Source organism: Corynebacterium sp. KPL2830 (assembly GCF_040225635.1).
Lineage (GTDB): Bacteria > Actinomycetota > Actinomycetes > Mycobacteriales > Mycobacteriaceae > Corynebacterium.
This window is the reverse complement of sequence record NZ_JBEHFR010000008.1, coordinates 1-57,671: the sequence shown is the minus strand read 5'-3', so window position 1 is coordinate 57,671 and position 57,671 is coordinate 1. Positions and strand designations below refer to the sequence as shown.

At 59.8% G+C, this 57,671-nt stretch carries 47 protein-coding genes and 1 tRNA gene (1 of these 48 running past the window's edge); 22 read left to right on the top strand and 26 right to left on the bottom strand.

Annotation, left to right across the window (positions count from 1 at the left end):
* From ABRP87_RS04320 to argS, 3 genes are all read right to left on the bottom strand, one after another.
* A protein-coding gene (locus ABRP87_RS04320) for a homoserine dehydrogenase (protein WP_349867866.1) crosses the window boundary here: on the bottom strand, window positions 1-566 show its 5' end (the start). It extends 778 nt beyond the left edge of the window; only the first 566 of its 1,344 coding nucleotides appear in the window; the start codon lies at window positions 564-566; its stop codon lies beyond the left edge, outside the window.
* A 178-nt stretch (window positions 567-744) separates the two neighbouring features.
* The gene (lysA, locus tag ABRP87_RS04315; protein ID WP_349867865.1) at window positions 745-2,082 is read right to left on the bottom strand and encodes a diaminopimelate decarboxylase; all 1,338 of its coding nucleotides are present in this window, start codon (window positions 2,080-2,082) and stop codon (window positions 745-747) included.
* Window positions 2,083-3,735, bottom strand: a complete 1,653-nt coding sequence (gene argS / locus ABRP87_RS04310) for an arginine--tRNA ligase (protein WP_349867864.1) — start codon at window positions 3,733-3,735, stop codon at window positions 2,083-2,085. It abuts the gene before it with no gap.
* 224 nt (window positions 3,736-3,959) lie between these two features.
* On the opposite strand from argS, the gene ABRP87_RS04305 reads away from it, so the two are divergent.
* From ABRP87_RS04305 to ABRP87_RS04280, 6 genes are all read left to right on the top strand, one after another.
* A complete protein-coding gene (locus ABRP87_RS04305; RefSeq protein WP_349862685.1) occupies window positions 3,960-4,745 on the top strand; it encodes a (Fe-S)-binding protein in 786 nt (261 codons plus the stop codon).
* A complete protein-coding gene (locus ABRP87_RS04300) occupies window positions 4,745-6,250 on the top strand; it encodes a lactate utilization protein B (protein WP_349862683.1) in 1,506 nt (501 codons plus the stop codon). Before ABRP87_RS04305 ends, ABRP87_RS04300 begins: the two co-directional genes overlap by 1 nt.
* Window positions 6,247-6,867: a LutC/YkgG family protein gene (locus tag ABRP87_RS04295; protein WP_349862681.1), complete on the top strand. Its 621-nt coding sequence runs from the start codon at window positions 6,247-6,249 to the stop codon at window positions 6,865-6,867. The genes ABRP87_RS04300 and ABRP87_RS04295 overlap by 4 nt, the downstream gene beginning before the upstream one ends.
* Before the next feature lie 111 nt (window positions 6,868-6,978).
* The gene (locus tag ABRP87_RS04290; protein WP_349867863.1) at window positions 6,979-8,535 is read left to right on the top strand and encodes an alpha/beta fold hydrolase; all 1,557 of its coding nucleotides are present in this window, start codon (window positions 6,979-6,981) and stop codon (window positions 8,533-8,535) included.
* Window positions 8,536-8,588: 53 nt separating this feature from the next.
* Window positions 8,589-8,662 (top strand) — tRNA-Arg (locus ABRP87_RS04285).
* Window positions 8,663-8,807: 145 nt separating this feature from the next.
* Window positions 8,808-8,966 (top strand): hypothetical protein, encoded by a 159-nt coding sequence (locus ABRP87_RS04280; protein WP_349867862.1) that lies wholly within the window; start codon window positions 8,808-8,810, stop codon window positions 8,964-8,966.
* A 568-nt stretch (window positions 8,967-9,534) separates the two neighbouring features.
* Here ABRP87_RS04280 and ABRP87_RS04275 read toward each other — a convergent pair.
* Entirely contained in the window at window positions 9,535-9,984 is a 450-nt protein-coding gene (locus tag ABRP87_RS04275; RefSeq protein ID WP_349867861.1) for a Panacea domain-containing protein, read from the bottom strand.
* Window positions 9,985-10,182: 198 nt separating this feature from the next.
* On the opposite strand from ABRP87_RS04275, the gene ABRP87_RS04270 reads away from it, so the two are divergent.
* Window positions 10,183-11,082 carry an ABC transporter ATP-binding protein gene (locus ABRP87_RS04270; protein ID WP_349867876.1) on the top strand — a complete coding sequence of 300 codons (900 nt, stop codon included), beginning with the start codon at window positions 10,183-10,185 and terminating at the stop codon, window positions 11,080-11,082.
* Window positions 11,083-11,085: 3 nt separating this feature from the next.
* Window positions 11,086-12,255, top strand: coding sequence for an ABC transporter permease (locus tag ABRP87_RS04265; RefSeq protein WP_349867860.1), 1,170 nt, complete (start codon window positions 11,086-11,088; stop codon window positions 12,253-12,255).
* A 56-nt stretch (window positions 12,256-12,311) separates the two neighbouring features.
* Here the strand turns inward: ABRP87_RS04265 and ABRP87_RS04260 are convergent, their stop codons facing one another.
* From ABRP87_RS04260 to ABRP87_RS04230, 7 genes are all read right to left on the bottom strand, one after another.
* Window positions 12,312-12,515 carry a hypothetical protein gene (locus ABRP87_RS04260; RefSeq protein WP_349867859.1) on the bottom strand — a complete coding sequence of 68 codons (204 nt, stop codon included), beginning with the start codon at window positions 12,513-12,515 and terminating at the stop codon, window positions 12,312-12,314.
* Window positions 12,516-12,587: 72 nt separating this feature from the next.
* Window positions 12,588-12,887 carry a molecular chaperone GrpE gene (locus ABRP87_RS04255; protein ID WP_349867858.1) on the bottom strand — a complete coding sequence of 100 codons (300 nt, stop codon included), beginning with the start codon at window positions 12,885-12,887 and terminating at the stop codon, window positions 12,588-12,590.
* A 7-nt stretch (window positions 12,888-12,894) separates the two neighbouring features.
* Window positions 12,895-13,401: a MarR family winged helix-turn-helix transcriptional regulator gene (locus ABRP87_RS04250; protein WP_023026318.1), complete on the bottom strand. Its 507-nt coding sequence runs from the start codon at window positions 13,399-13,401 to the stop codon at window positions 12,895-12,897.
* Window positions 13,402-13,406: 5 nt separating this feature from the next.
* Window positions 13,407-15,995 (bottom strand): AAA family ATPase, encoded by a 2,589-nt coding sequence (locus ABRP87_RS04245; RefSeq protein ID WP_349867857.1) that lies wholly within the window; start codon window positions 15,993-15,995, stop codon window positions 13,407-13,409.
* Between the two features lie 5 nt (window positions 15,996-16,000).
* Window positions 16,001-17,116: a metallophosphoesterase family protein gene (locus ABRP87_RS04240; RefSeq protein ID WP_349867856.1), complete on the bottom strand. Its 1,116-nt coding sequence runs from the start codon at window positions 17,114-17,116 to the stop codon at window positions 16,001-16,003.
* Between the two features lie 2 nt (window positions 17,117-17,118).
* Window positions 17,119-17,940: an SWIM zinc finger family protein gene (locus ABRP87_RS04235; RefSeq protein WP_349867855.1), complete on the bottom strand. Its 822-nt coding sequence runs from the start codon at window positions 17,938-17,940 to the stop codon at window positions 17,119-17,121.
* A gap of 4 nt (window positions 17,941-17,944) precedes the next feature.
* Window positions 17,945-20,962 carry a DEAD/DEAH box helicase gene (locus tag ABRP87_RS04230; RefSeq protein ID WP_502879278.1) on the bottom strand — a complete coding sequence of 1,006 codons (3,018 nt, stop codon included), beginning with the start codon at window positions 20,960-20,962 and terminating at the stop codon, window positions 17,945-17,947.
* Window positions 20,963-21,142: 180 nt separating this feature from the next.
* Between ABRP87_RS04230 and putP the strand changes: the two genes are divergently transcribed.
* From putP to ABRP87_RS04215, 3 genes are read left to right on the top strand one after another with little or no spacing between them, the layout of a single operon-like run.
* Entirely contained in the window at window positions 21,143-22,714 is a 1,572-nt protein-coding gene (gene putP, locus ABRP87_RS04225; protein WP_349837802.1) for a sodium/proline symporter PutP, read from the top strand.
* A gap of 34 nt (window positions 22,715-22,748) precedes the next feature.
* On the top strand, window positions 22,749-23,315 hold the full coding sequence (locus ABRP87_RS04220; protein WP_349867853.1) for an HNH endonuclease family protein: 567 nt from the start codon (window positions 22,749-22,751) through the stop codon (window positions 23,313-23,315).
* Between the two features lie 56 nt (window positions 23,316-23,371).
* Window positions 23,372-23,815: a DUF2269 domain-containing protein gene (locus ABRP87_RS04215; protein ID WP_349867852.1), complete on the top strand. Its 444-nt coding sequence runs from the start codon at window positions 23,372-23,374 to the stop codon at window positions 23,813-23,815.
* Between the two features lie 8 nt (window positions 23,816-23,823).
* Here ABRP87_RS04215 and ABRP87_RS04210 read toward each other — a convergent pair whose 3' ends face one another.
* From ABRP87_RS04210 to hutU, 4 genes are all read right to left on the bottom strand, one after another.
* Window positions 23,824-25,062 carry an HNH endonuclease signature motif containing protein gene (locus ABRP87_RS04210; RefSeq protein WP_349867851.1) on the bottom strand — a complete coding sequence of 413 codons (1,239 nt, stop codon included), beginning with the start codon at window positions 25,060-25,062 and terminating at the stop codon, window positions 23,824-23,826.
* 147 nt (window positions 25,063-25,209) lie between these two features.
* The gene (locus ABRP87_RS04205; RefSeq protein ID WP_349867850.1) at window positions 25,210-27,081 is read right to left on the bottom strand and encodes a DEAD/DEAH box helicase; all 1,872 of its coding nucleotides are present in this window, start codon (window positions 27,079-27,081) and stop codon (window positions 25,210-25,212) included.
* Between the two features lie 46 nt (window positions 27,082-27,127).
* A complete protein-coding gene (gene hutI, locus ABRP87_RS04200) occupies window positions 27,128-28,297 on the bottom strand; it encodes an imidazolonepropionase (protein ID WP_349867849.1) in 1,170 nt (389 codons plus the stop codon).
* Window positions 28,298-29,974: a urocanate hydratase gene (hutU, locus tag ABRP87_RS04195; protein ID WP_349867848.1), complete on the bottom strand. Its 1,677-nt coding sequence runs from the start codon at window positions 29,972-29,974 to the stop codon at window positions 28,298-28,300. It lies immediately after the preceding gene.
* Window positions 29,975-30,155: 181 nt separating this feature from the next.
* On the opposite strand from hutU, the gene ABRP87_RS04190 reads away from it, so the two are divergent.
* A complete protein-coding gene (locus tag ABRP87_RS04190) occupies window positions 30,156-30,953 on the top strand; it encodes an SGNH/GDSL hydrolase family protein (RefSeq protein ID WP_349867847.1) in 798 nt (265 codons plus the stop codon).
* Here the strand turns inward: ABRP87_RS04190 and ABRP87_RS04185 are convergent.
* The 3 genes from ABRP87_RS04185 to ABRP87_RS04175 form a co-directional block, all read right to left on the bottom strand.
* Entirely contained in the window at window positions 30,936-31,598 is a 663-nt protein-coding gene (locus ABRP87_RS04185) for a flavin reductase family protein (RefSeq protein WP_349837804.1), read from the bottom strand. The genes ABRP87_RS04190 and ABRP87_RS04185 overlap by 18 nt on opposite strands.
* Before the next feature lies 1 nt (window position 31,599).
* Complete coding sequence (hutH, locus tag ABRP87_RS04180; protein ID WP_349867846.1) at window positions 31,600-33,153, bottom strand: histidine ammonia-lyase; 1,554 nt, start codon at window positions 33,151-33,153, stop codon at window positions 31,600-31,602.
* A gap of 74 nt (window positions 33,154-33,227) precedes the next feature.
* Complete coding sequence (locus ABRP87_RS04175) at window positions 33,228-33,971, bottom strand: IclR family transcriptional regulator (RefSeq protein WP_298695436.1); 744 nt, start codon at window positions 33,969-33,971, stop codon at window positions 33,228-33,230.
* A 62-nt stretch (window positions 33,972-34,033) separates the two neighbouring features.
* On the opposite strand from ABRP87_RS04175, the gene hutG reads away from it, so the two are divergent.
* The gene (hutG, locus tag ABRP87_RS04170; RefSeq protein WP_349867845.1) at window positions 34,034-34,972 is read left to right on the top strand and encodes a formimidoylglutamase; all 939 of its coding nucleotides are present in this window, start codon (window positions 34,034-34,036) and stop codon (window positions 34,970-34,972) included.
* Between the two features lie 3 nt (window positions 34,973-34,975).
* Here hutG and ABRP87_RS04165 read toward each other — a convergent pair whose 3' ends face one another.
* Window positions 34,976-36,322 carry a YjiH family protein gene (locus ABRP87_RS04165; RefSeq protein WP_349867844.1) on the bottom strand — a complete coding sequence of 449 codons (1,347 nt, stop codon included), beginning with the start codon at window positions 36,320-36,322 and terminating at the stop codon, window positions 34,976-34,978.
* Between the two features lie 127 nt (window positions 36,323-36,449).
* Here ABRP87_RS04165 and ABRP87_RS04160 point away from each other — a divergent pair, with 127 nt between their 5' ends.
* From ABRP87_RS04160 to ABRP87_RS04150, 3 genes are all read left to right on the top strand, one after another.
* Window positions 36,450-36,836 (top strand): (deoxy)nucleoside triphosphate pyrophosphohydrolase, encoded by a 387-nt coding sequence (locus ABRP87_RS04160; protein ID WP_349867843.1) that lies wholly within the window; start codon window positions 36,450-36,452, stop codon window positions 36,834-36,836.
* 12 nt (window positions 36,837-36,848) lie between these two features.
* Window positions 36,849-39,971, top strand: coding sequence for a DUF3427 domain-containing protein (locus ABRP87_RS04155; RefSeq protein WP_349867842.1), 3,123 nt, complete (start codon window positions 36,849-36,851; stop codon window positions 39,969-39,971).
* A 93-nt stretch (window positions 39,972-40,064) separates the two neighbouring features.
* A complete protein-coding gene (locus ABRP87_RS04150; protein ID WP_349867841.1) occupies window positions 40,065-41,357 on the top strand; it encodes an Nramp family divalent metal transporter in 1,293 nt (430 codons plus the stop codon).
* A 95-nt stretch (window positions 41,358-41,452) separates the two neighbouring features.
* Here the strand turns inward: ABRP87_RS04150 and ABRP87_RS04145 are convergent, their stop codons facing one another.
* Window positions 41,453-42,688, bottom strand: a complete 1,236-nt coding sequence (locus tag ABRP87_RS04145; protein ID WP_298695426.1) for an MFS transporter — start codon at window positions 42,686-42,688, stop codon at window positions 41,453-41,455.
* 112 nt (window positions 42,689-42,800) lie between these two features.
* On the opposite strand from ABRP87_RS04145, the gene ABRP87_RS04140 reads away from it, so the two are divergent.
* Window positions 42,801-43,313 (top strand): hypothetical protein, encoded by a 513-nt coding sequence (locus ABRP87_RS04140; RefSeq protein ID WP_349837807.1) that lies wholly within the window; start codon window positions 42,801-42,803, stop codon window positions 43,311-43,313.
* Window positions 43,314-43,316: 3 nt separating this feature from the next.
* Here ABRP87_RS04140 and ABRP87_RS04135 read toward each other — a convergent pair whose 3' ends face one another.
* The gene (locus ABRP87_RS04135; protein ID WP_349867840.1) at window positions 43,317-44,171 is read right to left on the bottom strand and encodes a DNA primase; all 855 of its coding nucleotides are present in this window, start codon (window positions 44,169-44,171) and stop codon (window positions 43,317-43,319) included.
* A gap of 82 nt (window positions 44,172-44,253) precedes the next feature.
* Window positions 44,254-45,957: a carboxylesterase/lipase family protein gene (locus ABRP87_RS04130; protein WP_349867839.1), complete on the bottom strand. Its 1,704-nt coding sequence runs from the start codon at window positions 45,955-45,957 to the stop codon at window positions 44,254-44,256.
* A gap of 144 nt (window positions 45,958-46,101) precedes the next feature.
* Here ABRP87_RS04130 and ABRP87_RS04125 point away from each other — a divergent pair, with 144 nt between their 5' ends.
* Together ABRP87_RS04125 and ABRP87_RS04120 are read left to right on the top strand one after the other, a co-directional pair.
* Window positions 46,102-46,839: a hypothetical protein gene (locus ABRP87_RS04125; protein WP_349867838.1), complete on the top strand. Its 738-nt coding sequence runs from the start codon at window positions 46,102-46,104 to the stop codon at window positions 46,837-46,839.
* A 163-nt stretch (window positions 46,840-47,002) separates the two neighbouring features.
* Window positions 47,003-50,758, top strand: a complete 3,756-nt coding sequence (locus ABRP87_RS04120) for a multifunctional oxoglutarate decarboxylase/oxoglutarate dehydrogenase thiamine pyrophosphate-binding subunit/dihydrolipoyllysine-residue succinyltransferase subunit (RefSeq protein ID WP_502879277.1) — start codon at window positions 47,003-47,005, stop codon at window positions 50,756-50,758.
* Window positions 50,759-51,164: 406 nt separating this feature from the next.
* On the opposite strand, the gene ABRP87_RS04115 is transcribed toward ABRP87_RS04120, so the two are convergent.
* Window positions 51,165-51,911, bottom strand: a complete 747-nt coding sequence (locus tag ABRP87_RS04115) for a hypothetical protein (RefSeq protein ID WP_349867836.1) — start codon at window positions 51,909-51,911, stop codon at window positions 51,165-51,167.
* 122 nt (window positions 51,912-52,033) lie between these two features.
* On the opposite strand from ABRP87_RS04115, the gene ABRP87_RS04110 reads away from it, so the two are divergent.
* On the top strand, window positions 52,034-53,164 hold the full coding sequence (locus tag ABRP87_RS04110; RefSeq protein ID WP_349867835.1) for an Mrp/NBP35 family ATP-binding protein: 1,131 nt from the start codon (window positions 52,034-52,036) through the stop codon (window positions 53,162-53,164).
* Between the two features lie 12 nt (window positions 53,165-53,176).
* On the opposite strand, the gene ABRP87_RS04105 is transcribed toward ABRP87_RS04110, so the two are convergent.
* The 3 genes from ABRP87_RS04105 to sigE all read right to left on the bottom strand — a co-directional run bounded on the left by ABRP87_RS04105 (window position 53,177) and on the right by sigE (window position 54,904).
* Window positions 53,177-53,710, bottom strand: coding sequence for a twin-arginine translocase TatA/TatE family subunit (locus tag ABRP87_RS04105; protein ID WP_298695412.1), 534 nt, complete (start codon window positions 53,708-53,710; stop codon window positions 53,177-53,179).
* A 21-nt stretch (window positions 53,711-53,731) separates the two neighbouring features.
* A complete protein-coding gene (locus ABRP87_RS04100) occupies window positions 53,732-54,208 on the bottom strand; it encodes an anti-sigma factor family protein (RefSeq protein ID WP_298695410.1) in 477 nt (158 codons plus the stop codon).
* Window positions 54,209-54,274: 66 nt separating this feature from the next.
* Window positions 54,275-54,904, bottom strand: coding sequence for an RNA polymerase sigma factor SigE (gene sigE, locus ABRP87_RS04095; protein ID WP_349867834.1), 630 nt, complete (start codon window positions 54,902-54,904; stop codon window positions 54,275-54,277).
* A gap of 151 nt (window positions 54,905-55,055) precedes the next feature.
* Here sigE and ABRP87_RS04090 point away from each other — a divergent pair, with 151 nt between their 5' ends.
* Complete coding sequence (locus tag ABRP87_RS04090) at window positions 55,056-55,703, top strand: O-methyltransferase (protein WP_349867833.1); 648 nt, start codon at window positions 55,056-55,058, stop codon at window positions 55,701-55,703.
* A 209-nt stretch (window positions 55,704-55,912) separates the two neighbouring features.
* Window positions 55,913-57,355 carry a GH32 C-terminal domain-containing protein gene (locus ABRP87_RS04085; protein ID WP_349867832.1) on the top strand — a complete coding sequence of 481 codons (1,443 nt, stop codon included), beginning with the start codon at window positions 55,913-55,915 and terminating at the stop codon, window positions 57,353-57,355.
* Window positions 57,356-57,671: the final 316 nt, after the last annotated feature.

The window sequence follows — 57,671 nt, the reverse complement described above, 5'->3', positions numbered from 1 at the left end:
GTGGATTCCATCGCGTCCAAGATGTAGTTGGTCGTGCCATTGACGATGCCAGAGATGCGCTCAATCTGGTCACCTGCCAGGGAGCGACGCAGCATACCCACGACGGGGATGGCGGCGGCCACGGCGGCCTCAAAGTAGAGGTCAACGCCGGAGCGTTCCGCTGCCTCGGCCAATTCATCAGCATGCGCAGCAACGAGCGCCTTATTCGCCGTCACCACGGACTTGCCGGAATTAAGCGCGGTCAACACCAGCTCGCGCGGGAAATCGATCCCGCCGATGACCTCCACCACCAAGTCAATATCATCGCGGGAGATCAGGGCCTTGGCATCATCGGTCAACAATTCACTGGGCACGCCCGGGCGCAGCTTATTCTTATTCTGGATGGCGATGCCACGGATCTCTGCTGGCCCACCGATGCGATGAGCAAAGGCATCCGCATTCTCATCTAAGAGGCGGAAAACTTCCGCGCCCACGGTGCCGAATCCAAGCAGCGCGATGCCAACGGTTTCGCCTTCACCCTTGCCGGTACGCGAATGTAGCTGTAGCTCACTGTTTGAAGCATCCATAGTCCGTCTCCATGTCGATTTAGTGGTGGAAAATATCTCCCGCTTTACGCGGCTACAGGTCACTATACAGAACGAGCTGTCTATATTGCGACATGCGGGGGATAATATTCGTTCAGCTACAGAAAACCTCCGCCGCACGGGCCGGATGCGGCACCTGCTTAACGGGGGTAGTACTGACTTAATCCACTTCCAAGGACAAGAGGTCCTCGATGGTTTCGCGCCGCAACATGGGCTTGGTATTTCCCACGCGCGTTGCAACCACAGCCGGGCGCACCGCGCCGTTATACCGAGACGACATCATGTACTGATACCCGCCGGTGGCCGCGAAGGCGAGCAAGTCCCCCGGCTGGATATCATTGGGCAATTCGCCTTCCTCCAGCAGGATATCGCCGGATTCGCAGTGGAAGCCAACGATGCGCGAGGGCACCATCTCACCATCACTAAAGCGGTTCACCAGGCGCACATCGTATTCGGAACCATAGAGTGCGGGGCGGATATTATCGGACATTCCCCCATCGATGGAGATATACCGACGCACCGGCAAATCGGCCTTACCGGTTTCCACGTCCTTGACCGTACCCACGCGGTAAACGGTCACGGCAGAACCGGCCACCAAGGAACGCCCCGGCTCCACGAGGAGGAACGGCGCCTTAATGTCGAGTTCTTCCGCGGTCTGGTCCACGGCGCGCAGCATGTCCTGGGCCACGCGGTCAATATTCAGGGCTTCCTCATAAGGCATATACGGAATACCAAAGCCACCGCCCAAGTCCAGCTCGGCCAGGTCAACGCCCAGCTCGGTGTGGATCTGACGGTAGAGCTCCAGCACGCGCTCGGCGGCGAGTTTGAAACCCTCGGCATTGAAAACCTGGGAACCCACGTGGCAGTGCAGGCCGCTCAAGTGGAGGTTATTCACCTCAAGGCAACGCTTCGCAGCGGCGAATGCCGCGCCCGTGGCCAGGGAAATACCGAATTTCTGGTCCTCGTGCGAGGTGGCCACGAACTCGTGGGTATGCGCGTCCACACCCGGCTTGACGCGAATCATTACCGGCTGCACCACGCCTGCCTCGCCGGCGATGCGGTTGAGCTCTTCGAGCTCCTGTTCATTATCGATGACCACGTGGCCCACGCCCGCGTCCACGCACAGGCGCAAGTATTCCTCGTCCTTATTATTGCCGTGCGCCGTAATGCGCGCGGCCGGGAACTCTGCGGCGAGCGCGATCTTTAGCTCATTGAGCGCGGCAGCATCGAGACACAGGCCTTCTTCGTTGACCCACTGCACCACCTTTTTGGAAATGAACGCCTTGGAGGCATAGTGCACGTGATCCGGCCCGCCGAAGGCACGCGCCATGTCCTGGCAGCGCGAGCGGAAGTCGTCCTCATCAAAGACGTAGAGCGGGGTCTGGAATTCCTCTGCCAAATCCGGCAAAGGGACTTCCGCTACGGTAACGACGCCGTCTTCCTGGCGGCTTGCATTCCGCGGCCACACGTGGGCGGGAAGCTCATTGAAATCAGCCATTTACATCTTCTCCGGTGCGCTCACGCCAACCATAGTCAAGGCATTGGACAGGACGACGCGGGATGCTTCCGCCAATGCGAGGCGTGCGCTGTGAATGGGCTGCTGTTCTTCCCCTGCCTTGGGCAAAACCTGGCAGGTGTCATAGAAACGGTGGAATACGCCAGCCAACTCTTCGGCATAGCGCGCCACGCGGTGCGGCTCGCGCAGTTCCGCGGCATCTGCCACTACGGCAGGGAACTCACCCAAAGTGCGGATAAGGTCGCCCTCGCGCTCATGCTCCAGCAGCGACAGGTCCGCGGCTTCGGAGCTAACCCCCAGCTCCGCTGCCTTGCGTCCAATCGAGCACAACCGGGCGTGACCGTATTGCACGTAGTAGACCGGATTATCCGAGGACTGCGACTCCCACAGGCCCAGGTCGATATCGATGGACTGGTCCACGGAAGAGCGCACCAGCGAATAACGCGATGCATCGACACCAATGGCGGCGACCAAATCCTCGATGGTGATTACGGTGCCCGCGCGCTTAGACATGCGCACCGGCTTGCCGTCGCGCAACAGGTTGACCATCTGGCCAATGAGCACCTCGACGCCATCGGCGTCATAGCCCAAGGCAGCTGCCGCCGCCTTCAAGCGCGGGACGTAACCGTGGTGGTCAGCGCCCAACATGTAGATATTAAGATCGTGACCGCGGTCGAATTTATCGGCCACGTAGGCGATATCGCCGGCGATGTACGCCGCATTGCCGTCCGATTTCACCACGACGCGATCCTTAGAATCGCCATAGTCGGTAGATTTCAGCCACCACGCGTTATCCGCCTCATAAAGGTGGCCTTCAGACTTCAGGGTCTCAAGGGCCTTATCTACCGCCCCAGACTCAAACAGCGAATTTTCGTGGAAGTAGACATCAAAATCCACGCCAAATTCATGCAGGGACTGCTTGATCTGGGCAAACATCATCTCTACGCCATCGGCGCGGAAGGCCTCCTGCACCTGCGCAGCATCGCCCTCGAGCGCGTTGGGGTTCTTTTCCACAACCGCGTTTGCGATGTCGCGAATATAATCTCCGCCGTAGCCGTCCTCCGGCGTGGGCTCGCCTTTAGCTGCGGCAACAAGGGAGCGCGAGAAGCGATCGATCTGGCCGCCGTGATCATTGAAGTAGTACTCGCGGGTGACTTCTGCACCGGAAGCCGTGAGTACCCTGCCTAGCGAATCGCCGACGGCGGCCCACCGCGTCCCGCCCAGGTGAATCGGGCCCGTGGGGTTGGCAGACACAAATTCCAGGTTAATCTTCTTGCCTGCAAAGGAGTCATTCGAACCGTAGTCCGCGCCTGCCTGCAGAATCTGGGCGACAATCTCACCCTGGGCAGCGGCGGCTAAGCGGATATTAATAAATCCAGGCCCGGCAATATCGGCTTCCGCAATGGCATCGTGCTGGGCTAATTTTTGCGCTAACCAGCCACCAAATTCGCGCGGATTCGCGCCGGCTTTCTTGGCCACCTGCAGTGCAAGGTTGGTGGCGTAGTCACCGTGTTCTGGGTTGCGGGGGCGCTCTACCGTGACAGATTCCGGCAATACGGACGCGTCTAGGTCATGTTCTGCCATGACCTCGGTGGCGGATTCTTTAACTAAGGTGGCCAAATCAGCTGGAGTCATGTGGCAAGAGTCTAGTTCACTGCCCCGACACGTGCGAAAAGAAGCACTGGCTAACATTTCCGCGGGCGGAGATCGCTCATTTAATAGACCTCTTAGGCAAACCTATATTGCGATATATATTACAAAATATATGCTGGTAGAACGTGATTCACACTACATTCCACGCAGTGAATGTGTAGTGTTAATGACACCTCCATGACTTAAAAACTAATAAGGAGCACCGTATGCGCATTGCGCTTTTTTCTACTTGCATTGGTGACACCCTTTTCCCGGACGTCCAAAAGGCGACGGCATTGGTTCTCTCCCGGTTAGGTCACGAAGTTGTCCTTCCGGAGGAGCAAACCTGCTGCGGCCAGATGCACATCAACACCGGCTACCAAAAGGAAACTCTGGGGATGATCCGCTCTTATGCGGATGCCTTCGCAGATCCTTCCATTGACTACGTCGTGGCCGCCTCCGGTTCCTGCGTTGCAGCAGTTCGCGACCGCCACGAAAGCATTGCCGACCGCTTCGGCACTTCCGCCGATGTCGATGGCGCGCAGAAGACTGCGGGAAAGACCTACGATCTCACGGAATTTTTGGTCGATATTGAAGGCGTGACCAACGTCGGCGCTTTCTTCCCACACCGAGTGACCTACCACTCAGCCTGCCACGGCCTGCGCTTCCTTAAGCTGGAAGACCGCCCCTACAAGCTTTTGCAAGAAGTCGAGGGCATCGACTTGGCACCGCTAGCCAATAGCGAAGAGTGCTGCGGCTTCGGCGGCACGTTTGCCCTGAAGAATGCAGAGGTGTCCCAGGCAATGGTCTCCGATAAAACCCGCCACATTAAAGACACCGAAGCCGAGTACGTTACCGCTGGTGACTCGTCCTGCCTGATGAATATCGGCGGCGCGCTCCACCGCCAGCGCTCCGGCATTCGCGCCCTACACATGGCAGAGATTTTGGCCTCCACGAAGGAACACCCGTGGCAGCCAAACTCCGCCGCTTACTCCAAGGAGACGATGCTCTAATGACCTCTTTCCTCGACACCACCCCACCACGCGCCCCTGAAGGCTACGGCAACCTGCGCGGCAGCAAGGCCTTCGTCCCGCTCGCGCACGTCGGGCTGAATAACGCTACCCAGCGTCATAACCTGCAGCACGCGACCACCACCATCCGCCAAAAGCGCGCTAACACCGTGCAGGAAGTGGATGACTGGGAGCTGCTCCGCAACGCCGGCTCTGCCCTCAAAGAGGACGTCGCAGCCCGCATGCCGGAATTGCTCGAGCAATTTGAGAAGGCCGTGTCTAACCGCGGCGGCATCGTCCACTGGGCACGCGATGCCAAGGAAGCCAACGAGATCATTGAAGGTCTCATCCGCGAAACGGGCGAAACCGACGTAGTCAAGGTTAAGTCCATGGCTACCCAGGAAATCGGCTTGAACGAGCACCTCGAAGACGCCGGAATCCACGCCCAGGAAACCGACTTGGCAGAGCTCATCGTCCAGCTTGGTGACGATATGCCATCGCACATTCTGGTGCCCGCAATTCACCGAAACCGCGCGGAAATTCGCGATATCTTCGTCGATAAGATGCCCAATACGGACGACTCGCTGAAGGCCGAGCCCGCCGAGTTGGCCGAGGCTTCCCGCCAGTTCCTGCGCCAGCAATTCATGAAGGCCAAGGTCGCCATCTCCGGCGCCAACTTTGGTGTGGCAGAAACCGGCACCGTCAACGTTGTCGAGTCTGAGGGCAATGGCCGCATGTGCGTGACGTTGCCGGAAACGCTGATTACCGTCATGGGCATCGAAAAGCTCGTGCCTACCTTCCAGGACCTGGAAGTCTTCCTGCAGCTGCTGCCTCGTTCCTCCACCGCGGAGCGCATGAACCCCTATACCTCCATGTGGTCCGGCGTGACGGAGGGCGATGGCCCGCAGAACTTCCACATCGTCTTGCTGGATAATGGGCGCACCGCAGCACTGTCTTCGCCCGTTGGTCACCAGGCGCTAAAGTGCATCCGTTGCTCGGCCTGCCTCAATGTCTGCCCAGTCTACGAGCGCGCCGGCGGACACGCCTATGGCTCCGTGTACCCGGGCCCCATCGGTATCTCGCTGACTCCGCAGCTCACCGGCATGAAGGATCACAACGATCCATCAGCTAGCTTGCCGTACGCTTGCTCGCTGTGCGGGCGCTGCGACGACGTGTGTCCGGTGAAGATTCCGCTTTCTGATGTCATCTTGGAAAACCGCCATCAGAAGGTCACCCACGCTGCCTCGCCGATCGAGCCGAAGCTGTTCAAGACGGTACAGCTGCTCTGGGACAACCCGAAGATGTGGGATAAGGTCACCCACCTCGTGGCACTTGGCCGCGTGATGGGCGGATTCAACGGCACCATCGAGTCGCTGCCGCTATTTATGTCCGGTTGGTCCGATGGCCGCGATACCGCGATTCCGCCGAAGAAATCCTTCCGCCAATGGTTCGACTCCGAAGAAGGCAAAGAGCTGCTGTCCAATGCCCGTAAGGAGGCTTCCAAGTGAGCGCAAAGCAAGACATCCTAAACCGCATTCGTTCGGCGCAGAAACAGGCTGGGCTCCCAGATCACGTCGATGTGCCGCGCGAATACCAGCGCGAAGGCACGCTGAATGATGATGAACTGCGCGAAATGCTGGTCGATCGCCTCGAGGATTACAAGGCAGAAGTCCACGTCACGGAGGAAAGCGATCTGAAAAAGACGCTGGATACCATCGTCCACGACCGCAACTGCACCGACATCCGCTACGCCCCAGGCATGAATGCCGATTTTTTTGATGGCCTTCCTGCCCGCCCGGACGACGAAGACGCGGATCCGCGCGAGCTTGACGATGCCGATGCCGTCGTCACCGAGTCCCTCGTGTCTTCCGCACAGACCGGCACCATTGTGTTGCAGTCCGATTCCCGCTGCGGCCGCCGCGCCCTGACGCTGGTACCGGACCGTCACATCTGTATCGTCCGCCGCGACGAGATTGTCTACGGTATCCCCGAGGTCATTTCCCGGATGAACCCTGACAAGCCCGCAACGTGGATTTCTGGCCCTTCCGCGACCTCCGATATCGAGCTCTCGCGCGTCGAAGGCGTGCACGGCCCGCGCGATCTGATCGTGATTATTGTGAAGTAGCGTGGCTAGGGTGCCGAGTTAGGGCACCCGTCACGTGGAAATTCCTGCCACGAACCTGAAAGAAGCATAAGCTAACTCTGACAAACGTTATAGGAGTCGGAGCTTTAGCTTATGCTTTCTTTTTCTCGAAAAATTTCTACCGTAGTGTGCGCTAGCGCCCTCGCACTGGGCGTGGCAGCCCCCACCGCCGCCGCGGCGGAACCAGAAATCACCTGGGAGGATTGCCCCGCACAGGTCAACCTAGATAGCGCCGAGTGCGGCCGGATAGAGGTACCTACCTACTACGATAACCCCGAGGCCGGCACCATTAGCGTTGGTTTTGTCCGCGTACCTGCGGCACAACCAGACGCGCGCCGCGGCGCGCTCTTTACCAACCCAGGCGGCCCTGGCGGTGACGGCTATTCTTGGGCTGGAAACGATACCGTCGAATGGCCCGAAGAAATTCGCAACGAATGGGATCTGATCGGTGTCCAGCCGCGCGGCCTGCCCGGTTCCACCCCGGTGGACTGCGCTGCTACCCCGAACTTCAATCCCATCGAGGCCACCACGCAGATTGGCAAGGCTACCCGAGACGCCTGCGAGCAGAATACTCCTGGCTATACCAACTCTTTGACCACCGCCAATACCGCCCAAGACTGGGAGATGGTGCGCCAAGCTCTGGGTGAGGACGTCATTGACATCGCCGGCATCTCCTACGGCACCTATCTTGGCTCCGCCTACGCCACCCAGTATCCGCAGCACACCGGCAAGGTGCTGCTCGATTCCGGCATGAGCCCACAGCTTGCGTGGAACGGCATCTTTACCTCGCAGCAGCAGGGATATGAGAATGCGCTGCACGATCTTTTCCAGTTCATCGCGGATAATGACGCCACCTACCATTTGGGCTCTACTCCACTCCAGGTCTATGAAAAGTGGTCGCAGAAAGTCGCAATGGAAGCCGGCGCCCGCCCTACGGTGTTGCCACCCGATGCGAAAATCGGCGACCTTCCCCCAGGGCTCGAATTCGCCGGCCAGCCGGGCGCGGACATCATGACCGCCACGGGTGAGCTGCGCGTGCAGGCGGAGTTCCTCGCCAACAAGGCGCTTAGCCCACAGGCGGATCAGCGAACTTCGGTGACTTTGGGTAAGACCCGCGAGGTCGTTCCTATGCCCGCGCACTGGGATGAGTTTGCCAAGTACTTAAGCGGCAGCAAGCCCCTCGAGGTCGTCGATGATCCGGAGCTTGCCCGCGCGGTGCAACAGCAAACTATCCAGATGATGAATATGCAAAACCTCATCGTCTGCAACGAGAACACCGTCGCCGGCAACCCGTGGCTCTTCCCCACTTATCTATGGTCCAACTTTGTCACCGGCGATATTTTCTCCCTGGTTAATTCCATGTATGGATCTGGCGCCGGGTGCGGCGGCCGCGGACCCGTTACAGGCGGGGCTCCACTCGATGGCTCGCACCTTGCCACCAAACCGCTGCAAATCCAAGGTACGGGCGATCCGCAGACCCCGTACCAGTATCACGAGGCACTCTCCCAGCCCATGCAATCGCGCGTCGTCACCGTCCACGGCCCCGGCCACGGACACTTTGCGCTGGGCAATAAGGCCGTCGATGAAATTGGCGTGCACTATCTACGCACCGGTGAGGTAACCACCGCTGACGCACCGGGCCTGATTTAGTTCCGCGGCTGCCGATGCGCTAGAATCACATCGTTGGGAATTTTCCCAGCGATGTCTCCGTAGCTCAGCGGATTAGAGCATCGGTTTCCGGTACCGAAGGTCGCAGGTTCGATCCCTGTCGGGGACACAATATTTTTAGCCCCTCGCTTTTGTCAGCGAGGGGTTTACTATGAGCCCCGTTTTCGGATTAAGTAGCCACCGGAGGTTCAGGAAGCCCATACCATCCTGAACCTCCGGGCTACCCATCCAATTTTAAACGGAAGGATAAAACCATGACCACACGAACTCTCTATTTCATCGCCCTGGCCCTATTTGCCATATCTCTAATCATCAGCCTCATCAACGGGTTCACTACCGCCAGCACCATCCTCACCGTCGTAGCGGTGGCTGCACTTGGCTGTGCCACCTACAAGAAAGTGTGGAAAAAGTAAGCCTGCGAATCACGGACGCAAACGCCGAGCGGAAATTGTGAGACGGGCTAGGGCCAGCGCGTGGCAGGTGTCGCGGCCTGGCTCGCTAGAGCGTAACGCACCAAGGGTCAAGCGAGGTCAAAATCGCGGGCTCCGCTTTAATGTGAGTAAAGATCCCCATATTTAGTCTCTATCCATAGAATGTAGAAAATTCCACCGTCTTTCCACCCAGCGAATGGAAGGTTTCCTTGGTGTCGGAACACACGGAATTTGGTTAGCTCTTGGAACTGCCTAGGGATTTGAGCTTTGATTTCCTTTTTCGGGATAAAATCTGAGCCGAGGCCGTGCCTGTGGTGATTAACAAGCTCTGTCCAAGAAATTAGTGACCGTTTGTGCCATTTGTCGAGGAATTCCCTGCGCATTCTATCGGTCATTTGCCCGAACCCCCATTCGCTCTGCAAAAACCTAGTGGACAGGAGCGGGTATTCGTTTGATGCTGCTCTTATGGCGCTCAAGACGCTTGTATCGGCACCACTTTGACTCTTTGAGGCAGGCCGAGTGCCACGTCTTTTACTTTTCTTTCCCATATCTAGTCGAAGTACTCTTTGAGGTCTGCATCAGAAATCTCGAGCCCCCGTTCTTCTTCAACGAAGTTTTTCTTCCAAGGCAACTCCGTGTGGGTTTTATTACGTAAAGCCCATGCGGAATAGGGCCCGTACTTATTCCATACTTCAATCAAGGTATCTTCCACAGGCCGGTAATCGTCCCAGTTGAAGTCATCAGAAATAAACGTATCGGGGTCGATGGGGCTCCTACCGTACTTTTTAAGCTCGTGGTAGATGTCTACAACGACAGGTCCGTGGGCCCATGCTTCCATCCGTTCATTGAAGAGAGGAACCCCTCCGGAGGCTGGCATGTAAAACCCCTTTGCATAGTAGAGGAGCTTTTGAAGTTTCAGTGGTGTCAGCTCGGCTTCTTCGGTTTCTTCAGCCCAAGCTACGAGCCATTCTGCGATTTGGCGGGCAGTGAATTGCTTCATTGTGCACCTCCTTCCTGCATGTTCTTAACGTTACAGCACCTAGATAGCACTTTCTATTCCTACCTACTCAGCAGGGGCTTGACCCATGCAACCTGGCTTTCGATGGATTCCATTGTCAAACTATTAGGCTTATGAAATACTAAGGTACTTAGAACCACGAAAGTTATGCAGTATAGGCGCGACATGGAGGAGACCCCCTTGCCCACCTTAGAAATCGACCATCTCAATAAATCTTTTGGCAGTGTTCGCGCGCTGCAGGATATGACCTTTAGCGTGCAGGAGGGCGAGATCTTCGGTTTCGTCGGTTCCAATGGCGCGGGCAAGTCCACCACCATGCGCATCGCGCTGGGCGTGCTCGCGAAAGACTCCGGCGAGGTTTATTTCGATGGCTCCCCCATTAATGACGATAATCGCCGCCGCATTGGCTATATGCCCGAAGAGCGCGGACTCTACGGCAAGGAACCGCTGCTTAGCCAGCTGACGTTTCTGGGCACCCTGCATGGCATGAGCAAGCAGGCCGCTCAGAAATCCGGCACGGAGCTACTGGAACAGTTGGGGCTGGGTGAGCGCCAGGACGACAAGCTGGATGATTTATCCTTGGGCAACCAGCAGCGCGTGCAGCTGGCCGCGTCCCTCATTCACGATCCGGATATGTTGATTCTGGATGAGCCCTTTTCCGGCTTGGACCCCGTCGCCGTCAATGTCATGTCTGACATGCTGCGCGAGCGCGCCGCCCGCGGGGTGCCGGTCATCTTTTCTTCCCACCAACTGGACTTGGTGCAGCGCTTGTGCGACCACGTGGGCATCGTCACGCAAGGCCGCATGGTGGCAGAGGGCACTGTAGATGAGCTGCGTACCCAGGGAGCTTCGCGCTATGCAGTGGAAACCCCTGCGCGCGGTTGGTACCCGGAGGGCACTCACTTGGTTGAGGAAACAGATAAGGGCGTTGTGCTCGAAGCCGATGACGGCACCGATGACCAAGCCATCTTGCGCGCTGCCATGGCCGCTGGCCCCGTCCATTCCTTCGGCCTCAAAGTCCCTGACCTTACCGAGCTTTTCCAAGACGTCGTCACCAGCACCACCACCGAGGAGGCCTAGCCCATGCAGTATTCGGCAATGAAGACCATAGGGACCGTCGCCAAGCGCGAAATGGCGGTTGCCCTCAAGACCAAATCCGTTGTCATCATGATGCTGCTGCTTATCATTGGTGCCATCGCCACCCCCATTATCATTGACTTACTGTCCGGTGGTGACGATGAACCAGATTCCGTCGCCGTGGTGGGCATGGAGGCAGACGCATTCGCTGATTCCGGACTGGAGACGCAGGCCGCAGATGACCGGGATAGCGCGGTGCAGCTTATCGATGACGGCGACGTCGACGCCGCCCTCGTGCCCGCCGACGACGAGGGGTGGGAGCTTTTGGCCAATGGCACTGCCTCCGCCACGATCTCCTCTACGGTCAATCAAGTGGTTGCGGCGCAGGCACAGGCAGAAGCCTTGAATACGCTGAATATTGATCCCCAAGAGCTTGCCGCCGCCACCCCATCAGCCGAAGTGACCGCGGTTGATCTGGAGGCCGATGAGACCTCCGAAGAAGCGATGGGGCATGTTGCCATCGTCCTTATCGCCTCAATGGTTGTGGTCTTTTCCATCATGACCTTCGCAGGGCTCATCGGTGGGCGCGTTACAGAAGAGAAGTCTTCGCGCGTGGTCGAAATCATCCTTTCCACGGTGCGCCCGGTGGATTTCTTGGCCGGCAAGGTCATTGGCAATACCATCATCGGGCTGCTCGGCACCTTCCTCATCCTGGCCGGCGGCGTGGCTTCCCTGGCATTTACTGGCGCAGCGAGCGAAATCCAGCTCGACTATGGCCTAATCGCTGCCCTGCTGGTCGGAGAAATCCTCGGCCTCTTCTTCTTCGGCAGCCTCTATGCCGCAGCCGGCTCCATGGTGCAGCGCACCGAGGATCTGCAATCGACGCAGATGCCTATCCTGCTCATCGTCTTTGCCACCATGTATATCACCATGTTTGGCTGGACCAACTTGGATGCCACCTGGATGCAGGTCATGGGCTGGGTGCCGCCAGTCTCCATGTTGGTCGCTCCCCTCCAAGTCGCGAGCGGCAATATGAGCTGGCTGGGCTTGGCAGGAAGCTACGCGGTCCTCGCTGTAGTTACCGCGCTGATCCTCATCGTTGTCGCGCGCATCTACCGCCGCGCCATCTTGAATAACGGCAAGAAGATGACCTGGCGCCAGGTGCTCAAGAAATAAAAATAAATCCGGCCTCCCACTTTCAAAGGGAGGCCGGATTTTTCTATTGCGCCGAATTACTCAACGATGAATTCGTTGGTGATCGGCTGGGTGATATCCAGGGTGCCGTGCTCGATGTAGTACATGCCAAAGAACATGGCGCAGAGCAGCACTACGGACAGCAGCATGCAGGGAATCCACTGGACAAAAACGGAAACCCAGCCCTCGGATTGCTGGCGGGCCGCTGCCTCGCGTTGTTCTTGAGCCTCGCGCTCGTTCATAATGATAAAACCTCTCGCTTCACCGAAGATTAACTAAAAGTATCTTAACAGTTTATGGTCTCCGCGGTGGCATTAGATCCCCGGATCTTCGTCATTTAATAAAGCCTCGAGGAATGCCTCGCGGTCCTCGAACATCTTCTCGATATCCTCTTCCGCGCCCACGATCCAGGCATCGGCATCCTCATCAAAGGTCACCGCGGAATCGGGGTAGGTTTCCAAGGCTTCTTCCATCGCGGCAATCTGATCGGCATCGGCACGATCCTCGGCGAAGGCCTCTGGATCACCAATTCGCTGGCCCAGCCCGCCCAAGGCCGTCAAGCCATACGTTTTATGCTGCTTTTTCGGATGCTCGAAAAGTTCTTGACCCATCATGGCGGTGTTATTTTCCTCCGTTCAATAAAGAATCCGGGACGAATCCCGAATAGCCGGGGATATTATTGACCTGCAATACCCCATGGAAAAAGCGCTTGAGCGCGGGAACGTCATCCTCGTGGAGGTGGTCGAAGACCAAGCGCCGGACGGATTCCACGTGCTCGGGGGCCGCGCGCTCGAGGTGGTGGAGCCCAGCCTCCGTGATGTGCACGTTGACCCCGCGGCCATCATCGGTGGTCTTTTCCTTGACCAAGAGCCCGCGCTTTTCCATGCGCGTGACCTGGTGGGAGGCGCGCGAGCGATCCCAGGCGAGCTCCGTGCACAGATCGCGCAGGCGCAGGTGCTGATCTGGGGCTTCCGAGAGGGATACCAAGACCGCGAATTCTGAGACGGAAATCTCCCCGCCCGCCTTAAGGGTCTCGTCCATGCCCCTATCTATTTTGCGGGTCGCAGCCAATAATAGGCGCCATAGCTCCTGTTCATCATCGTTTAACCAGCGGGTTTGTTCAGACATAAGGACTAGATTACCCCCTTCAGCATGGCGATGTCGCGCTCGCTGCGCCCGAGCACCCGCGAATAGCGCTGCGGCATGCAGGTAAAGACCAAAACCTGGTTTTCACGTCCCACCTGTGAGAACAAGGTGGACATGAGTTGCAGGCGGTGGGCGTCGGTGGAGCCTAGCGCGTCATCGACGATGACCGGCACGGTTTCCTCCCCCGCCACCAAGCGCGCGATGGCAAAGCGGGTAAGGATGGCCAGCTGCTCGCGCGCGCCGCCAGACAGGCTGGTCATGGCCACCGTTTCATTATCGCGGGTGCGCGCGGTAACGGAGAGATCGTCCGCCAATTCAAAGCTGATATCCCCGCCGTAAATAGTGCGGGCCAGCTGGGCGAGCGCCGCCACGAAGGGCTCGGCATAGCGCTGGCGTGCGGCATCGCGGTGCTTGAGCAGCAACTCACGCAGGTATCGTGCCGCCAGCGCGCGCTTTTCCACGCTTTCTAGCACCGCCTGCGCCATCTCTGCTTCCGCCTGCGCCTGCTGCTCGCGCTCTGCCGCGCCGGAGTGATAATTAATCTCGCTAGATAGCTTCCCCAGCTCCACTTTCGCATCTTGCACCTGATTCTGCAGGTAGTCCAGGTGCGATTGCGCACCCTCCACCAAGCTCTGGGCGGTAGCCAGGTCCACTGCCTCCATCTCAGAAAGCTGCTCCTGCAGCTTGCCTACCAAATCACCCAACCGCTCTGCCTCTTCTTCTAAGCCGGCATCGGAGGTTTTCTCCCGCGCTTCAGCCAACTCGCGCTCGGCGCGCTCGGCCTTATCGGTGACGGCCTCGAGCTCGGCCTCCAGGCGCACCACGTCGTGGGCGATGCGGCTATCGCGGAAGGGAATAAGCTCGCGGTCGAGGGCATCGACAAGCTCGCGCGCTTCTTCCTCAGCTTCTTCTGCAACAGATAGATCCATGGCCGGGGCATCATCGAGCCCGGCGACCTCCTCCTTCAGCGCCGCATGTTGGGCGCGCAGTTCGCCCAAATCATCCGGCCCCAGCTCGCCCTCGAGCTTGCGCGTTGCCGCATCCAATCCGGCATTCTGCTCGGAGTGCGTCTTGTGCAGGTCCTCGGCGGCGGCGATGGACTCCACGCCGGTGGCATCGAAAAGCTCCTGCAGGCGCGCCTCGGCCTGATCCACCTCGCGCTGGGTTTTATCGGAAGAATACGCGCCGGCCACGAAGCGGGCGGTGATATCGCCGATGGTGATCTCGCGGCCATCGACAAGCTCAACTGCAGGCTGCTTGCCGATGTCCACCCGATTCCCATCCACCCCAATCTCCGCGCCCTCGGGCCCGGAAAATTCCACCTTGGCGGCGGTGGCATCGTGCAGGCGCTTCGCCAGTGACAGATCGGCATCCGCCTTGCGGAGTTCCTCGACATCCGCGGCGGTCATCTCGCGCCCGCGCTGGGCGATCTCTGCCTGGGCCTTCTCCACGCCACGTGCCAAGTCCTCTACCTTGAGCAGGCGTTTATCCAGGCGCTTAAAGGTCTCCTTGTCCTGATACAGCCGCGCCTGTTTGAGCGTTGTGCGCGCGGTGGCGTAGTCCTCTTTGGCGGTGGCAAGTTTCTTTTCCACCGCTTCTTTCTTCTCGTTTTCCTCCGCGGCCTTCTCGCGGGCGGTCGCAAGCTTATCCGCGGCGCTCGACTTTGCGGTGCCGGCGGTCTCGAGTGCCTCGGCCACCTCCTGGCGCTTAGACTGCGCATCCTTCGCGCGCTGAAAGTCCTCCTTGGCACGGGTGAGCTCGGCCTTGTGCGCATCCACTTGGTGCTGGGCCTTTACGGCCTCGTCCGCGGCGGCCTGTTTCTCGGTGAGGTCCTTGCGGGCCGCGGGAAGCTGTGCCTCGGCCTCTTCTTGCTGGCGTTCCAAGTGCTCGTAGCGTTCCACCACGGAATCGAGCCCGCGCACCGCAGCGATTGCTTCCTCCAGCTCCTGCTTGGCACGCTCCGCATTGTCTTGAGCCTTCTTATACTCGCCGGCCGCCTTGCCCGTCTTTTCGGTGTAGTAGCGCTTATATTCCTTATCCACCTTGCCCAAAAGCTGAGAATCATCGCCGGAGACCTCGTCCTCCGCCAAGCCGGACTCCTGCTCGAGGGCCTGCGTCAGCGACGGAATGCCCACCGCGGATATGGCGTCATTGGAGTCATCCTGGCGCATAAAGAGGACATCGAGAAGCTGGCGATCCATGTTCTGGCTTAAGATCTGTTCCAGCTCGTCATCGGCCTGGCGCCCGGTATATTGCGCGTGGCGCGGGGCAGAGATGGCCAGCTCACAGTACTTCTTCTGCAGCCAGCGCTTGGCAATGCGAAAGCGGTATTCCCCCACGGAAATATCCGCGATGACCTCCGGCGATACGTCCTTGCCCACCGGCTGTAAGTCCCGGATGCCGCTAGGGCGCGCCGTGTGTTTTTCAGTCAGCACCACATCGAGGGCCTCCACGATGGTGGATTTACCAGCCTCGTTCTCGCCGTGGATGACCACCACCCCGGTTTCTGGGAGGTCATCCAAAACCAGGTGCTCGATGCCGCGGACGTTTTTAATCTCTAAGCTGTGGATGCGCATGTGGTTTATCCTTCCAGGCGAAATAGCAGGTTGGCGGCGTCGCGGGCCACCGGATCCTCGCGGTTATCCAGCAGCTCTTGCAAGGCGTCGGCGGCATAGCCGGAAATATCCAGGTTGGCTAGTTCATCTTCGCTAGGCTCCAAGAACAGGTCCATGGTCCGCTCGCGCGGGCGCAGCGAGGCAAAGACCGCCTCCAACTCATCCAGCCCACGCTGCAGCCGGGCGTGCGCCGCGATGCCAAGGGTCCCCTGCAGGCTGTATTTAATCGCCGTGCGCACCTTATCCGGGTACTCTTCCAGGCTGCGCAGGAAGCGTTCGACATCCTCGGTGGAATTGACGGAGGCATCGAGGGCTTCAAACGTCCAGCGCCCGATGCTGCGCTTATCGATGTCTATATCCTCCCCCTCAATCCTTACCACCAGCGCATTCCCGGAATCGGCCTCGCCGCCACCAGTGGAGCACTCCTTAAAGTCCGTGGTCTCCGGGCTGCCAGAGAACCAGACGCGCCCGGTTGTGCCCAGGCTGGCCGTCGAGTGGGTATCGCCCAGCGCCAAGTAATCAATCACCCCGCGCTCCAAGCACTGTTCGACGAATTCTAGGTCGATGGTATCGGCATCTCCCCCGCTAGAGCGCGAATCCACCTGGCCATGGCCCACGGCGATCCGGATTCCCTCCGTGGGTTCGAGTGGCTCTAAGGCTTGGCGCACCAAGTCGTGGTTGGCGCGCTTGGACAGGTACGGCGCCCCCACTAATTCCACGCCATTGCGCACCTCGATTGGCTCAGAATCCGCAATGACGTGCACGTTATCCGCGCTGGTGCGATAAAATACCGAGTCCGCGACCAGCGGATCGTGGTTTCCGGGCAGCACATACACCGGTACCGGCAAGCGCTTAAACATCTCGGTGGCGCGGGCCAAGATCTCCCGGGAGAGCGCATTGTGTTCAAATACATCGCCGGCGACGACAATGAACTCCGCGCCAACCTCCTCCGCCAGCTGGCCTAGGTGCATGATGGCGGACTCGCGGTCATCGTTGAAACGACCTTGCGCCTCCCCCTTCAAGAACCAGCGGGTCATTCCCAGCTGGAAGTCGGACGTGTGGATAAAGGTCGTTGCAGTCATAATCAGTGCGTTAAGTGGTAGTAGAGGTCTTCAATATCGGACACGGCGCGCAAGAGCTCAATATTGGTATGCGATACGGCCCGCAGGGCCTTGCGCAAGAGGTCTGGATCAGAATCTTTCAGCGCCGGGGCAACCTTGGGGTGCGGCAGTTTCGGCATCTCGCGGCCGTTCCAGAACACATCGTTCTTTTCTTCCGCGGATAAATCGCTGGCCCCAAAGCTTTCGCGGGAGACCTGCTGCGATTGCTCCATGACGGCCTTTTCCAAGCGCGCAAAATCCAGCCCGCGCATGTTGAAAATCACGGCGGGATCCGCGTCCGCGCGGGTGGCGAGCCTATCTCCCACCGCCACGACGTGCTTGCAGGTATAGGCGGAATCCGGGCAGGTGCAGGATAAGCGCAGTTCTTCGGCCTCGCTGGCGAACAAGGTATCCAGCGCTTCCTCAGATAGCAGGCCTTTGCGCGCGTTCGCTACGGAATTGGGCGTGCGCGCGAATTGGCTGGCCAGTGCCGCGATATCGTCATTATCGCGGTACGGCAACTGGATGAGTACGGAAAAAGGCTCGTTCTGGGAACCGGCCACGCGCCCATGGATGGCACCATTGCGGATTTCCAAACCAACGACGTGCCCGCCCTCGGCGTACTGGCGCCCGCGGGTAATCCGCCCCCGGTCCGCGTCATGGCTGGTAAAGGAAGAAATCCGAGCGGCGGTCTTGGACAGCAGCCGCCCGCTGCCGTCAACATGGTTGACCTCATCCGGGGTGCTCACGCGCTTGCGGGTACCAAAGTTTGCGTAGATGACATTGTCATCGCCTTTGACGGCCATCCGCTTACTCCTTTCCCCGGTAACTCATGAGCTCCGCCAGCTGGTCCGGCTCCAATTCCGTGAGCCAGCCCTCGCCTTCGCCGACGACGGCCCCAGCCAGCTGAGTCTTGCCATCCAAAATGTCTTGGATGGATTCTTCCAACGTGCCAGCGGTAATCATCTTATACACCTGCACGTTGCGGCGCTGACCAATGCGGAAGGCGCGGTCCGTGGCCTGGTTTTCCACCGCGGGATTCCACCAGCGGTCCATGTGCACCACGATCGATGCCGCGGTTAGGTTCAGGCCCGTGCCGCCTGCTTTGAGCGAAAGGATCATCGCCTGTGGGCCATCATCGGCCTGGAAGTCCTCCACCATCTGGTCGCGTTTATTCTTGGTCACCCCGCCGTGTAGGAAGGGAATCTCATGGCCCAGTTGCCCGCTCAGGTAGGGTTGCAAGATATCACCGAAGGCCTTGTACTGAGTAAAGATCAGCAGGCGTTCGCCGGATTCGGTGGCGGCATCGACAATCCGCATCAGCTCCTTCACCTTGCCCGAGCGGTGCTTGCCCTTGATAACCACCGGCGAATCATCCCCCAGGTAGTGCGCTGGGTGATTGCAGATCTGTTTAATGCGGGTCAAAGAGGCCAAGACGATGCCGCGCTTGCTGATGCCCGTAGCATCCTCCAAGCTCTTCTTCACCTCATTGACCAGTGCCTTATACAAAGCCGCCTGCTCGGTGGTCATGGATACGGTAAAAATCTGCTCGGATTTTTCCGGCAGGTCATCGATGATATTGGGATCGGTCTTGACGCGGCGCAGGATGAGAGGTGCGGTCAGCGCGCGCAGGCGCTCAGACATCTCCTCATCGTTATTGCGCTCGATGGCCTTGGCAAAGTGATTGCGGAAGAACGACGCCGTGCCTAAAATCCCTGGGTTGCAAAAGTCCAAGATGGAGCGCATCTCCGATAGCCGGTTTTCCACCGGAGTACCGGTCAGCGCCACGCGGTGCTCAGACGGCAGCGAACGCACCGCCTTGGAGGAACGCGTGGCCGAGTTCTTAATGGCCTGCGCTTCATCGAGGACCACACGCTGCCAGGACACCTCGCCCAAGAGGTTGAAATCCCGGCTCACGGTGCCGTACGTCGTAATGACCAGATCTGCTTTCGCGGCGGCCTCGAGGAACTTCTCCCCGCCCGGACGCCCCGCGCCGTGTTGCACCATGACCTTAAAATCCGGCACGAAGCGACGGGCCTCGCGGGCCCAATTGCCCACCACGGAGGTGGGTGCAACGACCAAGGTGGGCCCGGTCTGTTCACCGCGCTCCTTCTCCACCGCCAAAAGGGACAGTAGTTGGAGTGTTTTGCCGAGCCCCATGTCATCGGCAAGCACGGCGCCAATATTATTGCGCGACATCCAATACAGCCAATCCACGCCCGTGCGCTGATACTCCCGCAGCTCCGCGTGGACGGTCTCCGGGATGTCCACGCGCTTAGGTGCGACCGTATCCATGCCGCCGAGCAACGCGGTATGCCACGTGCTGCCGGTAAATTCGATGGGCTCTTGGGCCATCGACTCGAGCGCCAGCTCCCGCAGCTCCGCCACCGTGACCTGGTGCTCGCTCTTCTCATTGAACTCCGCGCGGCGACGCTCGACCTCCGCCATGAGCTGCTGCCAGCCCGGCTCACCTAGTTTCTTGGCCATCTCCGCCGATGCAGCCAGCTGCTCGAGCTCCTTCTTGGCGCGCTCGCGGGACTTATCCGCAAGCTCCTCCATATAAGAAGAAACCTTGGACACGACCTGGGTATCGGCCATGACCCACTTGCCGCGCAGCTGAATGAGCCCGGACTTGGAATTGACCAGCTCGTCCATCTCGGCTTCGGTAAGCTCCACATCGCCCACGGACATGCGCCAGTTATAGTCCACCAGCTGATTCATGCCGATGTGCTTCTTCGTGGCGGCCTCTGCCGGATCCCTGGCCTCGCGGGTTTCCAGCTTGGCCTTCGTATCCATCTGCGCCCACGATTTGGGCAGCATGACGGTAATGCCCCGCTTTTTCAGCTCGGGCACCTCGTGCGCAATAAACTGGGTGAGCTGCTCCGTGTCTAGGTAAACATCCCAATCGCCGTCGCCAGGCTGGGGCATTTGCGTACTCTGGCCCAAGCTCGGCGCCGCGCGCACGGCCTTGCGGTGGTTCTCGCGCAGCTTCTCGATGCTCGCCCTATCCAGCTCCTCCGCCGATACCGGCCGCGGCGAATCCGTTCCCGAGCGCACCCGCACCCGAATCGGCCACGCTGCATCTTCTGGATCCTGTTCTTCAGGCTCCTCCACGATGTAGACGAGTTGGAGTTCCACCTGGTAAATGGAATTTTTCCATTCATTGAGCCCGCGCAGTAGTTGCGCGCGGCCGCGGCGAATGGGCGACGTCGTCAACAGTGCACGGGCGAAGTCGTGCCACGGCATGGGCCGGGGCTCATTGAGCAGCGGCTGCAATTCCCGGTTGGCAATCCAATGCGTCAGTTCATCCGCTAGGTCATCCGAAAGGGCTCTATTATTTATATGGAGAATCCCGGGTGCCGCAGCCATCATCTCAGCGAGCCAACCGCGCTCGCCCAAACCTGAGGCCAACTGCCACATGGGGAACCACTCGTTGGCCTGGTAGGCCAGCCGGAACGTCACCCTGCCCGCGCGGACAAACTTGCTCAGGCCGCTATATGCGTGGATGAGCCAGTGCAGATCCGGTGCAATCGATGCCGGTGGATGGTGATCCAGGTATTCCAGCTGGGCTAGGGCTTCTACCGCTTCTTCCGGGGCAAACATGGCCATGGGCACCATGAGCGAGACGTCCTTACCCTTTGGCGTCCGTAGTGATACTCGCGCCCGGTTCCGGAATGATTTCTTAGCCAAGATGGCATCAATAGCCTGCGGAAACGTCCCTTCTGGCACGGCCGAAGGCATAACAATCTTGTGCCCTTCTACCTGCTCAATCCATAGACCAAGCCCCGAGACCGGCAGCCAAAGGCCATGCACAAGGTAAGAAGCCATAGCCGCCAGCATAGCAGCCCAGCAAAGTTTTGTTACAAGCTCGTTATATTCACGTCTTTACGCAGTTAAACGGTGAAAAACATCACCAGAGATCTATGCCACAGCTGGATTTTAGCTTGGTTGAACCTTAAGTCACCGTTAACGTAAGAATGTCCGACAAATCACTACAAGGAGTGAAACGTGCAAGAATCAACTTGGTACGTCATTGCGATGATTGTCTATTTCCTCGTAATGGCAGCCATTGGCTACTGGAGCTACAAACAAACCGACGAATACGACGATTATGTTTTGGGCGGCCGTGGCCTGCACCCATTCGTAGCTGCTCTCTCCGCCGGCGCATCTGATATGTCCGGCTGGCTGCTCATGGGTCTGCCTGGCGCGCTCTTCCTTTCCGGTTTTTCCGAGCTGTGGATGCCTATCGGCCTCCTTATCGGTGCATGGGCAAACTGGAAGTGGATTGCGCCGCGTCTGCGCGCGTACTCGGAGGTTGCGGGCGATTCCATTACGGTCCCCTCCTTTTTCGAGAACCGTCTGCGCGATAAGTCGCGCCTGCTGCGTATTATCTCCGCAGTTATCATTATCTTCTTCTTTACCTTCTACGTCTCTTCCGGCATGGTCTCCGGTGGTCGTTACTTCGAGTCCACCTTCGGTGGCGACTACATCACCGGTATGTTGGTCATCGCCGCAGTGACCATTTTCTACACCTTCATCGGTGGCTTCTTGGCAGTGTCCTACACCGATGCTATGCAGGGCATGCTCATGTTCGTCGCCCTGCTGATCGTGCCAATCATGGCGCTTTTCGCTCTTGACGATGCCGGCGCGATCTTCTCCTTCGCTACCGAAAACAACTACGCTACCGACGGCGCACTAGAGCCAAACGATAACTACTTCTCTCTCTTCGCTGGCGTTTCCGCTGGTGTTATCGTTGGTAACGCCGCTTGGGGCCTTGGCTACTTTGGTCAGCCGCACATCATCGTGCGGTTCATGGCGCTGCGTAAGCCTTCCGACGCTAAGCAGGGCCGTTTCTACGGCATCACCTGGATGGGCCTTTCCGTCATCGGCGCCATCTTCGTTGCGCTTACCGGTACCGTGTACTTCACCCAGTTCGGTGAGACCATCACTGACCAAGAGAACTTCGAGACCATCTTCTTGGATATGGCTCAGGCCATGATGCACCCATTGCCTGCTGGTTTCGTCTTGACCGCAGTCTTGGCAGCGATCATGTCCACCATGTCCTCCCAGATGCTCGTGGTTTCCTCTTCCCTGATCGAGGACCTCTACCTCATCATCGCAAAGCGCAAGCCTGCCGAGCGAATCCTGATTAACCTTTCCCGTACCGCCGTTGTGGCCATTGCGGTTATCGCCGCAATCTTGGCCATCAACCCGTCCGACTCCATTCTTGGCCTGGTCGGCTTCGCATGGGCTGGTTTCGGTTCCGCATTCGGTCCGCTGGTCATCCTGGCTCTGTACTGGAAGCGCCTCAACGCAACCGGTGCAATCGCCGGTATGGTCACCGGTGCAGTCGTCGCCATCGGTTGGGGCATGTCCCCGCTCGGCGATTCCCTCTACGAGATGGTTCCGGGCTTCTTCTCCGCACTCATCGTCACCGTTCTGGTCACCTTGGCTACCAAGCAGCCAGACCAGGAGGTCTTGGACGAGTTCGAGGAAGCCGAGAAGCTTGCCAAGCTCGTTGAGAAGGACGACTCCCTGGACTTCGAGGAAGCAGCAGAAAAGGTTTCCGATAACAAGTAGGAACCTTCCCGCATCTCGCGGAGTCCAATAGGACATGAAGTCCTATTATCTGGCCGCGCTATCATGCATAACCGCTCTCGTTATCGCATGGTATGCGTGGCCTTTTCCGCGTTTTGATGTCTCCACCGTGCCATCCCGCGCGGAATTGCGGGGCTACGACCGCGACGAGTTTGGCGGCTGGCAGCCCAACGGCGCCTGCACCACGCGGGAGGCCATCATGGAGAACCAGGCCAGCGAGGCCTTCGCTGACTGCCGGCCGCAATCCGGCACGATCTATGACCCCTACGCGGGCGAGACGATTTCAGCCACCTCCCCCATTGAGGTCGACCACATCTTCCCTCTTTCTGCCGCCTTTGACATGGGTGCCGCAGAATGGGACCAAGACACCAAGAGGCGTTTTGCCAACGACCCCCTCAATTTAGTGGCGACCAGCCGTAAGCTCAATCAGGAAAAGTCCGATTCCCTCCCCTCTGAGTGGCTGCCGCCCGCCAACCGATGCGGCTATTCGCGGCGCCTCGCAGAAATCGCGCGAAAGTACGAGTTACCGTTGCCCCGTGCGGACGTCCGTGCAATGAGAAGGCAATGTCGGTTCGATTTCTAGCAGGGAAATTGATTAGGGTGAACAAGGCAACTTTTCTTAACTGAAGGGCATCCTCCATGACTACTTTTTTCATTTTCCTGCACGTGGCAGCGGCCATCGTCCTGCTTGGCCCCGTGTGCATTTCCACCTCCATTTACCAGACCCAGCTGCAGGGCGCAGCGCAGGGCGATAAGACGGCCCTCGGAGCCGCCCGCAACTTGCACAACATCACCAACACTTACGGCTATATTTCCGCCCTCGTGCCGGTCCTTGGTCTTGCTGTGTTCCTGTCTGATATCGAAATCTTCAAGAGCCAGGTCAACTTCCACATCGCCATCCTTGTGGCCATCATCGCGTGGTGCCTGCTCTTCTTCCTCATCCTTCCTAAGCAGCGTACGGCGCAGGCAGCCCTAGAGTCCGGCGATACCGCCAATCTGGGCTCCATTAAGAAGTCGCTGTCCGCTTTCGGCGGCGTCTTCAACCTCCTGTGGATCATCTGCCTTATCCTGATGTACCTCTAGGAAGCCATTTATTTTTCGGGGACAGTGTCATCGCTGTCCCCTTTTTCATGCGTGGATTCCTCCCTAAGCTCTTCTTTTAGTTGCTGCGCATCTGCGTGCGCATTCTCCCGCCGCTTCTGCGTGGCCTGCGCCACCGTCTGCGCCCACCTGCGGTTCTTCGGTGCCAGCGGTCCGCTCGCGGAGTCGTAGACCCACGTAGAGTCATCGAAAAGCCAGATGATGTCCCCGCTTATCGGGTCCTTGATATAAAACGCCCTCCCATCGGTCTTTATGTTGTGATGGTGCTGGCACAGGCAAGTGAGGTTTGCCGCCGAGGTCGGCCCACCATCTGCAAAGTCGTGCCGATGGTCCATCTGAGAAGCCACCGCCGGCCGCGTGCAGCCTGGCCACCGGCACGTGCCATCCAACCCCTCTACAAACGCCCGGATATCTGGCGGCGTCACATAGTTAGGGCTCTCCGCCTGACCGGCCTTCTCCATATCCCTTGTCGTAGTCGCCCGAGCCTGTAGGTCATCCGCGGTCTCCGGCGATACCCAGCCTAAGTTCTGTACAAACGCGGGTGCATCCGGCAGGTCGCAGCGATACATATTCAACACGACCTTGGCCTTTGCCTGCGCCTTTCCGGTCAGCAACTCCACTGCGGCCTCAGCCATCGTGAGGTCCTTGTCCGTAGCGATATCCCGAATATTGCGGTCGATGATCTCCGCGGTCTCTAACCCGACGTCCAGACAGACCGCGGCCCACTCCCCGCCTGTAGGTTCAACGCTATAGGCTTGCTTGCGGCGCGGATCCCGCGTGGCAATAGAGGGATCGAGGCGCACAATGAGCTCGCGTAACTTGCGGCGGAGATTGCGGTGCGAAGGCAGCTTTTGATTGGGGCGGGTTGGGGTCAAGTAGTTGGTCAGGGCGTCATCGATAGTGAACTTCTTCTCCGCATCAATGGCGCCGAGCTTGGCTAGGGTTTGATCAATCGTAATCAGGCGGTCTAAATCTAAATGGAAATGCTGTTCTTGCCGGGCGCGCAGCCGCGGCAGCTCCTGTAATCGCTCGAAGGCGAGAATAATGTTTCTAATGCGGGACTGACGCGCCCCAGTTAAGTCAGACAGGGATTGGCTAATAATTTCGATATCATCATCTGGGTCAGGGTGAAGCCTTTCCCAGAACTGGTATTCAGCCTTCCTAATCTCCGTAGCTGCACGGGAGGTAGAATTTTCCGGATTGGTATTGGCATAATATGGCGCATTCATGGACTTTCTTTCGAGAGATTTACTAGCACATGCTTTCGCCATACACCATACAAAACCGCCTTGACACACTACCCCCATTTATAGTAAAAGCGCAGGTCACAGGGCATGAAAAAAAGGGCCTCTAAAAGAGGCCCTTTGGAGGTTTAATTAGTCGCGGAAGCGACCACCATGTTTGCGTCCACCGCCGCCGCCATCACGGCGAGGCGGGCGACCAGTATCCTTCTGAATCTTGATGAGCTGCCCAGAAATCCGGGTATCCTTCAGACGGTCCAGCACAGCTGGGTCCATGTTCTTCGGCAGGTCCACGAGAGTGTGCCCCACCGCAATGGTGATGCGGCCAAAGTCCTTGGCTGACAGGCCACCTTCGTTGGCGATAGCACCGACGATGGCACCTGGGCGGACATTCTGGCGCTTGCCGACGTCCAACCGGTACGTCTCAAAGTCACCATCCGGCCGCTTGGAGCCACCGCGGTTCTTGCCGCCGCCCTTGAAGTCGCGGTCGCGCTTGCGGTCATCGCGATCGCGGCGGTCCTTCTTCGGCTTGGGCAAAGGCTTGTCTTCCAAGAGGAAGTTCTTGCCACCCTGGTGCATGACGGCCAACGCAGCGGCGATGTCATCCATGGCAACATCGTTGTCTTCCGAGTACTTGCGTACCAAGTTACGGAAGAAATCGGCCTGCTTGTTGTCCATGGACTGGGTAATGGCCTGCGCAAACTTTTCCTTGCGCTTCTCATTAACCTCATCGACGGAGGGCAGGTCCATCTCTTCGAGGCGGGCGTTGGTCACGCGCTCGATGGAACGCAGCATACGGCGCTCGCGCGGGGTGACGAACAGGATTGCCTCACCGGAGCGACCGGCACGGCCGGTGCGGCCAATGCGGTGCACGTAAGACTCGGTGTCGTTCGGGATATCGAAGTTCACCACGTGGGTGATGCGCTCCACGTCGAGGCCACGCGCGGCGACGTCGGTAGCGACGAGGATGTCTAGGCGGCCATCCTTGAGCTGGTCGACGGTGCGCTCGCGCTGCGCCTGGGCGATGTCGCCGTTAATGGCAGCGGCGCTGTAGCCGCGATCGCGCAAGGCCTCGGCCACCTCTTCGGTCTCGTGCTTGGTGCGGCAGAAGACGATGATGGCGTCATAGGTAATGACTTCGAGGATGCGGGTGAAGGCATCCATCTTTGCGCGGTGCGGAATCAGCAGGAAGCGCTGCTTAATGTTGTCATTGGTGCGGCGCTCGGACTTAACGGTTACTTCCGCCGGGTTGTGCAGGTACTGCTTGGACAGGCGGCGGATGGCATTAGGCATGGTGGCGGAGAAAAGCGCCACCTGCTTGCGGTCCGGCGTGCTTTCCAGGATGCGCTCGACGTCTTCCTGGAAGCCCATGTTCAGCATCTCATCGGCCTCATCGAGGACGAGGAACTGCAGCTGGGACAGGTCAAGCGAGCCCTTTTCCAGGTGGTCGATGACGCGACCCGGGGTACCCACGATGACCTGGGCTCCGCGGCGCAGACCAGACAGCTGGATGCCGTAGGCCTGGCCACCGTAGATGGGAAGAACCTCGATGCCCTTGAGGGTTTCCGCGAAAGATTGGAAGGCGTCTGCAACCTGCAGGGCGAGCTCGCGGGTTGGTGCGAGGACGAGTGCCTGCGGGTGGCGCGCTTGCGGGTCAAGCTGGGACAAGACCGGCAGCGCGAAGGCTGCGGTCTTGCCGGTACCGGTCTGTGCAAGGCCCACGACGTCGCGGCCTTCCATCAGGATCGGGATGGTTTCTGCTTGGATGGGGGACGGCGTGGTGAAGCCTACTTTCGCAACGGCTTGCAGAATTTTATCTGGCAGGCCGACGTGCTCGAACCCCTGGGAGTTGTCGTTGGCCGAGTCCTTGGACTCAGCGCCGGTGCCCTCAGAAGTATTCGCAGCCCTGGTGTCCTGGTTGACACCTTGCGAGTTGTCCTGAGATTCCGACTTATTAAAATCTTCCGGCTCGTTTACGCCGCCGGTGGCGTTATCGGTAATGCTCATTGCTCGTCCAACCCTACGCGATACCGGCGGCAAACTCCATTCCTCGCTATACCCCCGCCACGAACGTGCGGTAGCTCAGCGGCATGCCCGGCCGGTAGGCCAAGTGCACCGCGCTGGGAGCATCGAGCACGTGCAGGTCAGCGGCAGCCCCCTCCACCAGGGTGCCCTTCGCGGGGCGGCCCTGCGGGTCGAGTCCGTTGCCCACATTATGGCGGCGCAACGCCGTGGCACCGCCGGTGGTGGCGGCGTGGATGGCCTCGTCGACGGATAGGTGCTGCTGCAGGACGGCCGTGGTCACGCAGTAGTTCATCGACGATGTATAGGAGGTACCTGGGTTGAGGTTGGAGGCAATGGCGAGGGTGGCGCCGGCATCGAGAAGCGCACGGCCAGGCGCTAAGGGCTCGCGCGTGGAGAGATCGCAGGCCGGGAGCATGGTGGCCACGGTCTCGGATGCGGCGAGCTTTTCGATGTCACCATCGCTCAGGTAGTTCACGTGGTCCACCGAGGCGGCGCCAAGATCGACTGCGAGGCTAACCCCCGGGCCCTCGCCAAGCTGGTTGCCGTGCACGCGCAGGCCAAGGCCCAACTTTTTACCGGCTTCGAGAACGCGGCGCGACTGCTCTTCATTGAACGCGCCGCGCTCGCAGAAGACGTCGATCCACTGGACGTATTCGGCAACGCCGTCCAGCATCGGGCCGACGACCTCATCGAGGTAGTCTTCCGCATCCGCTCCCGGCGGCACGAGGTGGGCACCCAAGAACGTGACGTCATCGACGTGCTGGGATGCCACGCGCGCGGCTTCCACTTCAGATTCCGTGTTGAGGCCGTAGCCGGTCTTGGTCTCGAAGGTGGTGGTGCCACCGCGGCGGCCAGCGGCCACGCGCTCGGCGACGAGCTTATCCAAGCGCTCCGCCCCCGCCTCCCGGGTGGCGTCCATGGTCACCGCGATGCCGCCGGCCTCGTAGGAACCGCCGGACATGCGGGCCTCGAACTCAGCGGAGCGGTCGCCGTCGAAGACCATGTGGGTGTGCGAATCCACCCAACCCGGCAGGACGGCACGCCCGCCTAGGTCCACCTGGTCATCGGCGGCGGGCGCCTGGGAGGCGGGGCCAATCCAGGCGATGGTGCCGTGGTCGGCGATGAGGGCGGCATCGTTAAGCGTGCCGTGCTCGCTGACCGTGCGGAGTTCTGAAATTCCGGTAAAAAGTGTGCTCATTTAATCCCTTGCCTTAAATTCCATGGGAACGCGAACGCCGCGTTCTTTGGCTACTTCCTCTGCGCGAGAGTACCCGGCATCGACGTGGCGGATAACGCCCATGCCTGGGTCATTGGTCAGCACGGCGCGCAGCTTGGCGGCGGCGAGATCGGTGCCATCGGCAACCGTGACCTGGCCGGCGTGGATGGAGCGGCCCATGCCCACTCCGCCGCCGTGGTGGAGGGAGACCCAGGTGGCGCCGGAGGATACGGCGGTCATGGCGTTAAGCAGCGGCCAGTCAGCGACGGCGTCGGTGCCATCGAGCATGGCTTCGGTCTCGCGGTACGGGGAGGCAACCGAGCCGGAATCGAGGTGGTCGCGGCCGATGACGATGGGGGCCTTGATCTTGCCCTCGCGCACCAGGTCATTGAAGAGCAGGCCGGCCTTGTGGCGCTCGTTGTAGCCGAGCCAGCAGATGCGGGCAGGCAGGCCCTCGAACTCGACGTATTCCTCAGCGGCGTCCAGCCAGTTGTGCAGGTGCTCGTTCTCCGGGAATAGTTCCTTCAGGGCTTGGTCAGTGACCTTGATGTCCTCTGGGTCGCCGGACAGCGCTGCCCAGCGGAATGGGCCCATTCCCTCGCAGAAGAGCGGGCGGATATAGGCGGGAACGAAGCCGGGGAACTCGAATGCGCGCTGGTAGCCGGCGTGGCGGGCCTCATCGCGGATGGAGTTGCCGTAGTCAAAGACCTCGGCGCCCTCGTCCTGGAATTCCACCATCGCCTGGACCTGTGCGGCCATGGATTCGCGGGCCTTTTTGGTAAAGGTCGTGGGATCGGCCTTGGCCTCGGACTGCCAGTCATCCACGGTGATTTCGGTGGGCAGGTAGGACAGTGGGTCGTGCGCGGAGGTCTGGTCGGTGACGATGTCTACCTTGAATTCCCCGGCGCGCTGGCGGCGCAGCACCTCGGGGAAGACCTCGGCGGCATTGCCCACCAAGCCCACGGAGAGGGCCTTCTTGTTTTTCTTGGCATCGAGGACCAGGCGCAGGGCCTCGTCCAAGTCGGTGACCACTTCATCGAGGTAGCGCTTGTGCTGACGGCGGCGCAGGCGGTGCTCGTCCACGTCCACGATGAGCACTGCTCCGCCGTTCAGCGTCACGGCGAGCGGTTGGGCACCGCCCATGCCGCCGCACCCACCTGTCAGGGTCAGGGTTCCGGCCAGGCTGCCCTCGAAGCGCTTCTTGGCCACGGCCGCGAAGGTCTCGTAGGTGCCCTGCAGGATGCCCTGGGTGGCGATGTAGATCCAAGAGCCGGCCGTCATCTGGCCGTACATCATCAGACCCTCGTCCTCAAGCTTGCGGAAGTGCTCCCAGTTGGCCCAGTCGCCCACCAGGTTGGAATTGGCGATGAGCACGCGCGGTGCCCATTCATTGGTCTTCCAGATGCCCACCGGCTTGCCGGATTGGACGAGGAGGGTTTCATCGCTTTCTAGGTCCTTCAGCGATTCCACAATGGCATCGAAGGCCTCCCAGCTGCGGGCTGCGCGGCCGGTGCCGCCGTAGACCACGAGGTCCTCGGGGCGCTCTGCCACCTCTGGATCGAGGTTATTCATCAGCATGCGCAGTGGCGCTTCGGTTTGCCAGGATTTTGCGTTGAGTTCGGTGCCGCGGGGTGCGCGGACTTCACGTGGTTCAGACATGGCTTCCTTTCGCTCGTGCTTATCGACGCCGTGCCCTACCCCAAGGCCGGTTTCCCGGGGCTGTCTCCCGGGGGCTTGGCGAGCGTCACAGATATCAATTTAGTGTGATGCACAACGTATTTAGAGCTTGCACAGTCACCAACTGTCTGGCATTTCAGACTCGACGGCTACGATGGCAGTCATGCGCCACGTATTGCCCGCCCTCGCCGCCGCCTGCCTGCTAGCAGGGTGCTCCTCGCAGCCGGAAGAAGCCCCTGAAGACACAGAAAACTATGTGGCCCTCGGGGATTCCTATGCGGCAATGGGCTCGACGACGCTCCCGCTCGATCCGCCCGATTCCTGCGCACGCGCACAAGATTCCTATCCAGAACTCGCCGCGCAAGAGATCACCACGAGCTCTTTCCGCAACGTCGCCTGCCAGGGCGCGAGCACGCTGGATGTTTTATCCTCCGCGGGCGAGCACCCCGCCCAGGTGGACGCGCTTGCCCCGGATACGTCCCTTGTCTCCTTGAGCATCGGCGGCAACGATGCCAGCTTTGTGCGCCTGACCCAATGCGCAACGGACGATATATGCCAAAACGAATCGGGCCCGCAGATAGAACTGGAGCTACACGATCTGCCCCAACGCCTGGACAAGGTCTACGGGGAAATCGCCCACCGCTCGCCCGAGGCAAAGGTCATTGCCACCGGCTATATCCCCCTCATCAACCCCGGCGAGACCTGCCCCTTCATAGAAAAAATCCCGGCCACAGACCGGGAGTGGTTGGCAGATACCATCCAGCGCATCAACCAAACGGTGCGCGAGGCCGCCGAGCGCAACGGCGCCACCTACGTGCTGCCTGACGATGCCTCGCAGCACTCCGCCTGCTCGGATGAACCGTGGGTGGACTTTACAGGGCAGGATACCGATTCCTTCCCCATGCACCCCACCCACGCGGGCCAGGTGGCAATGGCCGAGGCGTTAGGCAGAGCCCTCTAGCCCGGCGCGGGCGGCGTCGTCCGATCCGGGAACGCGCATCTCAAACTTTTCGGTAACCACCGTGTAGTCGAAATAGCCCATGCGTGCAATGGGTTTAATCCGGACGATATCGAGCTTGCCATCCTCATCAACAACGGATTCATCGATGTGGATGGTCTTAACATCCGCAACCACGAGGTCTATTGTGCCGACCTTGGAATTTCCCGGCAGGCGCAGCGTGGTCTTATATTCGCACTCAAACTTCACTGGGGATTCTTTCACCATGGGTATGCGGTAGTTCTCCGCGTATTCCTTGGTGACATTCAAGCGCTCCCATTCGCTATCGCCGTGCTCGAGCACCTGCGCGGACTTATTAACCTCTTCACGCAGGTCATAGGTTGCCATATTCCACACAAACCAGCCGGTTTCTTCCGCATTGAGCACAGTGTCCTTGCGCCGACCATCCGGGTATTGGTTGGCAGAAAACATCACCATGGGTGGGTCAAAAGTGAGGTTTTGCCACTGGCTATACGGGGCGATATTTTCTCGACCCTCGCTATCAACACTGGACAACCACCCAATGGGGCGCGGCACCGTGCTGGACTTAAACGGCGAATACGGCAACGGGTTCGGCTCGGACTGCGGGTTCCACTTTAAGGAAGCCATATTAACCACGCAGCTTTCCGGTGGCAGCCTCGACGGCATCGATCAGCGCGCCAGACTTGACCAGGCGCACGGTCTCCTCGATTTCCGGCGATAGGTAGCGGTCGGTGCCGGGACCAGGAACGGTCTCGCGCAGGGCGGCAATGACCGCGCCGGTGCCGCCAGCGGGCGTTCCCTCGCGCATGTCGATGGCGCGCGCCGCGGTGAGGATCTCCACGGCAAGCACGCGCTGGAGGCCATCGACTGCCTTGCGCAGCTTGCGGGCGGCGGACCACCCCATGGATACGTGGTCTTCCTGCATGGCAGAGGAAGGAATGGAATCGGCCGAGGCCGGGGTGGCCAGGCGCTTTAATTCGCTGACGATGCCAGCCTGGGCGTATTGGGCAATCATGTGGCCGGAGTCGACACCGGGGTCATCGGCAAGAAAGGCGTTCAAGCCGCGGTTGCGGGCCGGATCCAGGAAGCGGTCGGTGCGGCGCTCAGAAATGGACGCCAGGTCCGCGGTGACGATGGAGAGGAAGTCGAGCGCATAGGCCACCGGGGCGCCGTGGAAGTTGCCGTTAGAAACCACGCGGCCGTCCTTGGCCACCACTGGGTTATCCACGGCGGCGGCGAGCTCGCGCTCTGCCACCTGCGCGGTATGCGCCAAGGTATCGCGGAAACCGCCGGCTACCTGCGGCGCGCAGCGCACGGAGTAGGCGTCCTGGACCTGGTTCTTCTTGAACTCCTCCAGCGCTGCGGCGAGGATCTCGGAGCCGTCGGCCACCTGGCGGATATTGGCAGCAGAATCGGCCTGGCCCGGGTGCGGGCGCAGCTGCTGGAGGTCATCGGCGAAGACAACGAGGGTGCCCAGCAGGCCTTCTACCGTCATCGCGGTGGCGATATCGGCGGTCTTGGCGGCCGCGCGCAGGTCAGTAATGGCCAGGCAGAGCTGGCCCAGCATGCCATCGGTGCCATTGATAAGGGCAAGGCCCTCCTTCTCGCGCAGCTCCAGCGGCTCGATGCCGGCGGCGGCAAAGGCCTCGCCGGCGTCCTTGAGCTCGCCGCCCACGCGCACCTCGCCCTCGCCCAAGAGCGCTAGGGCGCAGTGGGCCAGCGGGGCCAAGTCGCCGGAGCAACCCAGCGAACCGTATTCGCGCACCACCGGCACGATGCCGGCGTTAAGGGCCTTGGCGTAGGTTTCTACCACCACGGGGCGCACGCCGGTACGGCCGGTGCACAGGGTGGATAGGCGCAGCAGCATGAGCGCGCGGATGACTTCTTCTTCCACCTCAGGGCCGGTGCCGGCCGCGTGGGAGCGCACCAGGGATAGCTGCAGCTGCGCGCGCATCTCTTCTGGAATGTGGCGGCGGGCAAGCGCGCCAAAGCCGGTGGAAATGCCATAGACCGGCGTGGGGTCCTGGGCCAGTTCTTCGACCCGGTCGCGCGTGGAGGCAACCTCGTCCAAGGCCTCGGCGGAGATTTCTACCGTGGCGCCGTAGCGGGCAACCGCCACGACTTCCTCAATGGTCAGCGCTCCGACGCCGACGGTAACGGTGGATGGGTATGCATTAGGCATGATGACTCCTAGTGTCTTTAGGGCAGCAAAATATAGCTCACGTCACAGCCTAACGCGCTAGCCCGCATGGTACCTCACTTTTCACGCTGGCGATACATTTTCCCCGCAACTTTCTCCGCGCCCTGGCGCAGCGCCGCAATGAGCGCCTCTACCCTATCTGCCGGCGTGGACACGGGATAGGTCACCGCAATGGCCGCAGCAGGCCGCTCCAGGTGGTCCAGGATGGGCACTGCCACCGAGGCCTGCCCCCGCGAGATTTCTTCCACCTCTTGGTCCCATCCGCGCGCAAGGGCCCGGTCCAGCTGCTTTTTAAGGAAACCAAAATTTTCCCCGCCCGCAGTATCGAAGGCGGCCTTGACCTCCCATTCCGGCAGGTGCGCCAGCATCACCCTGCCCGAGGCAGTCTTATGCGCCTGCAGGCGCACCCCCACCTCCGTGACCAAGGAGGTCGCACCCGGCGCGCGGACCTCCTGCAGGTATAAAATCTCCGAGCCTGCCATGCGCGAAAGGTGCCCAGATCCACCTACCAACCGCGCGCATTCCTCCAGATCACGCGTGGCCATGCGCACCAGCGGCTGCTGGGTTACATAGGCAGAGGCCATCGAATACGCGGCCAGGCCCAAGCCGTAGGTCTTGTGCTCGGGCAGGTGGGCAACGAAGCCGGCATCGACCATCTCCGCGAGCAGGTGGTACGTGGTCGAGCGCGGCAGACCGAGCTCGCCTTGGATGCGGGCGGCGGAAATCGGGACATCGATAGTCGATAGCAGCTTGAGGATGTCCAGGGCATGGCGCGCGGCGGGGACTCGGTTAGCACTCACAGCGCCCAATTATATTCCGCTACTGCCAGACAAATTCACCGCACGCTTCTACCATCGGCACTATGAATACCGAATCAGCCCCACTTTTTACTCCCGCCCCCAAGTGGTCCGGCCGCTCCGATGGCCCCGGCCCCGAGCACGCGCGCTGGCATAGTGTTATCAACCAAGCCGAATCCGCGCCCGTAACCCTGTTGGGCTTTGCCTCCGATGAGGGCGTGCTACGCAACGGCGGCCGCCAAGGTGCCGCCGCCGGCCCCGCCGCCCTGCGCACAGCCCTTGGCTCCCTCGCGGTCCACCACGGCCATGCGCTTGCCGATGCCGGAACCATCACCACCCAAGGCGACGATCTCGACGGCGCACACGAGGCGCTATCTGACAAGGTCGAAGAACTCGTCCGCAGCGCTACCCTGCCGATCATCTTGGGCGGCGGGCACGAAACCGCCTTCGGCTCCCACCGCGGCCTATTCCGCGCGCGCGGTGCCACCCCCATCATCAACCTGGATGCCCACTTCGATCTCCGCCACGCGGACCACGCCACCTCCGGCACGCCCTTTACCCAGATTTCCCAGCTCACCGATGACTTTGACTACACCGTCTTCGGTATTTCCCGCCCCAATAACACCGCGGTGCTCTTCAACGATGCCGATAAGCTCGGCGTTAACTACACCTTGGATGAGGAGCTGGTGAACCTCACCCCGGCAGAATGCGGCGCGCTCGCCACCCAGGCCACCACCGCCGCGGACAAGGTCCACCTCTCCATCGACTTGGACGTGCTTCCCGCCTCCACCGCGCCGGGTGTATCCGCCCCGGCCAGCCTCGGCGTTGCCTACGAGCGCATCCGCGCCTTGGCGGTCGCCATCGCCGCGACGGGCAAGCTCGCGCTTGTCGATGTCGTCGAGCTCAACCCCACCTTTGACATAGACAACCGCACCGCCAAGGCAGCGGCGCGGCTTATCGATGACATCGTTAATGCTCACCTCACTGCGGTAAGCGGGCAATAAACCTCAAAACAGCAGGTGCGCAATCGGGGTCGCAATCACGATGGTGAGGGCTACGCGCTCAAACCAGATGATGACCAGGTGGGATAGCTTCACCGGGATCTTGGTGGCCAAAATGCACGGCACCAAAGCGGAGAAGAAGATAATGGCAGAGACCGCCACGACCCCGATGACGAATTTCAGCACCATGGAATCACTGCCTGTCACCGCGGTAGCCGGCAGGAACATCTCCGCAATGCCCATCGCCGCGGCCTTGCCGCCGAGTGCCGGCTCCGGCAGCTGCACTATCCAGGCAAAGGGATAAAACAGGTACCCGATCCATTCAAAGATCGGGGTAAACCGCGCAAGCAGCAAGCCAATAAGGCCCACCGACATAATGGACGGCACGATGGCCGCGGCCATCCGCACGCCATCGCGCAGGTTATCCCAAATGGCTTGTGGCAGCGACGGCGCGCGCTGCAAAGCCAGCATCGCCTCGCGCCACGCATTCTTAAAGCGCGATCCCTCCACCGGCTTTTCTGGGTCTGGCTCTACACCCGCGCAGTATTCATCCGGGATCGTCCGCAGCGGCGGGATGCGCACGGTAATGGCCGTAACCAGGAACGTCACCAGCAGCGTGACGGCAAAGTAGGTGCCCCAGATATTCATCAAATCCAGCTGCTTGGCCACGATGACCATAAACGCCGCCGATACCGTGGAAAACCCCGTGGCAATAACGGCAGCCTCCCTACCGGTATAACCGCCCTTTTGATAGACGCGGTCCGTGACCAAGATGCCCAGCGAATACGACCCCACGAAGGATGCCACCGCATCGATAGCGGAGCGCCCCGGCGTCTTCCACAGCGGGCGCATGATGGGCTGCATCAGCACCCCAACAAATTCCAAGAGACCAAACCCAATAAGAAATGCCAGGAAGGTACCGCCGATGGGCACGATAAGCCCCACCGGCGTAGCAATGGAGTTCCACAAGAAGGGAACCAAGTCCTCATCGCCCAATACCCACGGCAGCGCGTCAATGACCATGAGGAAGGAAATGACCGCGCCTGCGATATTGAGGACCGCAAAGACCGCCTGCAGCGCACTTTGCTTAAACGCCCCAGTGCTAAAGCTGCGCACCGTTCCATACACGGCGAGCGCAAAAATAAGCCACGGCACCACCGCCGGAATGCTATCGCGCACGATGGTGACCATGTGGTCCAAAGGAATGGAGTTCTTTTCCTTATACGTCACAGGAAAGAAGAACACGAACGCGCCAATGGCGCTATAAACAAAGAGTCTCCACCGTCCCCCAGGCCGCGGGACTTCCCCGTCATGGCTCTGGATGGAGGAATTAACTGAATCAGTAGAAGTCACGATAGACCGCCCCTCAAGCTTGCATGATGATCAAGCCCGCGCGACAGCCTGACGCGAACATTGCGATTATGTTATCTAAATAACATGTTGTTGTCTAGCGTTTCTTAGCTCAAGGCACAATGGGACTATGTCTAACCCCATCCGCGTCGTCGGCGCCGTCTTTCACGATGGCGATCGCTTCCTCGCCTGCCGCAAGAAACCCGGAAAACCCCTAGAAGGACATTGGGAATTTCCGGGCGGAAAAATCGAACCGGGAGAATCACCCGAAAAGGCTTTAGCCCGCGAAATTCGCGAGGAACTCAACCTTACTGCCCGCGTAGGCAGCAAACTCACGACGACCATCTACGAGTACGACTTTGCCACCATCGAACTAACCACCTTTTATTGCACGCTCATCGGCGGCGAGCTTCGCCTGAGCGATCATGACGCAACCAGGTGGGTTACCCCCGCAGAAGCAATGGAGCTGACCTGGGCGCCAGCGGATATTCCAGCCGTGGAAAAACTTTGCCCTTAGAATCTTGTAGCTATGAGCCATTCCTTGGATTCCTCGCTCCCCTTCGGCGTTTACGAAACCCCGGTGACCTCGCGCATTCGTGAGCGTATGGAGGAAACGCAAAGCCGACACCCATCGGCGGGATTCGGGGTAGGAAACGGCACAGATGATAGCGCTCGCGGGCGCTATACCTCGGCCATGTCTCAGCACATCGGCGATTTACTAGAGCAACGCCTCATGGGGCTCAAATCCTCAGCAGACCGAGTAGCCCTTATCAATACAATCGCTGGAATGCTTGGCGAGGACGAAAATATTGATACCGAGCAACTCCTCTACGCCGTCTACAACACTTCTTTAGCCGAGCCTCCGCTGCTTCCGGATGTATCGCTGACTAAGAGCGCGCTTTTTACTAATGCCCAGGGCGAGGCCAGCCTGACCAGCGAGGTTGAGCGGGAGATAAAGACAGCCGATTCCGTCGACTTATTGTGTGCCTTCATCAAAAGCTCCGGAATCAGTGTCCTTGACCAGCAATTGCAGTTCCTGCGCGACAACCAGATTCCATTCCGCCTATTGACCTCTACTTACTGTGGGGCTTCCGATGCGGCGGCTCTTAAACGTCTGGTAGAAAAATATCGCGCCGATGTGAAGATTTGCTATGAGCATAAATCCACGCGCCTGCACGCCAAAGCATGGCTCTTCCGACGGAATTCTGGCTTCGACACCGCTTTTATTGGAAGCTCGAACCTTTCGAGGTCTGCTCTTATCGATGGCTGGGAATGGAACGTGCGCGGCTCTGCTACGGCGACGCCTGAGGTCATCGAAAAATTCATAAAGACTTTCGACAGCTACTGGCACGATAGCCACTTCAAGACTTTTGACCCCGCTAGGGATATGGATCGCCTGCAGGAATCCCTGCGCATTGCAAAAGGCACGGAGTCCCCACAAGCTTTGCGCCAATTAGAGCTTTCTGGCCTAGAAGTTACTCCCTATCCTTATCAAGAAGAGATGCTCGAGGCGCTGCGGTCCGAACGCGAGGTAAAGGATCGCCACAAAAACCTACTCGTTGCGGCGACAGGCACCGGCAAGACCGTCGTAGCTGCCCTGGATTACCTCAATCTTTGCCGGCAGTGGAAGCGTCGCCCACGTTTGCTCTTCGTCGCACACCGCAAAGAAATTCTTCACCAAGCGCGGCGTACGTACCGCGAGGTGCTCAAGGATGCCAACTTTGGCGAGTTGCTTGTCGATGGCACCGAGCCCCGGCGCTGGGACTTCGTATTTGCAAGCGTTCAGTCGATCAATTCCGCTCGCTTAGAAAAGCTCGCGCCGGATCAATTCGATGTCGTGGTCATCGACGAATTCCACCATGCAGAAGCTCCAACATATAACGCGCTTCTTAGCCATTTTGAACCAGACGAATTACTTGGGCTGACCGCAACACCTGAGCGCGGCGATGGCAAAAATGTCCAACAGTACTTTGACTACCGCATTGCCCATGAACTACGCCTCTGGGATGCTTTGCGCCTGCAACTTTTGGTTCCCATGCATTATTACGGAATTGCAGACGGTACGGATCTTTCTTCACTTACGTGGAACAGGGGCAAGAAAGATTACAACACCAACGAGTTGTCAGAGTTTTATATCAAGTCTGGCGAAAAACGGACTCGCTTTATTCTAAATGAACTGGATAAACGGATTTTCGATCTTTCTGAAATGAAAGCGATCGGCTTTTGCGTCTCCATTGCCCACGCAGAGCATATGGCCCAACAATTTCAGCAATTTGGGATTCCAGCCCAGGCCGTGACGAGCAAATTAACTTCTTCTGAACGCGCTGAAGCCATTCAACAGCTAGAAACCGGCGCCATCAAGGCTCTCTTTTCTGTTGATATTTTCAATGAGGGCGTCGACATCCCAGCGGTCAATACACTGCTCTTGCTCCGGCCGACCCAAAGCCCGGTTATCTTCCTACAGCAACTTGGCCGCGGTCTTCGCCTTGCCCCCGGAAAGGATTCTTGTACCGTATTCGATTTCATTGGCCAACAGCATGTTGAATACGATTTTGAGCGTAAATTCAATGCGTTAACGAGAAAACGCGGAAAACGCCTACTCACCGAGATAGAGCAGGGCTTTCCCACCACGCCGCCGGGAACGCACATCCAATTCGATGAGTCGACGACGGAACAGGTACTCAGCAACGTAAAGAAGACGGCACGGAGCAACTTGCGGAAAGTGCGTGCGCTGGTGGCGGAAATAAGAACCACCGATCTCAAAGAATTCCTCGACGAGGCAAACCTCGAATTGGAGGATATTTATCGCCCCAACAAATACTCCTGGACCCGCCTCCTGCGCGAGGAAGGCCTCCTCGAGCCACGTGACGATGAGATGGAAAGCTTCTTACTCAACCGGATTAAAGTTTTCCTCCACGTCAATGATGCGACACGCATTGAGGCTTATCTTCGAATCCTAAAATCCTCCACTTCGCAATTCGGCGATATGTCGCCCACTGATCAAGCCTTTGCACGAATGCTGGTCTTGGGCTTTTGGGCTAATTCCAATGCACCCAGCCCGTCTTCTTTTGACCAAGCGCTGGGAATATTGCGAGAGCACCCGCGAGTTATTTGGGAACTTGAACAGGTAATGCGGCTACAAAACGATGCTTCGCGCATTATCCCGCAGCCAAGCGACGATACCGTTCTGGAAACTCACGCCGATTACTCTCTGGCAGAGTTAGTCGGCGCCTTGCAAACTGGCGACTTAGAAAAACTGGTCAACCTTCCGCGCGAGGGAGTGAAATACTTCCCCGAGATGAACATGGACTTGTTCCTGGTGACCTTCCAAAAGGACGATCAAGTGAGCGCCACCACGAATTACCGGGACTACCCGATTTCACCGGATCTCCTCCACTGGGAATCGCAATCGACAACAACTCTAAAATCGAAGGCAGCACGCCGATATATTCAGCATGATGAGCTCGGTGGGAAGATTCTTATCGCCTCTCGCTTTACTAAGAAGAACTCTGTGGGCACCGCGAGCGCCTATACATTTTTGGGTGCTGTGGATTATGTTTCCCACCACGGTGAAAAGCCCATTCAGTTCCAATGGAAGCTGCAAAGAACCATGCCAAAGGCTCTGTACGCTGCTGGTCGGACCGTCGCTTAGCACGCATGGTTGAATATTTGGGCTGCACTTTACTAGTTAAGAGTGATACATTTCCCTTAAGTGATTCACACCACAGCCACTTAAGGAAGTGTCATGAGCCAATCAGAAAACCACACCGGCGCAACATCCGCCGAAGGCCAACAGACACACAACTCTGAGCCACAAGCAAAGGTGAAATGGACCCTCGTAGGTCCGGGTTTGGTCGCCGCAGCCACCGGCGTCGGTGCCGCCGACTTGGTGGCAACCATGATTGCCGGCCAGCGCTACGGCTACGCACTGTTGTGGGCCGTCATCGTCGGTACGATTATGAAAATCGTGCTGGTGGAAGGCGTCGGCCGCTATAGCTTGGCCACCGGAAACACCATGTTCCACGGCTGGCGGGAACTAGGGCGCTGGACCTCGTGGTACTTCGCGCCCTACATCGTCATCTGGGGATTGGTCTATGGCGCAGCCGCCATGTCCGGCACCGGCTTGGCGTTAAGCGCACTCTTCCCCGGTACCAGCTTGACCATGTGGGCCATCTTGACCGGCGTGTTGTGCTTTGCGCTTACGTGGTTGGGTCAATACCAGCTCTTTGAAAAGCTTGCCGCCATCTTAGTTGGCATCATGTTCGTCACTGTGGTGGGCATCGCCGCGATTACCGCGCCTAATTTGCCAGAGATTCTGCGCGGCCTTGTCCCCACCATCCCAGATGGGTCTTTCGTCTACGTGCTCTCCATCGCCGGCGGTGTCGGCGGCACCATTACCCTTGCTGCCTACGGCTATTGGCTGCGAGAAAAGAAATGGTTCACACCCAAGTGGATGAAGGTCATGCGCATGGATAACTCGGTGGCTTATGCCGTCACCGGTATCTTCGTGCTCGCTACGTTAGTCCTTGGTGCCGAGCTTTTGTACAACGCCAATGTCGCTGTCTCCGATAACGACCAGGGCTTGGTAGACATGGCGGACGTGCTGGAGGCTCGCTACGGAACCTTTATTTCTAAGTGGTTCATCGTCGGATTCTTCTCAGCCGCATTCTCTTCCTGCTTGGGCGTGTGGAACGGTGTGTCCCTCATGTTCGCGGACTACGTTGGCCACCTGAAGAACCTCCCACAAGGCCACCCCAGCACCAGCACGGGCGGTAAGTACTACCGCGCATACCTCATCTGGTTGACCTTCCCACCGATGCTGCTCCTGCTGCTGGGCAAGCCCACCGGGTTGATCATTGGCTACGGCGTCTTGGGCGCATTCTTCATGCCCTTCCTGGGACTTACTCTCTTGGTGCTGCTTAATACCAAGCACACCCCGAAAGAATGGCGCAATGGCTGGTTTGTCAATACCCTGATGGGCATCATTTCCGCGGCCTTTGTTTACCTGTGTGTTTCCCAGGTCGCAGGGCTCTTCTAGCCCTGCTGCTCGTAGTCTTCAAGGTACGCGCCTATCACCCTTAAGCTCTCGACCTCGTGGAGCGGGATGCGTCGGCACTGAGTGGTTGCCGTTAACTATTTTTTCGGCATCCGCTCTACTTCCACCGTGGACTGCTGGCGGGGCTCGCGCCCGAAGAGCCAGGCAATGATGCCGAAAATGGCAATGGCGCCGCAGACGGTGAAGGCTGTGGGGAAGCCATAGACATCGGCAAGCAGCCCGATGAGCATGGGGCCCACGATCTGGCCGAAGTCTCCTGCCATCTGGAAGGCGGACAATACCTTGCCGCCGGAACGCTCGTTGCCCACGATGTCTGCCACCGCGGCGGTCTGGGAAGGATTGATTAGGCCCGATGCTGCACCCGCAAGGGCGGATACGAGCAAGAGGAACCACACGCTGGTGGCCAGACCCATGAGCACCATGAAGATGGCGGAGCCGACCAAGCCAATCAAGATCAGCGGCTTGCGGCCATGGAGATCGGACCACCGGCCGGAGAACTGGAGGATGATCGCATTGCCTGCGGCGAAGGCCGCGAGAGCCAAGCCCGAGGCTGCGGCGCCATTGTGAAAAATGGCAGCGGCGAAAAGTGGCAGGACGGATACGCGCACGCCCATATTGATCCACCCGTGGGCGAAGTTGGAGGTCAGCACCGCACGGAATGCGGTATCACCCCAGGCCTCCTGCAGGCGCATGGGCGGCAGTTCCGAGGTGGTGGTTTGGGAGTGGTTGACCCGCGGCATCTGCCACCAGACAACGAAAGCAGCGAGCATCACGCCGATGCCGTAGATGAAAAATGGCCAGCGAAAGCCCAGGAAGGACAGGCTGGCGCCGAGCACTGGGCCGGCGACATTGCCCAGCAGGAATGCCGTGGCGTAGGTGGCAGAACATTTACCGCGAATAGACGGCGGAGACAGGCGCACGATAAGGCCCATCGCGGAGACGGTAAACATGGTTGAGCCCAGCCCCGCCAATGCGCGCAACACCACAATGTGCCAATACTCTTGGGCAATGGCTACCAAGCCCGTGGTGACGGCCACGGTCATCAGCCCCACCAGGTAGACGCGGCGCGAGCCGACGCGGTCTACCAACGAACCAGACACGGGCGCGAAGATCAGCCGGGAGGCGGCGAAGATGGAGACCACCAGGCCGGCGGCGGCCATCGAAACATCGAAGCTGACCACGAACTGCGGCAAAAGCGGTGCAATAAGGCCATAACCTAAGGCGATAATGAACGCCGCCGTTACCATTACCCAGATTTCCCGCGGCACCTTGGGCTTTTCGTAGGGCGCCGGTTCGGCATTAGCACTCTTCATAGCACGTGCAACCTTATGCCTTTGAAGGTCTGAAAGCTATTTAGGCTACTCGTTCGAACATGTGTTTGTATTGTTCGAACTCGTGTCGGCCTTGCGGTTTAGAGTGAGTGCCATGCACAACGTAAATAAGAACTTTTCGCACACAGTACCCAGTCAACCCAGCGCCACGGCGACGGAAATCGCCGCCGACTTGGCCTATCACCACTATGAGACCGTCAGCTCAATTTCCGCCATCATGCACCACCCGCGGTCCTTGGCTCGTCCCACCCCGACGTGGCGCCCGCCCATAAAGCAACTGCCACCCACGCCAGGCGGTGCGGACTACAGCATGAGCATTACACGCCACCGCGTGGGAGCACGAGTAAAGGCACGGATCCGCGGGTTCGGCGAAAGCCGCATCCCCGCCTACCTCATCACCATTCGCATCACCGATAACTTTGGGCAGGTAGTCGATCCCGCCACGGCGGAAGGGTGGGTGCGCACGCTTGTCCCCGCAGAATTAGCTGGCGCCGTCCACGAAATCTCCCGCGGGCCAAATGCCACCTACGTATGGCTCGTGGATAGCGCCTTTAAGCCCGTACGCTCGCCGGAATCTCTTTTTGCGGGATTCCAGCAAGCGGCCTAGGGGTTAGTTGTTGTCGCCCTCGTTGTCAGCGTCAGCGTCGTCATCTTCGGTGAAGGTGTCGAAGAATTCAAGGTCCTCGTCATCGTCATCATCGGCATCTTCGCAGAAAATGTCGTAGACGTCTGGTTCCTCAAAGTCATCCTCATCAAAGTTGACGAGCTGGGCCTCCCAGTCCAGAGCCTGTTCCGAGACCAATCCGAGCACGTCAAAGAGGCGGTCGAAATCGGTGTAGGTGCCCAGTTCCAGGGCCTCAGCGGGGACTTCCACGATGGGGATGTCATCAGAATCAGTGTTGTCAAAGAGGGCAAGGCGCTCGTTTTCATCGAGGTCCTCGCCTTCCTCGTCCACTTGCCACATCTCCGTGACGGCCTCATCCTCGAGCTCTTCAATGTCTTCTTCATCGAAGTCGAAGGCCAAGAAACGCACGATGGCAGAGGGCACGCCGTCGATGGTTTCTACCAATACGCGCAGCTCAGAATCATTGCCTACTTCCGCGACCACCAGATGCGGGTTGAGTTCATCCTGGTCAAACTCCAATTCCGCGATGCGCTCATCGGTGCCTTCCAAGAGGTCCCGCAAGACGGTGACAACCTGGTCGGTGGCGATGTGGCGGGAAACGGCCTCTACGGCGTCGTCGACGGAAAAGGCAACAGAGACCAGGACGGCCTCGAATTCTTCATCGTCTTCATCCACATCCGCGGCAGCGATGTACACGTTGGCCGCCGGCAAGAGAGGATCGATTTCAACAAACTGGATTTCCAAATCAGAGGTGATTGGAACGAACATGACGTCTTCGTTGACGCGGGACTCAATGCCCTCGGCGTCCAATGCGGAAGCGATATCTTCGAAAAAGCTCATGGTGGTTTAAAAATCCATCCTTCGGAAGCAGAGGTCCCCGCGGTGGGCAAGACGCCGCCCGCGGTCACTGTGGAGTCTACCGCTAATCCCGCCGGTGTGGTTGGAAACCAAGGGATCGCACCAGCTCTGGGCGCCCACTTCCCCACTCCACCATGTTGTAATCCTCCCACGCCTTGCGGCGCCCGTCATTGGGGGCGTGCACGATATATGCTTGTTCATCAAAAATCATGGTCGCGCGTTCGCCACCCTCATAGCGCGGCCACTGCTTCTTGGGGCTGCCGCCGTGGATGAATGCGGCCCACTGATCCTGCATGGTGGAGGTCAATTCCTCCATCTCAGCGCGCGAGCCCCATCCGGTCAACAAGGAGGCGCGCGAGGATTGGGGATCACCAAAGACATTGCCCAATTCCATCGAGTGCATGGCGCCTAGTCCCAGCCACTTCAGGACGGCGGAGGCGAAATCGAAGCGGTACATCCACGTATCGGCCACTTCAGAGTGGGCGCTGGCGATGCGGGTGGAAGGTGCCCAGAAGAGGGCATCGGCAAGCAAGTGCGCAAAATCCTCCCTGCGGACCGCGCCGCGATAGGCGGCAACGACCTCAGGGGCGTGATGGGGATCGTAGGAGGCCAAGAGCCGCAACGCAGCGCGCTCCCGGGCGCTAGGGCGCTGAAAGAGGAACTTGCCAAAGCTGGCTTCATCCGAATTCGTGCCTATCAGCAGCGGGATTTTGTGCTGATGGCCCTGCTCGAAGGCGGTAATGGGGTGCTCGGGCAAAAGCTCGCCGTCCACCGTGGGCGCATAGCAGGAGTTTAGGTGCAGTAGCTCGCCGGCGCGCCACATCATGGATTGACCGGAGCGCACCACATCCGCGCAGTTCTCCTGGCGCAGATCGTCCACGCTCACCCGGCGCGGCAGGCCCACCCGGCGCGCAAGTTCGCGGGCCCACAAGGTGGATTGGGCGCGGGAATGCACCAGCGCGATGGGTGGGGACTGGGCAATGGCGCGGTGGAAGAGCCCTTCGGCGGGCGGGCTGGTCATCAGTGCCAGCACCGCGGCGCCGCCGGCGGATTCGCCCATGAGGGTGACCGAGTCTGGGTCGCCGCCAAAGGCAGGGATATTGTCGCGAACCCAGTTAAGGGCCAGAATCTGATCCGCCACGGCGGGGTTAGCGCTGCACTCACCGCCGAGGCTGCGCAGGTCCAGATACCCCAGGGCGTTGAGGCGGAAGTTGATAGATACGTAGACCACGTTCATGCGGGTGGCGAGCTCAAACCCGCGCAGCATGAGCATGTGGGACGAGCCCATGATGAAGCTGCCGCCGTGCAGGTACACCACGACGGGCAGCTTTTCCTCCGTGCGGGGGCGCACGATGTCGAGGTACAGGCAGTCCTCGGAGCCGACGATGCGGTCGGTCCAGGAGTACGTGGGTTGTGGGGCAATTGGCCCGAATTGGCTGCAATCGCGCACGCCCTCCCAACGCGGTGCCGGGCGTGGGGCGCGGAAGCGGTTGTCGCCGGCCGTGGAGGCGCCGAAGGGAATACCGCGCCATGTGCGCACTGGCCCGGCGCTAATGGGGTGATCTACTCGCAGGTCTTCTTCGATGACCCCGCGCACCCAGCCGGAGGTCGTGCGCACGGTGACCTCATCCGCGTAGGCGTTCTGTGCCCGCTCGTGGGCCTGACGGGCGCGCTCGTGTGCGCGCATGGCCCGCAAGCGCGCGGCAGCGGTGGACTCTTCGGAATAAAAGTCCCCAGTGTCACGTTGATTTTCCTGCGGGTAAGGCATACTCCCTACCTTAGGTAGGTTGCACGCCGGTGGCGATCCGAATCGCACATGCGCGCCCCCTTATTTCAAGGTCAGGGCTATGCTAGGTAAAAATTCCATTAATACCACTGCCCCAACAAACTAAGGATTGGTGTGGGAGAAGGCATGTCCATTTTTAAAAAATCCACCCCGGATAAAGCAGCTACTGACACATATGACATCGATCCGGAGCACAGCGGACGGTTTACTAGGGCGCTGCTGAGCTCCCTGGACCGCGCGGTATCCGTGCAATCTGGTGTTATTTCCAAATACGTCAAGAACCTAAAGAAGCACCACCCGGATGCCACTGACCAAGAGTTGCAGGGCTTTATTAACAAACACTTCATCAATATCACTACCGGCACGGGCGCGGCCGCCGGCGCCTCCGCATCCGTGCCGGGCATCGGGCTCTTTACGGGTGCTGCCACCATCGGTGCTGAATCCGTAGTCTTCCTTGAAGCCGCCGCGTGGTACATCCTGGCGTCCGCGTACCTGCGAGGCGATGACATCTCCTCGCCCGAGCGCCGCCGCGCCCTGGTGCTGGTGGTATTGACAGGCTCGAAGGGCTCTGCGGTGGTCGATACTTTCGTTGGAGACCTCGGCACGGTCACGGGGGCGCGTTCCGTGGCCTCCCTCTCCCGCTTTTCCGGGCCCACGCTATCTGGCATCAATGGACGCCTGACCAAGGTATTTACCAAACAAATCACCAAGCGCATGAAGTGGGCCTGGGTGGGAAAACTCATGCCCATGGGCATTGGGGCAGTCATTGGCACGAAGGCCAACCGCAAGCTGGCCAATCAGGTCATCGAACACGCTCGCCAGCAGCTCTCCCCTCTTTCCCACACAAAGGCGGGGATTCGATGATCGTTTAGAGCGAATTCGCTACCCCTAACATAGTGAAGGTAAGGGATTGGCCCGTATCATATAGGCAGACACTTTGGCGGGTGAGATATGCACTCGCACAAAGTCCGAACTAAAGTCGAATAAACGACCATTTTAAAGCAGAGAAATGAGGCGAAAACCTGCCGTGAGCACATCGAGCATCTTCGGCCCGAATGCGTGGCTGATAGACGAGCAGTTCCAGCAGTACTCCAAGGATCCTAGCTCCGTAGACAAGGAGTGGCGCGACTATTTCGAAGCAAACGGCGCGCCCAAGGCGCAGCCAGAAGCTGAGTCTCCTTCTAAAGCATCTAAGCCACAGCCAAAGAAGGCAAAGGCAGAGTCCACGTCCTCGGCCAAGAAGACCGAAGGCACTACCACCGCCCGCAAGCAAGAGGCCCGCGATACCAACGTGAAAGAGTCCGTATCTAAGGCCAATGACAAGTCCGCGAAGGCAAAGCATTCTGCAGGCAAGAATGCGCAGTCTCCGCTGGATAACCTAGAAGATTATAAGGGCGGCGACGAGCGCCAGCTCAAGGGCATGTTCAAGGCGATTGCTAAGAACATGGAAGAATCCCTCGAGATTCCTACCGCTACCACCGTGCGCGACATGCCGGTCAAGCTCATGTGGGAAAACCGCTCCATGATCAATGACCACCTGAAGCGCACCCGCGGTGGCAAGATCTCCTTTACCCACATTATTGGCTACGCCATGGTCAAGGCCGTGCAGCTGCATCCTGGAATGAACGTGCGCTACGAGGAAAAGGACGGCAAGCCCTTCGTCGTCCAGCCTGAGCACATCAACTTGGGCCTTGCCATTGACCTCCCGCAGAAGGATGGCTCCCGCGCCCTCGTGGTCGCCGCCATCAAGGAGTGCGAGACCAAGTCCTTCGCCGAGTTCATTGAGGCTTACGAGGACATCGTTACCCGTTCCCGTAAGAATAAGCTCACCATGGATGACTTCTCCGGGGTCACCATTAACCTGACCAACCCGGGCGGCATCGGCACCCGCCACTCCATTGCCCGCCTGACCAAGGGCGCAGGCTCCATTATCGGCGTTGGTTCCATGGACTACCCGGCAGAATTCGCCGGCGCCTCTGCTGACCGCCTGGCTGACCTAGGCGTCGGCCGCTTGGTCACGCTGACCTCCACCTATGACCACCGCGTCATCCAGGGTGCAGAGTCCGGCGAGTTCCTGCGCACCATCGGCCAGCTCATTGTAGATGATGCCTTCTGGGACGAGCTCTTCGAGTCCATGGGCGTTCCTTATGAGCCCTTCCGCTGGGCACAGGACATCCCCAACTCTGGCGTGGACAAGAACACCCGCGTCATGCAGCTCATCGAGTCCTACCGCTCCCGCGGGCACTTGCTTGCCGATGTCAACCCGCTCGGCTGGTCCCAGCCCGGCCTGCCTAGCCCGGATCACCGCGACCTCGACATCGCTACGCACGGCCTGACCATCTGGGATCTGGACCGCGTCTTCAACGTCGGTGGCTTTGGCGGCAAGGAACAGATGACCTTGCGCGAGGTACTTTCCCGCCTGCGCGCCGCCTATACCCTGAAGGTCGGCTCCGAATACACCCACATCCTGGACCGCGACGAGCGCAGCTGGATGCAGGATCGCCTCGAGGCCGGCATGCCTAAGCCGACCAATGCCGAGCAGAAGTACATCCTGCAGAAGGTCAACGCCGCCGAGGCATTCGAAAACTTCCTGCAGACCAAATACGTGGGCCAGAAGCGCTTCTCCCTCGAGGGCGCCGAGACCCTCATCCCGCTGCTGGATTCCATCATCGACACCGCTGCGGGCCAGGGCCTCGACGAGGTCGTCATGGGCATGCCGCACCGCGGCCGTCTGAACGTGCTGTTCAATATCGTGGGCAAGCCGCTGGCAGATATCTTCGGCGAGTTCGACGGCAACTACAAGGGCGGCCAGCTCGGCGGCTCTGGTGACGTGAAGTACCACTTGGGCTCCGAGGGCGAGCACCTGCAGATGTTCGGCGATGGCGAAATCAAGGTCACCCTTGCCGCCAACCCGTCCCACCTTGAGGCCGTCGACCCAGTCATGGAGGGCATCGCCCGCGCCAAGCAGGACATCTTGGACAAGGGCAAGGACGGCTACTCCGTCGTTCCCGTCATGCTCCACGGCGATGCATCCTTCACCGGCCTCGGCGTCGTACAGGAGACCATCAACCTGTCCCAGCTGCGCGGCTTTACCAACGGCGGTACCGTCCACATCGTGGTCAACAACCAGGTGGGCTTTACCACCACCCCGGATTCCGGCCGCTCCACCCACTACGTCACCGACCTGGCCAAGGGCTTTGACTGCCCGGTCTTCCACGTCAATGGCGATGACCCAGAGGCCGTTGTCTGGGTAGGCCAGATGGCCGCAGAATACCGCCGCCAATTTGGCAAGGACGTCTTCATCGACCTCGTGGTCTACCGTCTGCGTGGCCACAACGAGGCCGATGACCCATCCATGACCCAGCCGCAGCTGTACTCGGTCATTGAGAACCACGAGCCGGTGCGCGAGCGCTACACCAACGAGCTCATCGGCCGTGGCGATCTTTCCGCCGAGGACGCTGAGGCAGCCGCACGCGACTTCCACGACCAGATGGAATCCGTGTTCACCGAGCACAAGGAAGCCGAAAAGGCCGGCCCGAAGGAACAGACCGGTATTACCTCCTCGCAGGAGCTCACCCACGGCCTGGATACCTCCATCACCGCTGAAGAGATGGTCGAGCTTGGCGATGCCTACGGCAACCCACCCGAGGACTTCGAGTACCACAAGCGCGTAGCGAAGGTGGCCAAGGACCGTGCGAAGTCCGTCCGCGAAGGCGGCATCGACTGGGGCTGGGGCGAGCTGCTCGCCTTCGGCTCCCTGGCTAACCAGGGCAAGGTCGTGCGCCTGGCTGGTGAGGATTCCCGCCGCGGTACCTTCACCCAGCGCCACGCCGTGACCTTCGATCCCCGCAATAGCAACGAGTACAACCCGCTCAACTCCTTGGCCGTGTCTAAGGACAACGGCGGTAAGTTCATGGTTTACAACTCCGCGCTGACCGAGTTCGCCGGCATGGGCTTTGAATACGGCTACACCGTGGGTAACCCGGACGCCCTCGTAGCGTGGGAGGCTCAGTTCGGTGACTTTGCCAACGGCGCCCAGACCATCATCGATGAGTACCTTTCTTCCGGTGAGGCCAAGTGGGGCCAGTTGTCCAGCCTGGTTCTCCTCTTGCCGCACGGCTACGAGGGCCAGGGCCCGGACCACTCCTCCGCCCGCATCGAGCGCTACCTGCAGCTGTGTGCGGAAGGTTCCATGACCGTGGCCCAGCCGTCCACCCCGGCTAACCACTTCCACTTGCTGCGCCGCCAGGCTTTGGGCGAGATGAAGCGCCCGCTGGTCGTCTTCACCCCGAAGTCCATGCTGCGCAACAAGGCCGCCACCTCCTCCGTTGAGGAGTTCACCGAGGTCAAGAAGTTCCGTTCCGTTATCAATGACCCCCACTACGTGGACGTCAATAACAAGAAGGTCGGCGACACGGACAAGGTCAAGACCATCATGCTGGTCTCCGGCAAGCTCTACTGGGACTTGGAGAAGAAGCGCGAGGCCGACGGCCGCGATGATATCGCCATCGTCCGCGTGGAAATGCTCCACCCGATTCCGTTCAACCGCCTGAGCGAGGCATTCAAGATGTACCCGAATGCCACCCAGGTCCGGTTCGTGCAGGACGAGCCCGCCAACCAGGGCCCATGGCCGTTCTACAACGAGCACCTGCGCGACCTCATTCCGGATATGCCGGAAATGGTCCGCGTCTCCCGCCGCGCCCAGTCCTCTACGGCTACGGGTAACGCCAAGGTGCACCAAATTGAGCAGAAGAACCTGCTTGAAGAGGCTTTCGACGTTTAATCGCTTTTAATCGCCGAAGCAGCACCTAGCGCATTACAGCGCTGAATGCCCCAGTGAGGTTGTTTCCTCACTGGGGCATTTTCATGCTTACTGCTATTGCATGGGCGCTGTTGCCTTCGCCTCGCGTTTCTTCCCTCGCCTCGCTGCCTTCGCCTCCCGAGCTTCACTTCCCGCAAGCCGCCTACCCGCCCTTCGCGCTCACCGGCGAGGCGGTTGGGGCATCGGCAAGCACTGCCCGTGAGCGCCAAGGGTGCGGTGCAGGTATCGCAGTAATAGTTCGACGAGCGGATTCGCCAGTTCGCCCACCCCACCCTTCGCGATCACGAAGAGGACCAACGCACGCTAATGCGCGCCTGCCGGTGAGCGCAAAGGGCGGGAGGTAGGTAGCACGGAGCGCAGAGATTACTTAAGAACTACTCAGATCGGAGCCGCCGGAGGAGCCTGAATCGCTTTCTTCATTGACAATGTCCAGTCCGGAGGCTTCCATCCATTCATGGACGACCTTCTTCAGCTCTTCGCCATCCTCTAACGCCTCTACCATGTCAGAGATGTCTTTTTGCGTGATGAATTTGGTGACCGCGGCGACGGATTTTTCTTCTTCGCGGTCAAAGAGGCTGTCGTTATAGATGACTACGAAGTTTTCTGGCAACTCTGGTTGCGCCTCCTCACAACCGTGAGCACCGGAGGGCTCGACGGTGGCAAGTTGGGTGGGCAAGGTGGACATGAGTGCAATATGGGTGCGGGCTAGGAAGTCTTCCCCGCCCGGCTCACTGTCTTCTTCTGCCTTTTTATATTCCGCCGAGATATCGCGCGCCTCACCGGGATTAAAGTGGCTTAAAAAGCTGCCGGTGCAGCCGACGTAAAAGTTGCCCTCCGGGTTCAGGGAACTGCCTTTGTCGCCATGTGTTTTGAAGGTTTCTTCTTCCTTCAGCTCGGCGGTACGCCCTTCCTCCAAGAGCGACTGCCGGAATACCTCGCCTAAGATGAGCTGATCGGTTTCTGCAGGGTCAACGACGATCTGCACCTGTTCCGGTTCGGACTTTGCCGCAGCGGGGCTAGTGTCAACCTTGTCTGAGCAGCCGACAAGCAGCGCAGCGCCTACCACCGCGGTAACAGTAGCGCGGGCAAATCGACGGGCGGGGCTGCGCTTCACTGAGTGTGCTCCTTTTATTCTTCTAGGTCACCGATACAAACGGATGGATTCAAACGTCTCATCGAGTCTACCGTGCAGGCGTGTTTACCTAAGGTAGCGCCGTGACTAAGATGGCAAGAGTTATGTCTAGCTCTATTACCGAATCAGCCGTACGCGAGGCACTTTCCCACGTACAAGACCCAGAAATCGGCCGCCCCATCACCGAACTGAATATGGTGAAATCGGTCGATATCGAAGGAAACGATGTCACCGTTGGCATTTATCTGACCATCGCGGGCTGCCCCATGAAGTCCACCATCGAGACCAATACCCGCGCCGCGGTCGAGGATATCGACGGCGTTGGCAAGGTCACCGTGACCATGGACGCGATGAGCGATGAACAACGCCGCGAGCTGAAGCAGAAGCTGCGCGGCGGCCAGGCCGAGCCCGAGATTCCCTTTGCGAAGCCCGATTCGACGACCCGCGTATTTGCGGTGGCGTCGGGTAAGGGTGGCGTCGGCAAGTCCTCGATGACCGTCAACCTTGCCGCAGCGCTTGTGGATAAGGGCCTGAAGGTAGGCATTGTCGATGCCGATATCTATGGCCACTCCGTACCCAACCTGCTCGGCTCAACCGACGGCCCCACCGTGCTTGATGATGAAATGCTGCTGCCGCCCATCTCCCACGGCATTAAGCACATCTCGATTGGGCAGTTTGTGGAGGGTAACGCGCCCGTCGTCTGGCGCGGGCCCATGCTCCACCGCGCGCTGCAGCAGTTCTTGGCAGACGTATTCTGGGGCGATCTCGATGTTCTCCTCCTGGACCTGCCACCGGGCACCGGCGATGTAGCGCTGTCCGTTGCGCAGCTCATCCCGAATGCGGAGCTGCTCATCGTCACCACGCCGCAGGCCGCTGCGGCCGAGGTGGCCGAGCGCGCCGGTTCCATCTCCCAGCAAACGCGCCAGCGCGTGGCCGGCGTGATTGAGAACATGAGCGCCATGGTCATGCCGGATGGCTCCACCATGGACGTCTTCGGTGAAGGCGGCGGCCAGATCGTCGCAGACCGCCTCGGTGTCATTCTTGGCCACGAGGTGCCGCTGCTGGCCTCCGTGCCGCTGGATCCGTCCCTGCGCTCGAATAGCGATGCCGGCACGCCCATCGTGCTCGAGGCTCCCGACTCCCCTGCCGCGAAGGAAATCAGGGCGGTTGCTGATAAGCTCGCCATTCGCTCCGATTCCCTCGTGGGCAAGAGCCTCAACTTGGGCGTGAACTAAAAGCGCGTCGTATTAAGTAACGTCGCTCCACTCAGAGCCGCTGCCGGTGGAATCTTCCCCACCGCGCTGCGGCTTTTGTTGTTGCTGTGGTGGCTGCTGCGCCGGCTGCTGGGTGGTCTCGGTGGTATCGCCATATACCTCGGCATAGTTAAAGCTAGGCCGGGCGGGGCCATTGTTGTCCTGCGCGCGCTGCTCGGGTTCTTTCGGCGCGGTTCCGGTTTTAATGTCTTCCGCCATCTTCTTGGGATTGAAGTCGTCCCAGGCAGAATCATCGCCATCGAAAAGCGCCTTGGTAATAGCGCCCTTTGGGCCCAGCCGCGTCCACTGCGCCGCCTGATTGAGCGGGCCGCGAATATCATCGAATTCCGCAGAGATGGACCCCATCTCGCCGTTGAGCTCGGCCTTCGCATTATTGATGGCCTTGCGGGCGGCATAGATGGCCGCGCGCACGTCCTTAATGACCTCGGGCATGCGCTCTGGGCCGATGATGACGATGCCGAGGAGGACAATGACAATAATCTCGGGCCAGCCAATCGAAGAAAACACGGTTAAATCCTCGCCCTCCGTTTAGTTCTGTCCGCGCTGATTGTGTTTAATCGCGCGTACCACCGTCTCGACTTTATCCAGGAAATCCTGCTCCGGCCGGTGCGCCGGGGTCGACGCATCGGGCCCCGGGGCCACGCCTTCCGTAGCCATTCCCGCCAGCTTGGCCAATAAGGACTGTGGGGCCTTCACCGCGGAATCATCGCTGCAGTGACGCACCCACTCGGAGGCATGGCGCTGGTGGTGCACGTCGGCGCGGCACTCCGCGCAGTGGACTAGATGGATGCGCACGCGGTGCATGGCTTTGGGCTCCATCTCCCCATCTACGAAGGCGACGACGGCCTCTGGGCCGAGGTGGCCGATGGAATCGCTGCGCCGCGCCCGCGCCTTTGCCTTATCCCGAGCCTTTGCCTGCGCGGGGGTAAAGTCGCCCCGCACGCTGAGCCTGGAGAGGGTGCGGCGTCCGCGCAGTGAGTCCATCGACGCCCTCCTCACGTTCATGCCACAGCCGGATTAATCACACTTAATCCCCCCCTGCCGCGCGGCAGGGGAGCTAACGATTCGATTCTAGCGCGTGCGCAACAAGATGCGCGCTTCCGCATTGGTCTGTGCCTCTTTTTCTAGCGCCGCGCGCAGTTGGGAGCGGCCGCGGTGGATGCGCGAGCGCACCGTACCCATCTTCACGCCGAGGGTTTCGGCAATTTCGTCATAGCTCATGCCTTCGACATCACACAGAACCACGGCGACGCGGAAATCCGGCGCCAGGCTATCCAGCGCGGACTGCAGCACGGGATCCAGGTTGGCCACGGAATAGGCCTGCTCCGGGGTCATATCCGTACCCGGAACGCGCTCATAATCCTCAGGCAGGGACTCCATGCGGATCTTGGAACGGTGACGCACCATATCCAAAAAGAGGTTCGTGGTGATGCGGTGCAGCCAGCCGCCAAAGGTACCCGGTTGATATTTATCCAAGGAGCGGAAGACACGCATGAAGGTCTCTTGGGTGAGATCCTCGGCATCCTGCTGGTCACCGGATAAACGGTAGGCTAGGCGGTACACGCCATCAGCGTGCTCTGCCACCAATTCGGCCCACGAAGGCATCGTGGCTTCCCCAGCATCGAACGCCGCGGTACCGGTCAACTCCACGTTCGCATCGGTGGAGGCAACGGACTCGGCATCGCGCTTCGTTTCTGTCATGGGTGTCATTTTTCTACACTCAGCGCGGAAACTCCAGCCACTGCGCTGATAATATCCTGTGAGTCCGTCACATACTTCCCACAGATCACAATTTCGCTGGCTGCGCGCGTTTTTGCCACCCTTTCGCGCAACTTTACCTATTGTCTTAATCGTGACTACTACCGCATATGACGCACTGCGCTCCTATATCGATTCCACCAGTGAGCCTTCGGCGGCTCTCCGCGGCGCCCGCGACCACGCCGAGGAATACGGCCTGCCCGTCCCGGATGAATCCACCGGCCAGCTTCTCACCACGCTGACGGCAACCTCCTCCGGTGTGGTAGACCGCCCCCAGGCCGTGGCGATTACCCCCGCCGCCTCCGTCGTCGGTCTCTACCTGTTCGCGGGCATGCCAGACAACGGCATCCTCACCTGCATCGACCCTGAGGCCGAGCACCAGCGCAGCGCCAAGGCCGCCTTCCGCGAGGCCGGCTACGCTTCCACCCGCGGCCGCTTCCTCCCCTCGCGCCCCCTCGACGTGCTCGGGCGCCTGGCCACCGAGGCCTACCAGGTCATTTACGCGGACGTCGCCGCCCTCGACCTCCCCGCCCTCATCAAGGCAGCCTGGCCCCTGCTGCACCAGCACGGCACGCTCGTGCTTGCCAATGCGCTTCTCGATGGCACCGTCGCCGACACCTCCCGCACCGACCGCGATACCGCCGCCGCGCGCGAGGCCGATGAGTACCTCCGCGAGCTCGAAGGCTCCACCGTAACCCGGCTCCCACTGGGTTCGGGGCTGACATTGGTAACGAAGCTTTAAAAAGGGGGGCATCGGCAAGCGAGGGCCCTGCACGCGCTAAAAGATATCCGTACTCTGGGTGTACATGACAGCCGGACACTGCCCCATAAAGTCCCCGCCCGCGCACGGCGGCGAAACTACCGCGTGGCAGGTCAACGAGTTTCCTCCCCGGCGTGGCTGCCACCCCAACCCAAGCTTGTAACCCGCACCTGATTTAAGAGAGGAATGCCGTGACGACTCACCGCCCCGAACTCCACTTCATCCCCGATGCCGGCATCCTAGACGCGCCCGCCGGCGTCCTTCGCGATGGCGATACGTGGCACATGTTCTACCAATATCGCCCCACTCCCGATGCCCCCGCCCGCTGGGGACACACCTATTCGGAGGAAGCGCCGTTTAACTGGCTGGACTGCGATGACGTCCTCGCCCCCGTCGGCGGCGAGCTCGCTCTTCGCGCGGGGTCCGTGGCCCAAGGTGAGGACGCTACCAACCTGTATTTCACCTCCGTGACCGCGACCGGCACCTCCATTCGCCTCGCGCGCTTTTCCGGCATCGACGACGTCTGCGAGGTGTCCGATGATTCCTCGGCTCTCGACCCCAACGTCGTCCGCTTCGGCGAGGTGGCCGGCAATACCACCGACCACACCCGGTTCCGCTCACCTTCTGTCGTGCCCGATTGGGCCACCGATGACCGCGAAGACGGCCACAAGGGCTGGCTCATGCTGGCGCTATCCGGCCGTACCGAAACCCCGCAGCCGGTTCTCCTAGAAAGCCACGACGGCATCTCATGGTCCCTGCGCGGCGGCCTTACCTTCGAAGGTGACCCGGGCTTCCTCGACGGCGAAGTGCCCGCCGATTCCCCCATCCCCCCGGTGGTCTCCCCGCGCATCGTGCGCCTGCGCGATGAAATCGACGAAGAAATCTACGACGTCCTCTTCGTCACCCTCGAGCGCGACGGCCGCGACGTCTCCGGCTACCTCGTGGGCCAGCTGGAAGACACCACCTTCACCGTGGTTTCCGGTTTCCGCCGCGTGGACTTCGGCCACGATTTCTCCCGCCCGCGCAATACCAATGCCACCGCAGGCACGATTCCTGAAGAAAGCCGCTACGAGCGCGCCGTCATCCTCGGCCTGCTCAACGGCAACGGCCGCGGCGACGACGCCACCCAGCACGCCTCCTGGGATGCCGAGGGCTGGTCGAATGCCCTCTCCCTGCCGCGGCAAGTCACGCTCGAGGGCGGCGTCTTGTACCAGGCACCGGCCACCGGACTGCCCGAGGCGGTCAAGCTGTCTGATTACGCGCGCTCCTGGACCGGCGTCATGGAGGTTCCCACCGGCTCCAGCGTCACCATCACCCTTCGCGATGGCAACGGTGACCCCGCCGCCACCATCTGCCACTCCGGCGAGGAAATCAGCCTCGATCGTTCCATGAACAAGGCCTTCGACCACTTCTTCGCTGATTCCGCTCCCGCCACCGCCACGCTTGCCGATGGCGACTCCGACACCCTCACCATCATCCAAGACGGCTCCACGGTGGAGGTCTTCGTTGACGGCGGCCTCATCGCCATGGCCTCCCGCGTCTATTTCGACGGCGGCTGCTCCGGCATGGATGTCGAGACCACAGGTAAAGCAGTCATCGAACAGGACTGGCAGCGCTCCGGCTCCAAGCTCTAATACTGCTACCCTCCTTCCCGGCCGCCCGCCCTTCGGGACCCACCCTTCGAGCACTCGCCTCTGCTCCTCTCGCCTTCCGGCCAACCACCTTCTAGCCGCCCGCCCTTCGCGCTCACCGGCGAGGCTGCGGGGCATCGGCAAGCAGCTCCCTGTGAGCGCCAAGGGAAGGTACGGTATCCGGCTGAGCACCAACCCGCCCTTCGCGCTCACCGGAAGCGAAAAAGAACCGCCCCACGCGCGGCCTAAACGACAGGATGTGTTGGTGAAGTTATATGTTTAGCCGGTCTGGCGTGCTGGTATTAGGATTATTTCACTT

Excerpts from the sequence above, each read along its gene's own strand:
- lysA (WP_349867865.1), bottom strand. The coding sequence starts at position 2,082 with ATGGCTGATTTCAATGAGCTTCCCGCCCACGTGTGGCCGCGGAATGCA.
- argS (WP_349867864.1), bottom strand. The coding sequence starts at position 3,735 with ATGACTCCAGCTGATTTGGCCACCTTAGTTAAAGAATCCGCCACCGAG.
- ABRP87_RS04305 (WP_349862685.1), top strand. The coding sequence starts at position 3,960 with ATGCGCATTGCGCTTTTTTCTACTTGCATTGGTGACACCCTTTTCCCG.
- ABRP87_RS04300 (WP_349862683.1), top strand. The coding sequence starts at position 4,745 with ATGACCTCTTTCCTCGACACCACCCCACCACGCGCCCCTGAAGGCTAC.
- ABRP87_RS04290 (WP_349867863.1), top strand. The coding sequence starts at position 6,979 with ATGCTTTCTTTTTCTCGAAAAATTTCTACCGTAGTGTGCGCTAGCGCC.
- ABRP87_RS04280 (WP_349867862.1), top strand. The coding sequence starts at position 8,808 with ATGACCACACGAACTCTCTATTTCATCGCCCTGGCCCTATTTGCCATA.
- ABRP87_RS04275 (WP_349867861.1), bottom strand. The coding sequence starts at position 9,984 with ATGAAGCAATTCACTGCCCGCCAAATCGCAGAATGGCTCGTAGCTTGG.
- ABRP87_RS04265 (WP_349867860.1), top strand. The coding sequence starts at position 11,086 with ATGCAGTATTCGGCAATGAAGACCATAGGGACCGTCGCCAAGCGCGAA.
- ABRP87_RS04260 (WP_349867859.1), bottom strand. The coding sequence starts at position 12,515 with ATGAACGAGCGCGAGGCTCAAGAACAACGCGAGGCAGCGGCCCGCCAG.
- ABRP87_RS04255 (WP_349867858.1), bottom strand. The coding sequence starts at position 12,887 with ATGATGGGTCAAGAACTTTTCGAGCATCCGAAAAAGCAGCATAAAACG.
- ABRP87_RS04250 (WP_023026318.1), bottom strand. The coding sequence starts at position 13,401 with ATGTCTGAACAAACCCGCTGGTTAAACGATGATGAACAGGAGCTATGG.
- ABRP87_RS04245 (WP_349867857.1), bottom strand. The coding sequence starts at position 15,995 with ATGCGCATCCACAGCTTAGAGATTAAAAACGTCCGCGGCATCGAGCAC.
- ABRP87_RS04240 (WP_349867856.1), bottom strand. The coding sequence starts at position 17,116 with ATGACTGCAACGACCTTTATCCACACGTCCGACTTCCAGCTGGGAATG.
- ABRP87_RS04235 (WP_349867855.1), bottom strand. The coding sequence starts at position 17,940 with ATGGCCGTCAAAGGCGATGACAATGTCATCTACGCAAACTTTGGTACC.
- ABRP87_RS04230 (WP_502879278.1), bottom strand. The coding sequence starts at position 20,962 with ATGGCTTCTTACCTTGTGCATGGCCTTTGGCTGCCGGTCTCGGGGCTT.
- ABRP87_RS04220 (WP_349867853.1), top strand. The coding sequence starts at position 22,749 with ATGAAGTCCTATTATCTGGCCGCGCTATCATGCATAACCGCTCTCGTT.
- ABRP87_RS04215 (WP_349867852.1), top strand. The coding sequence starts at position 23,372 with ATGACTACTTTTTTCATTTTCCTGCACGTGGCAGCGGCCATCGTCCTG.
- ABRP87_RS04210 (WP_349867851.1), bottom strand. The coding sequence starts at position 25,062 with ATGAATGCGCCATATTATGCCAATACCAATCCGGAAAATTCTACCTCC.
- ABRP87_RS04205 (WP_349867850.1), bottom strand. The coding sequence starts at position 27,081 with ATGAGCATTACCGATAACGCCACCGGCGGCGTAAACGAGCCGGAAGAT.
- hutI (WP_349867849.1), bottom strand. The coding sequence starts at position 28,297 with ATGAGCACACTTTTTACCGGAATTTCAGAACTCCGCACGGTCAGCGAG.
- hutU (WP_349867848.1), bottom strand. The coding sequence starts at position 29,974 with ATGTCTGAACCACGTGAAGTCCGCGCACCCCGCGGCACCGAACTCAAC.
- ABRP87_RS04190 (WP_349867847.1), top strand. The coding sequence starts at position 30,156 with ATGCGCCACGTATTGCCCGCCCTCGCCGCCGCCTGCCTGCTAGCAGGG.
- ABRP87_RS04185 (WP_349837804.1), bottom strand. The coding sequence starts at position 31,598 with ATGGCTTCCTTAAAGTGGAACCCGCAGTCCGAGCCGAACCCGTTGCCG.
- hutH (WP_349867846.1), bottom strand. The coding sequence starts at position 33,153 with ATGCCTAATGCATACCCATCCACCGTTACCGTCGGCGTCGGAGCGCTG.
- hutG (WP_349867845.1), top strand. The coding sequence starts at position 34,034 with ATGAATACCGAATCAGCCCCACTTTTTACTCCCGCCCCCAAGTGGTCC.
- ABRP87_RS04160 (WP_349867843.1), top strand. The coding sequence starts at position 36,450 with ATGTCTAACCCCATCCGCGTCGTCGGCGCCGTCTTTCACGATGGCGAT.
- ABRP87_RS04155 (WP_349867842.1), top strand. The coding sequence starts at position 36,849 with ATGAGCCATTCCTTGGATTCCTCGCTCCCCTTCGGCGTTTACGAAACC.
- ABRP87_RS04150 (WP_349867841.1), top strand. The coding sequence starts at position 40,065 with ATGAGCCAATCAGAAAACCACACCGGCGCAACATCCGCCGAAGGCCAA.
- ABRP87_RS04145 (WP_298695426.1), bottom strand. The coding sequence starts at position 42,688 with ATGAAGAGTGCTAATGCCGAACCGGCGCCCTACGAAAAGCCCAAGGTG.
- ABRP87_RS04140 (WP_349837807.1), top strand. The coding sequence starts at position 42,801 with ATGCACAACGTAAATAAGAACTTTTCGCACACAGTACCCAGTCAACCC.
- ABRP87_RS04135 (WP_349867840.1), bottom strand. The coding sequence starts at position 44,171 with ATGAGCTTTTTCGAAGATATCGCTTCCGCATTGGACGCCGAGGGCATT.
- ABRP87_RS04130 (WP_349867839.1), bottom strand. The coding sequence starts at position 45,957 with ATGCCTTACCCGCAGGAAAATCAACGTGACACTGGGGACTTTTATTCC.
- ABRP87_RS04125 (WP_349867838.1), top strand. The coding sequence starts at position 46,102 with ATGTCCATTTTTAAAAAATCCACCCCGGATAAAGCAGCTACTGACACA.
- ABRP87_RS04110 (WP_349867835.1), top strand. The coding sequence starts at position 52,034 with ATGTCTAGCTCTATTACCGAATCAGCCGTACGCGAGGCACTTTCCCAC.
- ABRP87_RS04100 (WP_298695410.1), bottom strand. The coding sequence starts at position 54,208 with ATGAACGTGAGGAGGGCGTCGATGGACTCACTGCGCGGACGCCGCACC.
- sigE (WP_349867834.1), bottom strand. The coding sequence starts at position 54,904 with ATGACAGAAACGAAGCGCGATGCCGAGTCCGTTGCCTCCACCGATGCG.